The 44706-nt window shown below is 64.7% G+C and carries 38 protein-coding genes and 2 tRNA genes; 25 read left to right on the forward strand and 15 right to left on the reverse strand.

What is annotated here, in order from left to right; all coding sequences use genetic code 11:
* Positions 1 to 293 precede the first annotated feature (293 nt).
* The 3 genes from ACLQ7E_RS10960 to ACLQ7E_RS10970 all read left to right on the forward strand — a co-directional run bounded on the left by ACLQ7E_RS10960 (position 294) and on the right by ACLQ7E_RS10970 (position 2332).
* Entirely contained in the window at positions 294 to 731 is a 438-nt protein-coding gene (locus tag ACLQ7E_RS10960) for an SRPBCC domain-containing protein (protein WP_411732610.1), read from the forward strand.
* A 70-nt stretch (positions 732 to 801) separates the two neighbouring features.
* A complete protein-coding gene (locus tag ACLQ7E_RS10965; RefSeq protein WP_411732611.1) occupies positions 802 to 2184 on the forward strand; it encodes an FAD-binding oxidoreductase in 1383 nt (460 codons plus the stop codon).
* A 71-nt stretch (positions 2185 to 2255) separates the two neighbouring features.
* Positions 2256 to 2332: transfer RNA gene (locus ACLQ7E_RS10970), tRNA-Pro, on the forward strand.
* 330 nt (positions 2333 to 2662) lie between these two features.
* On the opposite strand, the gene ACLQ7E_RS10975 is transcribed toward ACLQ7E_RS10970, so the two are convergent.
* Complete coding sequence (locus ACLQ7E_RS10975) at positions 2663 to 3691, reverse strand: ABC transporter substrate-binding protein (RefSeq protein WP_411732647.1); 1029 nt, start codon at positions 3689 to 3691, stop codon at positions 2663 to 2665.
* Between the two features lie 110 nt (positions 3692 to 3801).
* Between ACLQ7E_RS10975 and ACLQ7E_RS10980 the strand changes: the two genes are divergently transcribed.
* The gene (locus ACLQ7E_RS10980; protein ID WP_411732612.1) at positions 3802 to 4914 is read left to right on the forward strand and encodes an iron chelate uptake ABC transporter family permease subunit; all 1113 of its coding nucleotides are present in this window, start codon (positions 3802 to 3804) and stop codon (positions 4912 to 4914) included.
* Positions 4911 to 5975, forward strand: coding sequence for a FecCD family ABC transporter permease (locus ACLQ7E_RS10985; RefSeq protein WP_411732613.1), 1065 nt, complete (start codon positions 4911 to 4913; stop codon positions 5973 to 5975). Before ACLQ7E_RS10980 ends, ACLQ7E_RS10985 begins: the two co-directional genes overlap by 4 nt.
* Here the strand turns inward: ACLQ7E_RS10985 and ACLQ7E_RS10990 are convergent.
* The 3 genes from ACLQ7E_RS10990 to ACLQ7E_RS11000 are packed head-to-tail and all read right to left on the reverse strand — an operon-like array spanning position 5972 to position 10620.
* Positions 5972 to 7726, reverse strand: coding sequence for an alpha-amylase family glycosyl hydrolase (locus tag ACLQ7E_RS10990; RefSeq protein ID WP_411732614.1), 1755 nt, complete (start codon positions 7724 to 7726; stop codon positions 5972 to 5974). The two genes, ACLQ7E_RS10985 and ACLQ7E_RS10990, sit on opposite strands and share 4 nt — an antisense overlap.
* Before the next feature lie 52 nt (positions 7727 to 7778).
* Entirely contained in the window at positions 7779 to 8810 is a 1032-nt protein-coding gene (locus ACLQ7E_RS10995) for a LacI family DNA-binding transcriptional regulator (protein WP_411732615.1), read from the reverse strand.
* Between the two features lie 58 nt (positions 8811 to 8868).
* Positions 8869 to 10620: an alpha-amylase family glycosyl hydrolase gene (locus ACLQ7E_RS11000; protein WP_411732616.1), complete on the reverse strand. Its 1752-nt coding sequence runs from the start codon at positions 10618 to 10620 to the stop codon at positions 8869 to 8871.
* A gap of 278 nt (positions 10621 to 10898) precedes the next feature.
* On the opposite strand from ACLQ7E_RS11000, the gene ACLQ7E_RS11005 reads away from it, so the two are divergent.
* From ACLQ7E_RS11005 to ACLQ7E_RS11020, 4 genes are all read left to right on the forward strand, one after another.
* Positions 10899 to 12218: an extracellular solute-binding protein gene (locus ACLQ7E_RS11005; RefSeq protein WP_411732617.1), complete on the forward strand. Its 1320-nt coding sequence runs from the start codon at positions 10899 to 10901 to the stop codon at positions 12216 to 12218.
* 145 nt (positions 12219 to 12363) lie between these two features.
* On the forward strand, positions 12364 to 13977 hold the full coding sequence (locus tag ACLQ7E_RS11010; protein ID WP_411732618.1) for an ABC transporter permease subunit: 1614 nt from the start codon (positions 12364 to 12366) through the stop codon (positions 13975 to 13977).
* Positions 13977 to 14909: a sugar ABC transporter permease gene (locus tag ACLQ7E_RS11015; protein WP_411732619.1), complete on the forward strand. Its 933-nt coding sequence runs from the start codon at positions 13977 to 13979 to the stop codon at positions 14907 to 14909. Before ACLQ7E_RS11010 ends, ACLQ7E_RS11015 begins: the two co-directional genes overlap by 1 nt.
* 5 nt (positions 14910 to 14914) lie before the next feature.
* Positions 14915 to 16822 (forward strand): glycoside hydrolase family 13 protein, encoded by a 1908-nt coding sequence (locus ACLQ7E_RS11020; protein WP_411732620.1) that lies wholly within the window; start codon positions 14915 to 14917, stop codon positions 16820 to 16822.
* A gap of 514 nt (positions 16823 to 17336) precedes the next feature.
* Here ACLQ7E_RS11020 and ACLQ7E_RS11025 read toward each other — a convergent pair.
* From ACLQ7E_RS11025 to ACLQ7E_RS11040, 4 genes are all read right to left on the reverse strand, one after another.
* Positions 17337 to 18668, reverse strand: coding sequence for a DUF4032 domain-containing protein (locus ACLQ7E_RS11025; protein ID WP_411732621.1), 1332 nt, complete (start codon positions 18666 to 18668; stop codon positions 17337 to 17339).
* Positions 18669 to 18804: 136 nt separating this feature from the next.
* Positions 18805 to 19929 carry an ABC transporter ATP-binding protein gene (locus ACLQ7E_RS11030; protein ID WP_411732622.1) on the reverse strand — a complete coding sequence of 375 codons (1125 nt, stop codon included), beginning with the start codon at positions 19927 to 19929 and terminating at the stop codon, positions 18805 to 18807.
* 56 nt (positions 19930 to 19985) lie between these two features.
* Positions 19986 to 20768: a trehalose-phosphatase gene (gene otsB / locus ACLQ7E_RS11035; protein ID WP_411732623.1), complete on the reverse strand. Its 783-nt coding sequence runs from the start codon at positions 20766 to 20768 to the stop codon at positions 19986 to 19988.
* Positions 20769 to 20931: 163 nt separating this feature from the next.
* A complete protein-coding gene (locus tag ACLQ7E_RS11040; protein WP_411732624.1) occupies positions 20932 to 22407 on the reverse strand; it encodes a trehalose-6-phosphate synthase in 1476 nt (491 codons plus the stop codon).
* Positions 22408 to 22559: 152 nt separating this feature from the next.
* Here ACLQ7E_RS11040 and ACLQ7E_RS11045 point away from each other — a divergent pair, with 152 nt between their 5' ends.
* The 6 genes from ACLQ7E_RS11045 to ACLQ7E_RS11070 all read left to right on the forward strand — a co-directional run bounded on the left by ACLQ7E_RS11045 (position 22560) and on the right by ACLQ7E_RS11070 (position 27845).
* Complete coding sequence (locus tag ACLQ7E_RS11045; protein WP_411732625.1) at positions 22560 to 23423, forward strand: DsbA family protein; 864 nt, start codon at positions 22560 to 22562, stop codon at positions 23421 to 23423.
* A 172-nt stretch (positions 23424 to 23595) separates the two neighbouring features.
* A tRNA-Thr gene (locus ACLQ7E_RS11050) sits at positions 23596 to 23672 on the forward strand.
* 594 nt (positions 23673 to 24266) lie between these two features.
* Complete coding sequence (locus ACLQ7E_RS11055) at positions 24267 to 24677, forward strand: hypothetical protein (protein ID WP_411732626.1); 411 nt, start codon at positions 24267 to 24269, stop codon at positions 24675 to 24677.
* Positions 24678 to 24975: 298 nt separating this feature from the next.
* Positions 24976 to 26448 carry a hypothetical protein gene (locus tag ACLQ7E_RS11060; RefSeq protein ID WP_411732627.1) on the forward strand — a complete coding sequence of 491 codons (1473 nt, stop codon included), beginning with the start codon at positions 24976 to 24978 and terminating at the stop codon, positions 26446 to 26448.
* Between the two features lie 192 nt (positions 26449 to 26640).
* A complete protein-coding gene (locus ACLQ7E_RS11065; RefSeq protein ID WP_411732628.1) occupies positions 26641 to 27189 on the forward strand; it encodes a hypothetical protein in 549 nt (182 codons plus the stop codon).
* 341 nt (positions 27190 to 27530) lie between these two features.
* Positions 27531 to 27845: a hypothetical protein gene (locus tag ACLQ7E_RS11070; protein ID WP_411732629.1), complete on the forward strand. Its 315-nt coding sequence runs from the start codon at positions 27531 to 27533 to the stop codon at positions 27843 to 27845.
* Between the two features lie 121 nt (positions 27846 to 27966).
* Here the strand turns inward: ACLQ7E_RS11070 and ACLQ7E_RS11075 are convergent, their stop codons facing one another.
* Positions 27967 to 29520, reverse strand: coding sequence for a hypothetical protein (locus tag ACLQ7E_RS11075; RefSeq protein WP_411732630.1), 1554 nt, complete (start codon positions 29518 to 29520; stop codon positions 27967 to 27969).
* A 200-nt stretch (positions 29521 to 29720) separates the two neighbouring features.
* Between ACLQ7E_RS11075 and ACLQ7E_RS11080 the strand changes: the two genes are divergently transcribed.
* Positions 29721 to 29918: a hypothetical protein gene (locus tag ACLQ7E_RS11080; RefSeq protein WP_411732631.1), complete on the forward strand. Its 198-nt coding sequence runs from the start codon at positions 29721 to 29723 to the stop codon at positions 29916 to 29918.
* Positions 29919 to 30081: 163 nt separating this feature from the next.
* On the opposite strand, the gene ACLQ7E_RS11085 is transcribed toward ACLQ7E_RS11080, so the two are convergent.
* Together ACLQ7E_RS11085 and ACLQ7E_RS11090 are read right to left on the reverse strand one after the other, a co-directional pair.
* A complete protein-coding gene (locus ACLQ7E_RS11085) occupies positions 30082 to 30426 on the reverse strand; it encodes a hypothetical protein (RefSeq protein ID WP_411732632.1) in 345 nt (114 codons plus the stop codon).
* Between the two features lie 276 nt (positions 30427 to 30702).
* A complete protein-coding gene (locus tag ACLQ7E_RS11090; RefSeq protein ID WP_411732633.1) occupies positions 30703 to 31617 on the reverse strand; it encodes a dihydrodipicolinate synthase family protein in 915 nt (304 codons plus the stop codon).
* Positions 31618 to 31692: 75 nt separating this feature from the next.
* Here ACLQ7E_RS11090 and ACLQ7E_RS11095 point away from each other — a divergent pair, with 75 nt between their 5' ends.
* A complete protein-coding gene (locus tag ACLQ7E_RS11095; RefSeq protein WP_411732634.1) occupies positions 31693 to 32238 on the forward strand; it encodes an RDD family protein in 546 nt (181 codons plus the stop codon).
* Between the two features lie 8 nt (positions 32239 to 32246).
* Here ACLQ7E_RS11095 and ACLQ7E_RS11100 read toward each other — a convergent pair whose 3' ends face one another.
* A complete protein-coding gene (locus ACLQ7E_RS11100) occupies positions 32247 to 33290 on the reverse strand; it encodes a LacI family DNA-binding transcriptional regulator (protein ID WP_411732635.1) in 1044 nt (347 codons plus the stop codon).
* A 190-nt stretch (positions 33291 to 33480) separates the two neighbouring features.
* Between ACLQ7E_RS11100 and ACLQ7E_RS11105 the strand changes: the two genes are divergently transcribed.
* From ACLQ7E_RS11105 to ACLQ7E_RS11120, 4 genes are all read left to right on the forward strand, one after another.
* Positions 33481 to 34461, forward strand: a complete 981-nt coding sequence (locus ACLQ7E_RS11105; RefSeq protein ID WP_411732636.1) for a nucleoside hydrolase — start codon at positions 33481 to 33483, stop codon at positions 34459 to 34461.
* Positions 34458 to 35879 carry an MFS transporter gene (locus ACLQ7E_RS11110; RefSeq protein WP_411732637.1) on the forward strand — a complete coding sequence of 474 codons (1422 nt, stop codon included), beginning with the start codon at positions 34458 to 34460 and terminating at the stop codon, positions 35877 to 35879. Before ACLQ7E_RS11105 ends, ACLQ7E_RS11110 begins: the two co-directional genes overlap by 4 nt.
* On the forward strand, positions 35880 to 36848 hold the full coding sequence (locus ACLQ7E_RS11115; RefSeq protein ID WP_411732638.1) for a ribokinase: 969 nt from the start codon (positions 35880 to 35882) through the stop codon (positions 36846 to 36848).
* Between the two features lie 236 nt (positions 36849 to 37084).
* The gene (locus ACLQ7E_RS11120; RefSeq protein ID WP_411732639.1) at positions 37085 to 37966 is read left to right on the forward strand and encodes a hypothetical protein; all 882 of its coding nucleotides are present in this window, start codon (positions 37085 to 37087) and stop codon (positions 37964 to 37966) included.
* 71 nt (positions 37967 to 38037) lie between these two features.
* On the opposite strand, the gene ACLQ7E_RS11125 is transcribed toward ACLQ7E_RS11120, so the two are convergent.
* Complete coding sequence (locus ACLQ7E_RS11125) at positions 38038 to 38226, reverse strand: hypothetical protein (RefSeq protein ID WP_411732640.1); 189 nt, start codon at positions 38224 to 38226, stop codon at positions 38038 to 38040.
* Between the two features lie 271 nt (positions 38227 to 38497).
* Positions 38498 to 39115, reverse strand: coding sequence for a hypothetical protein (locus ACLQ7E_RS11130; protein WP_411732641.1), 618 nt, complete (start codon positions 39113 to 39115; stop codon positions 38498 to 38500).
* Between the two features lie 151 nt (positions 39116 to 39266).
* Between ACLQ7E_RS11130 and ACLQ7E_RS11135 the strand changes: the two genes are divergently transcribed.
* Together ACLQ7E_RS11135 and ACLQ7E_RS11140 are read left to right on the forward strand one after the other, a co-directional pair.
* Positions 39267 to 40547: a glycosyltransferase gene (locus ACLQ7E_RS11135; protein WP_411732642.1), complete on the forward strand. Its 1281-nt coding sequence runs from the start codon at positions 39267 to 39269 to the stop codon at positions 40545 to 40547.
* Between the two features lie 563 nt (positions 40548 to 41110).
* Entirely contained in the window at positions 41111 to 41251 is a 141-nt protein-coding gene (locus ACLQ7E_RS11140) for a hypothetical protein (RefSeq protein ID WP_411732643.1), read from the forward strand.
* Positions 41252 to 41364: 113 nt separating this feature from the next.
* Here ACLQ7E_RS11140 and ACLQ7E_RS11145 read toward each other — a convergent pair whose 3' ends face one another.
* Positions 41365 to 41496 carry a hypothetical protein gene (locus tag ACLQ7E_RS11145; protein ID WP_411732644.1) on the reverse strand — a complete coding sequence of 44 codons (132 nt, stop codon included), beginning with the start codon at positions 41494 to 41496 and terminating at the stop codon, positions 41365 to 41367.
* 166 nt (positions 41497 to 41662) lie between these two features.
* Here ACLQ7E_RS11145 and ACLQ7E_RS11150 point away from each other — a divergent pair, with 166 nt between their 5' ends.
* Both ACLQ7E_RS11150 and ACLQ7E_RS11155 read left to right on the forward strand, forming a co-directional pair.
* Positions 41663 to 43174 carry an acetyl-CoA hydrolase/transferase family protein gene (locus tag ACLQ7E_RS11150; protein ID WP_411732645.1) on the forward strand — a complete coding sequence of 504 codons (1512 nt, stop codon included), beginning with the start codon at positions 41663 to 41665 and terminating at the stop codon, positions 43172 to 43174.
* A gap of 243 nt (positions 43175 to 43417) precedes the next feature.
* The coding region (locus ACLQ7E_RS11155) for a leucine-rich repeat domain-containing protein (protein WP_411732646.1) at positions 43418 to 44706 on the forward strand (1289 nt) is incomplete at its 3' end.

Consider the following 44706-nt stretch of genomic DNA (forward strand, 5'->3'; position numbering starts at 1 on the left):
GGAAGCTAAGACCCACTGCGCCGATGGTACTGCACTCGGGAGGGTGTGGGAGAGTAGGTCACCGCCGGACATAAATGTCCCGGAACCCCCAAGCACACTGTGTTTGGGGGTTCCGATGTTTAACCCCACTTTCTGGTCAACGATCACGGGTCGTCAAGCGCCCGCGTCGCCGCGCCACTCCCGAATGTCTCGCAGGCCCCCTTCGTGGCCGGAGCCGTTAGTGTGGAGGGATGGACGGACTATTCTCACACGCGGCATCGGCCAACGAGCCTGGCTCCCAAAACGATTACCGATTGCCGGAACACCGGCACACGGTCAACGTCCCGGTGTCTGCGGATCAAGCCTTTGAAGGCTTCTCGGAATACATCCACTTGTGGTGGCCGGTAGGTAAATTTTCACACTTCGGCCCGGGCAGCCACGTCACTTTTGAGCGGGGGAGCCTGCTCGAGGAATCTGAAGACGGCGAGCACCATCTCTGGGGCAAGATCGTGCATCTTGATTCACCGCAGACCATCGTCCTGGAATTCACCCTGGGCATGGAAACGGCCCCGCCCACCCATGTGAGCCTTGAGTTCCATGAGCAGGGGAGCGGCACCGAGCTTGTCCTGACGCATGACGGCTGGGGCTCCGGACAGGTCGGCCAGGAGCAATTCGAGCATTACACACAGTGGCCAGAGATCCTTGACTACTATGCTCGCTTCATGGGAGCCAAAAGCCGGCCCGACCGCTAGACCCCATAGACCATCACTGCCGTGGCCTGTTCACGGCACAGCCATATCAAGAATGCTTCGAAAGGGTGGCATGAGCCTCGAACCCGCAGACTCGGCACTGATTGATGATCTGATCCTGCACATCGGTGAGGGGGCAGTATCCACCGACCCCAAGGTGCTGTTGTCCCATAGCCATGACTTCGGAAAGATCGTTGACCACCAGCTGCCCTTGGCCGTTGTCTTTGCCGAGCGCGTGGAAGACGTCCAGGCGGCTCTGCGGCTGGCCTCGGCGGCCGGAGTGAAGGTCGTGCCTCGTGGGGCCGGCACGGGCGTCTCAGGTGGCGCCCACGCTACCGCACGCTGCATCGTGCTCTCCCTCGAACGCATGGACCGGATCCTGGAGATCCGTCCCGAGGACGAAGTGGCGGTGGTCCAGCCTGGTGTCATCAATGCGACTCTGAACAGGTCCGTTGCCAAGCATGGGCTCATGTACGCACCGGACCCCGCCAGCTACCAACAATCGACGATTGGCGGCAATGTAGCCACCAACGCCGGCGGGCTGCGCTGCGCCAAGTACGGGGTCACCACGGACTCGGTCCTGGGCCTGGACGTCGTCTTGGCCGATGGCACCCTGATCAGCACCGGACGGAACACCTTCAAGGGCGTCGCCGGCTACGACCTGACCTCGCTGTTGGTGGGCTCGGAGGGGACCCTTGGCGTGGTCGTCTCCGTCACCGTGCGGTTGCGCTACCTCAGCGAAAAGACCTGTTCGATCGCCGCGGTGTTCACCGACGTCGCCCAGGCGGCCGCCGGAGTGGTGGCCATCGCCGGGGTTCGTGTGCAGCCGGCGATCCTGGAGCTGATGGATATCGGCACCATGCGCGTCCTGGATGCCGCCTACGGCTCGGACCTCAGCGCCCGGGGCGGCGCCATGTTGTTGGTCCGCACGGACGGCCATGGCGGCGAAATCGAGGCAGGCATCGTGCGTTCGGCCCTTGAGGGCCTCGGCGCGCAGGTTAGCCGGCCGAATGACGAGGAAGCCGTGCGGTTGATCGAGATGCGACGGGCCAGCCGCGGGGACGGGCAGGACGACAAGTACCGGGTGGGGGAGGACATCGCGGTGCCGCGATCGGCCATGGTCGATTACATGGGATCGCTTGACCGGATCGCCGGTCGGAACAATGTCATGGTGCGCATCGTCGCCCATGCCGGGGACGGCAACCTGCACCCGACGTTCTGGGTCGACCCGGACGACGGCGCGGAGGGCGTGGCGCGGCTTGATGCCGCCCTGGAGGAATCCATCCGTGCAGCCCTGGAGGTTGGCGGCACCATCACCGGCGAGCACGGCGTGGGCACCGCCAAGCGCGACTGGCTGGCCTGGGAACAGTCCGAGGAGGTGCTTGAGCTGCAGCGCAAGATCAAAGCGGTTTTCGACCCTCAGGGCATCCTGAACCCCGGCAAGGCGATCTTGTGACGCAGAACCCCCTGCCCCGATTAGGTGTTGGAGTGAAAAGTCGGTAAACTTTTTATTCGTTGGTACAACACCGGGATATGGCGCAGCTTGGTAGCGCGCGTCGTTCGGGACGACGAGGTCGCAGGTTCAAATCCTGTTATCCCGACCAATGTGAGCCCCGCAAGAAACTTCGGTTTCCTGCGGGGCTCGTCCCATTTAAGGCACAGTTTCCGAGCTCGCCTTTTTGCCATTGTGTTTCAGTCGAGATTCACATAAATCACAGTGCTTTGAATTTCCAGATCCATTTGTTAATGGCCCAAGGGTATAAGAAGCCCCGTTCTGCAGTGCCAGTCCTGGGGCGGAAGGCCTGTCACGGACACGTCTTCCGTCTCATCCCATAAGCCACCAGTGCGCATCGTGTTCCCTGTCGCTTAAGCAAGTGTGGGGCCCGGCATCGGCCGGGCCCCAGACAAATCAGCGAATCTATACGTTGGTCGGGTTACTTGACCAGGTAGCCGCGCAGGTCCTCAAGAACCAACGATGCACCGGTCGGGCCCAGGCCCAGGAACCAGACGTCGTCGTTCACGCGCTGCACTTTGCCTGCCTTGACGGCCTCGAGCTTGCTCCAGATCGGGCCCTCGAGTGCTGCCTTCTCGCCGGTGGCCTCGGGGGTTCCGTAGGAGGTGTAGAAGATCCAGTCCGAATCCGCCTCGGCGAGGTTCTCCGCGGAGATCTCCTTGGCCAGGTCATCGATGTCCTGGTTCTCCGGGCGGGAGAGGCCTGCATCGTCGAGGATCACACCGATCAGCGAGGCGTTGCCGTAGAGGCGGATCTTCTCGGGCATGAAGCGCAGCAAGGAGATCTTGGGATCTCCCGTGACGTCCTTGCCCAGTGCGGTGGCCTTGTCCTGGTAGGCGTTGAGCACCTCGACGGCCTTGGTCTCCTCACCGAGCGCGGCAGCTGCAAGGCGGAAGTTTTCCTTCCACGGGTAGCCCGGGCGGATGGAGAAGACGGTCGGGGCGATCTGCGAAAGCTGCGGGTAGAGCTTGTCGGCGCGCAGCTGCGAGCCGACGATCAAATCCGGCTTCAGCGCGGCAACGGCCTCGAGGTTCAGCTCCTGGATGGTGCCCACGGTCTTTGCGTCCTTGACCGCCTCGGCCAGGTAGCTGGGGATCGAGTTGGCACCCTCGGTGGAGGGGATGCCGACCGGGGTGATGCCCAGGGAGAGCACGGCATCGAGTTCGCCGGTGTCCAGAACCACGACGCGCTCGGGCTTCTTGGCGATCTCGGTCTCTCCGTTGGCATGGTTCAGGGTGCGCGGGAAGACTCCCGGGGAGACGTTGGCGCCGAACTTGGCGGTCGCCTCGTCCGCGGTGGAGAAGCGCTCCCCGCCCACGGCGACGTCGGAGTTGCCCGCCGCGGTGTCGGTGGCGCCGCCGGCTGCACAGCCCGCGGTCAGTGCGATCAGGAGTAGTGCGGCTGCTGCCTTGGCGGCGCCGAAGCGGGGCCTGCGGCTCGAGGAATTCAATTTCACTACGCAAATGTAGCGTATTGATGTTGCCCGTGCCTAAGCGACGTAGTTCGAAGGGGGATTCCGACGCGGTAGTGTGGAACGGTTCGAAGCTAAGGAGATCATTCGTGGCCAGTCCCACCCCCGCTGCGGCGAACCCCGAAAACAGCCAAGCCAGCCTCGAAAAAGCCGTCATTGGTGGCTCGCCGGCGGCCATGGGATCGCTGTCGCCGGCCAGGATTCCGGGCGCCCTTGCGCGCCGCACGGCACTTTTGCTGTGTTTCGGATTATTGCTGGCGCTGTTGGCGCTCTTTTCCCTGGCAGTCGGATCCAAGCACATCGAGCTCTCCGTGGTCGTGGACGCGCTACTGGCCCCGAACGACTCGGCGGACCACGCCATCATCCGCGACTCGCGACTCCCGCGGGCGATCCTGGGCATCCTGGCCGGAAGCGCCCTGGGCATTGCCGGGGCGCTGGTCCAATCCATGACCCGAAACGCGCTGGCCGAGCCGGGCATCCTCGGCGTGAATGCCGGCGCCTCGCTGGCCATCGTCATTGCCGTGGGCACCTTCGGGGTGAACGGCTTCAGCGGCTACGTCTGGTTTGCCTTTGGCGGTGCGGTGCTTGCCACCGGCGCCGTGTACCTGGTCGGGATGTCAGGGGCGCGCTCCAACGACCCAGTCCGCCTGGTGCTTGCAGGGGTGGCGCTTGGGGCGGTGCTTTCCGGCATCGGCACCGCACTGGCCCTTGTACATCCCGGGGCCTTCGACCAGTTGCGCGCCTGGACCATCGGCTCACTCGAGGGGCGCTCCGCCGAGGTCCTGGCCCCGCTGGGAATCGCCGTGCTTACCGGCTTCGTGCTGGCGGCCTTCACCGGCCGCTCGCTGAACGCCCTGGCGCTGGGGGACGACACGGCCCTGGCCCTGGGCTACAAGGTGGGACGGGCCCGCGTGCTGATCCTGCTTGCCGTCACCGTGCTCGCAGGCGCCGCAACCGCCGCGGTGGGCGCAATCAGCTTCCTGGGCCTGATGGCCCCGCACCTGGCCCGCCGCTTCTCCGGCCCCGACGCCCGCTGGATGCTTGCCTACACCGCGGTGCTGGCCCCGATCATCCTGCTTGTCGCCGATGTGCTGGGCCGGGTCATCATTCCCGGTGAATTGGAGGCCGGGGTGGTCTGCGCCTTCGTGGGCGCCCCGGTGCTGATCATGCTGGCCCGCCGCAGGAAGCCGGTGGCGGTATGAGCACCGAGGCCAAGACCCAGGTGGCCAAGGCCGGCAACACGTTGGTCAAGGTGCCCGGCAGGGCCCGGCGATTGGGCCGCGAAGCCGCGCTGTGCCTGCTGCTCGCATCCCTGGCCGTGCTGTTCGCGCTGCTGGTGGTCGGCAGCGGCGACTACCCCATGGGCCCGGGCAAGGTCATCAACGTCATCCTCGGAGGCGGGGAAGGGCTGGAGAGCACCATTGTGTTCCAGTGGCGTGCCCCGCGCGCCGTGGCGGCGCTGGCCTTCGGCGCAGCGCTGGGCGTGGCGGGTGCGGTGTTCCAGTCGCTGACGCGCAACCCGTTGGGCTCGCCCGACATCATCGGCTTTTCCACCGGCGCCTACACCGGTGCCCTGCTGGCCCTGACCCTGGTGGGCGGCAGCTTCCTGGCGACCTCGCTGGGGGCGCTTGCCGGCGGCCTGCTGACCGCGGTTGCAGTGTACTTCCTGGCCTGGCGGCGCGGCTCCCACGGCTTCCGGCTGATCCTGGTCGGCATCGGCATCTCCGCGATGCTCGCGGCCCTGAACCAGTGGCTGGTGCTGCGCGCGGAGATCGAGGTGGCCATGGCCGCGGCGGTCTGGGGAGCCGGAACCCTCAACGGGGTCGGCTGGCCCGTGCTCATCCCGGCGCTGATCGCCATCGTCCCGATCCTTGCACTCACCCTGGCCGGCGGCCCGAAGCTGAACATGCTGGAGATGGGGGACGACACCGCGACGGCGCTGGGCGTGCACGTCGAGCCCACCCGTCTCACGATGATCGTCCTGGCGGTGTTGCTGACCGCGGCCACCACCGCGATCGCCGGGCCCATCGCCTTCGTGGCCCTGGTGGCGCCGCAGCTGGCCAAGCGGCTGAACCGGGCCTCGGGCATGCGCCTGGTCCCTGCCGCCTGTATGGGCGCGCTGTTGCTCGTGGCCAGCGACCTGGTGGCCCAGCGCATCTTCGCCCCGGTGCAGTTGCCGGTGGGCGTGGTGACGGTGAGCATCGGCGGCGTCTACCTGATCTGGCTGTTGGCCCGCGAGGGGCGTGCGGCCAACCGGACCTAGCCGTCGGTGGCGCGCAGCCAGGCGGCCGCGTTGGCGCCCAGCATGCCCATCGCGGCCAGCTTCGCGCCGTTGGCATCCGAGAAGAGCAACGGATCTCCCGCGGGCAGCGGCACGGGGGCGCCGGAGAGGTTCAGGACAATGATGGTGTCCGAATTGCGGATGGCCAGTACCTCGGGCAGCCCGGGATTGGCAAAGAAGGCCAGCGAACCCAGGCCCAGCCCCAACTCGCTGCGCAGGGCCAGCGCCTTGCGGTAGAGGTTCAGCGTGGAGGCCGGGTCATCGTCCTGCAGATCGCGGGAGAATGCTGCCCAGTTCCCGGGCTGCGGCAGCCAGGTGTCCCCGGTGGGGGAGAAACCGTAGGCCGGGGCATCGTGCACCCAGGGGATGGGAACGCGGCAGCCGTCGCGCCCGGTGCGCTCCCCGTTGCTGCGCAGGAACGTGGGGTCCTGGCGGTACCGATCCTCCAGCGTGGTGTGGTCGCCGAGGCCCAGCTCCTCGCCCTGGTAGAGGTAGGCACCTCCCGGCAACCCGAGCATGAACACCGTGGCGGCGCGCGCCCGGGCCAGACCCAGCGTGGTGTCGGGCTGCGGGTCCCGCGGGCCGATCCCGTCGCCCAGATCCAGGGCCACGCCGTCGAGTCCGAAGCGCGTGGCGTGGCGGGAGACATCGTGGTTCGACAGCACCCAGGTGGTGGGCGCGTCCACGGTGTCGAAGGCTTCCAGCGAGTCGCCGATGACCCCTGCCAGCGCGTCGCGGTCCCACAGGGTGCGCAGGTAATCGAAGTTGAAGGACTGGTGCATCTGGCCCGGGGCCACCCAGTCGGCCAGGCGCGTCAGCGGGCGCACGTTGGCCTCCGAGCAGAGCACCGGTTCCCCGGGGTACTCCTCGCAGATTTCCCGCCACCGGGCGAAGACCTGGTGCAGCTCCGGCTGGCCGAACATGGGCGCCTCGGCGAAGGGGAAGCCCGGCCGCGGGGTGCCATCCGGTGCCCCGCCCCAGTTGGGCATCCCGTGCTTCTTGAACATGGCGTGGGCGACGTCGATCCGGAAACCCCCGGCGCCGGCGTCCAGCCAGAAGCGCAGCGTCTTTTCGAACTCCTCTTGGACCGCGGGGTTGCGCCAGTTGAAGTCGGGCTGGGTCGCGTCAAAGAGGTGGAAGTAGTACTGGCCGGGGGTTCCGTCCGCGGCAGGTACGCGGGTCCAGCCCGAGCCGCCGAAGAGCGAGAACCAGTTGTTCGGCGGGGTGTTCCCGCCCTCGCCGCTGCCGTCGGCAAAGTGGAACATGGCGCGCTCGGCCGAGCCCGGCTCCGCGGCCAGGGCGGCCTTGAACAAGGCGTGCTCGTTGGAGCAGTGGTTGGGGACGATGTCGATGATGATGCGGATGCCGAAGGACTTGGCGGTGCTGATCAGCGTCTTCGCATCGTCCATGGTGCCGAAGAGCGGATCCACGCCCCGGTAGTCCGAGACGTCATAGCCGGCGTCCTTTTGCGGGGAGGGGAAGAAGGGGGAGAGCCAGATGGCATCCACGCCCAGGGTGGCGATCCGGGGCAGTTCGGCGGTGATGCCCGCCAGGTCGCCCATGCCGGACCCGGTGGAATCCTTGAAGGAGCGCGGGTAGATCTGGTAGATCACCGCGCGGCGCCACCATTGGTCGCCCGCCGAGGGCTCGTGCAGCACCGGCTGCAACGCATAGGGCGAAACGGCTTCGTTCTGGGAATCCGACGCGCTGGCGGCGTCCACGGGTAGCGACATGGTTTCAAGCCTATCTATTCGACGGTGAAATCGGTGGGGCCGTGGCAGTGCGTTACCCGGTGGCCGGAGGCGCGGTGGAGGTGCGCAGCACGAATTCGGTGGGGAAGAATTCGTCGGCCGGCGGGGTGCCGCCAGGCCCGTCCGCCGCGCCCTCGCCGAGCAGCTCCATGATGCGGGCGACCGCGGCCTCGCCCTGTGCGGCGGGGTGCTGGGCAATGGTGGTCAACCCGAAGAGCTCGCCGAGTTCGTGCCCGTCGATGCCGATCACCGAGAAGTCCCCTGGCAGCGAGAGCCCCAGGTCCCGGGCGGCCATGATGGCGCCGAACGCCATCTCGTCGGAGGCGCAGAGCAGTGCGGTGGGACGCCCGCGCGGGTTGGACAGCAGGCTGCGGACCTTTTGGTAGGCCCCTGCCATGGTGAAGTCGGCATCCAGCAGCCACTGCGGGTTCACCGCGATATCCGCCTGGTCCAGGGCGTATTCGAACCCGTCCAGGCGCGCGCCGGGCAGCTTGAAGTCCACGTTGAACACGTCGGCGCCACCCAGGAAGGCGATGTCGGTGTGCCCCAGGGAGACGAGGTGTTCGGTGGCCAGCGAGGCGATGTTGAAGTCATCGACCCGGATGGTCTGGACCTCGGGAAGCAGCCCGCCCAGGGCGACCAGCGGCTTGCCCACCGAGCGCAGCTGGTGCAGCTCGGGTGCGGTGAGCTTCAGCGTGACGGTGATGACTGCGTCGAGGCGCTGGCGCATGAGCAGGTCCTGGAAGACCGCGTCGCGGTGCCGCTGTTCGCCACTGGTGTTGTACAGGGTCAGGTCGTAGCCGCGGTCGTTGAGTTCCTGCGTGGCCCCCTGCAACACGTTGGCGTAGTACCAGCGTGAGACAGTGGGCATCACGATGCCGATGTTGCGGCTGCGCCCCGAGGCCAGGGAGGAGGCGTTGTAGGACAGGACGTAGCCCAGGTCCTTGGCGGCCTGGGCGACGGCCGCGCGGGAGGCCGCTGAGACCTTGCCGTTTCCGGACAGGGCGCGGGACACCGTGGCGACGGAGACCCCGGCGCGCAGTGCCACGTCCTTGATGCTTGCCATGATGTGCGGCTTCCTTGTCCTCGGGCGGTCGTGCTGGGGGGGGGTAAACGTGGGCAGGCTATGCGGTGTCCCGGCGCAGCCACACGGCCGCATCCGGGTTCAGCGACAGACCCGAGGCGGCGTCCGGCGATCCGGCAACCGCCGCGGCGGAACTGGCCAGCAACACCTCGCCTGCAGGTAGCCGGACGGGGGCGGAGCCCAGGTTCAGCAGGACCACCACCCCGGAATTCCCGAAGCCCAGCAGCTGTCCGCCGTCGGTTCCATCCACCCAGTTTAGGTTGCCCAGGCCCAGATCGTGGGTCCGGCGAAGCTCAAGCGCCCGGCGGTAGAAGCACAGCGTGGAGTCGGGGTCGGCCTCCTGCGCCTGCCGGGACACCGATTCCCAGCCTTCGGGCTGCGGCAGCCAGCCGGCGGCGTCGCTGAATCCCAGGGACGGGGTCGAGTCGTTCCAGGGCAGCGGGACCCGGCAGCCGTCGCGGCCCAGGCGCTCGCCGTTGGTGCGCGCGTAGGCGGGATCCTGGCGGTATTCGTGGGGCAGCAGGGTGTGGTCGCCCAGCCCCAGCTCCTCGCCCTGGTAGAGGTAGGCGCCGCCCGGAAGCCCCAGCATGAACAGCGTTGCGGCCCGGGCGCGGGCGAGCCCGAGCTCCGGATCGGGCTGTGCATCTCCGGGCCCCAGCCCGTCCCCGGGGCGCAGCGAAGGCGCGGTGGCGCCCAGCCTGGTGGCGTGGCGTGGCACGTCGTGGTTGGAAAGCACCCAGGTGCTCGGGGCTCCGACGGCGTCAAAGGCCTGCAGCGAGCGGGTGATGATGGCCTTCAGCGCCCCGGCGTCCCAGTTGGTGTGCAGGAAGGGGAAGTTGAAGGACTGGTGCATCTCGTCCGGGCGCACCCAGTCGGCCATGGCCTCGATGGGGTGCACATTGGCCTCGGCGCAGAGCACGCGCTCTCCGTCGTATTGATCGCAGATGGCCCGCCAGCGGCGGAAGACCTCGTGCACGGCCGGCTGGCCGAACATCGGGGCATCGGCAAAGGGGTAGCCGGGGGTATCGGCGCCGTCGGCCCGACCATGCCAGTCGGGCAACCCGGAGGCCTTGACCAGCGCGTGGGCAACGTCCACGCGGAACCCTCCGGCACCGCGATCCAGCCAGAAGCGCAGGATCGAAGCGAACTCGTCGCCCACCGCCGGGTTGTCCCAGTTGAAGTCGGGCTGTGAGGAGTCAAAGAGGTGCAGGTAGTACTGGCCGGGGCTGCCGTCCGGGTCGGGGACGCGGGTCCAGGCGGAGCCGCCGAAGTGGGACTGCCAGTTGTTGGGAGGCAACTGGCCGTCCACTCCGCGCCCGTCCCGGAAAATGAAGTACTCCCGGGCCGCCGATCCCCGCGGGGATGCGAGGGCCTCGCGGAACAGCGCGTGTTCGTTGGAGCAGTGGTTGGGCACGATGTCCACCAGGATCTTGACCTTGAGCCGGTTGGCCTCGGTGATCAGGTCGTCGAAGTCTTCCAGTGATCCGAAGAGCGGGTCCACGGCGCGATAGTCGGAGACGTCGTAGCCGGCATCCTTTTGCGGGGAGGCGAAGAACGGGGAAAGCCAGATGGCATCCACGCCCAGGGAGGCAATGTGGTGCAGCTCGGCGGTGATGCCGGGCAGGTCGCCGATGCCGCTGCCCGTGGTGTCGCGGAAGGAGCGCGGATAGATCTGGTAAATGACCGAGCGGCGCCACCATTCGGTGCCGTTCGAAGGCGCGTGGGTCGCGGCCTCGAACCGGGTCTCCAAGTGGGTTGGTGGGGTCGCTGGGCGCTCGTCGGTCTGTGACATGCGCTCAATCATAACGATGAATCCATCGAAAGTGGAAGCGTTTTCACTCGATATTCTCGGATCGCTGGTCCGGATGCATTTTGCGGGAGGTACGGTTTGTTTCGCATTTCCGCATACAAGCCACTAATTCTGTACACCTTTCGGTATCGTCATCGAGTCGCTCGCGAAAACTTCTTCATTGTGATCTGGACGACAGCAGTGGAAGCGTTTACACTAAATTCCACGACACCAGCGCCGATGGCATCACCGGGCGCGCAACACTCGAAAGAGGAACCATCATGACGGGAAACAACACACCCGGTGCACGTCTCACGCGCCGCACCTTTACCCTGGGTGCGGTCGGTGCGCTCTCGGCACTGGCACTGACAGCCTGCGGCGGTGGCGCTCCGGCGTCCGCCCCCGCAAGCAGTGCGGCAGCCACCAGCGCCGCGGCCAGCGTGCCGGCCACCGGGGCCAGCCTGACCATGTGGGTCGATGCCGAGCGCTCGCCGGCGCTGAAGGACATCATCGCCAAGTTCAAGGCCGAGAAGGGCATCGACGTCAAGCTGGTGGTCAAGGACTTCGCCGCCGTCCGCGACGACTTCATTACCCAGGCACCCACAGGCAAGGGCCCCGACATCATGGTCGGTCCGCATGATTGGCTGGGCAAGCTGGTGCAAAACGGCGTCGTGGCCCCGGTGCAGCTCGGCGACAAGGCGGGGACTTTTGCCGAAAGCTCCATCAAGGCCATGACCTACGACGGGCAGACCTACGGCGTCCCGTACTCCATCGAGAACGTGGCGCTGATCCGCAACACAAAACTCGCACCCGAGGCCAAGACCACGCTGGATGAGGTTCTCGCCGAGGGCAAGAAGGTCGTTGCCGCAGGCGATGCCAAGTTCCCGTTCCTGGTCGGACTCGATCCCAAGCAGGCCGACCCGTACCACCTCTACCCGTTGCAGACCTCCCTCGGGGCACCGGTCTTCGCCCAGAAAGCCGACGGCAGCTATGACGCCAGCCAGCTGACCCTGGACAACGAGGGCGGCAAGAAGTTCGCCCAGCTTCTGGCGGACCTCGGCGACAAGGGCTCAAAGGTCCTGAACTCCAACATCACCGGCGACATCGCCAAAGAGAAGTTCCTGGCCGGGGAATCCCCGTACTTCCTCACGGGCCCGTGGAATGTCCCGGACATCGAGGCCAAGGGCATCAAGTTCGCCGTCGACCCGTTGCCCACCGCCGGGGACAAGCCCGCCCAGCCATTCATTGGCGTGAACGGGTTCTTCATCTCCTCGAAGTCGAAGAATGCCCTGGCTGCCAACGAATTCGTGGTCAACTACCTCTCGCAGCAGGCCGCGCAGGACGAGCTGTTCAAGGTCGGCGGACGTCCGCCGGCACTGACCGCGTCCTTCGAGAAGGCCGCCAGCGACCCGGTGGTCAAGGCCTTCGGCGAGATCGGCGCCAACGGCGTTCCGATGCCTGCCGTTCCGGCCATGGATGCCGTCTGGGCCGACTGGGGCGGAACCGAACTGAACCTGATCAAGGGCAAGGAAGCCGACCCGGCAGCTGCCTGGTCGAAGATGACGGCCAACATTGAAAAGAAGATTGCCGGCGGCAAGTAGCCAACGGAATTGAACGCCGGCTGCGGGGAACCGGTGGTGCGTTCACGATGCGCACCACCGGTTTCACGCAGCCGGATCCGGGCCCCGCGGCCCGACCCACATCGCCGGTCGGCGGTCGATCGCACAAGGAAAGATGTTGGACCCCATGGTTGAAATCGATGAAAAGCCCAGCGCGGCACTGCCGCGGCGAAACGGAAAGCAGCCACGGGCCACGGGCCGCGGCACCGATTCCCTCGGCGGCATCCTCGCCAAGATCATCCTGCTGGGCATCACGGATGCCGTGGCCGCCTTCGTCCTCTTCCAGCTGGCGCTCAGCGCCGAATGGCTGATCTTCGGGATTTCGCTGCTCACCACGCTGGTGATCAACTGGATCTACCTGCGCCGCGGGGGGCTGCCGGCCAAGTACCTGGCTCCGGGTGTCATCTTCCTGCTGGTCTTCCAGGTCTTCGTGATGATCTTCTCCACCTACATCGCCTTCACCAACTACGGCGACGGACACAACTCCACCAAGGCCGACGCGGTCGCCTCCATCCAGCTCTCGGCCTCCGAGCGCGTTCCGGATTCCCCGCAATTCCCCACCTCCGTCCTGGAGAAGAACGGCAGCTACTTCCTGCTGGTCACCACGCCCGAGGGCGAGGCAAGGCTCGGCTCCGCCGACAAGCCCCTGGAAACCGTCACCCCCTCGGCCACCGGCGCGACGGGAGCCGCAACCGGCGTGGAGGGCTACACGACCCTGGACTTCGCGACCCTTTTGGCGCACCAGCAGGAAATCACCTCGCTCACGGTGCCGATCAGCGAGAACCCCGAGGAAGGGGCGCTGAAGACCGCAGACGGCTCCACCTCCTACGTCTACACCCCCAAGCTCAAGTACGACGCGAACGCCGACACCTTCACCGACACCGCCACCGGCGTCACCTACTCCGATGACGGCCGCGGGTCGTTCGTCGCCGCGGACGGCACGCAGCTGAACACCGGCTGGAAGGTCAACGTGGGACTGGACAACTTCCAGCGCGCGTTCACCGACCCGAACCTCCAGGGCCCGCTGCTGCAGGTGATCGCCTGGACCTTTGCCTTCGCCATCCTCTCGGTGGCCACCACCTTCGCACTCGGCCTGTTCCTTGCCATCACCTTCAACCGGGCGGACATGAAGGGGCAGAAGATCTATCGGATCCTGATGATTCTTCCCTACGCCTTCCCCGCCTTCCTTTCCGGGCTCGTCTGGTCGGGCCTCTTGAACCCGGAATTCGGGTTCGTCAACAACGCCCTGCTCGGCGGGGCCGACATCCCCTGGCTCACCGACCCGGTACTGGCCAAGATCTCGGTGCTCATGGTGAACCTCTGGCTGGGCTACCCGTACATGTTCCTGGTTTGCACCGGTGCCCTGCAGTCGCTGCCCGAGGAAGTTGACGAGGCCGCCCGCATGGACGGGGCGGGCGCGTGGAAGATCTTCACCGCCATCAAGCTGCCGCTGCTGCTGGTCTCCCTGGCGCCGCTGCTGATCTCCTCCTTCGCCTTCAATTTCAACAACTTCAATGTCATCTACATGCTCACCGGCGGCGGCCCGCGCTTTGACGGCACCACCTTCGACATCGGCTCCACCGACATCCTGATCACCATGGTCTACAAGATCGCCTTCGGCACCGGCACCGGCCGCGACTACGGACTGGCCAGCGCGCTGGCCATCCTGATCTTCATCATCGTCGCCGTGGTGTCAGCGCTGAGCTTCAAGAAGACCAAGGCCCTGGAGGAACTGAACTAATGAGCACCGTGATCGCACAGGCACCCGAAACCCCGGTGCTCGAAAACCGGCCCGCGCGGGCCAAGGGAAACCAACCCACGTTCGGGCACTGGTTCAAGTCCAAGGGCTGGCGCCACCTGGTGGCCATTGCCGCCACGGCATTCTCCGTGTTCCCGCTGCTCTATGTCCTCTCCGCGGCACTGAACCCCACGGGCACCATGGCCGGGGCCAGCACCATGTTCACCGAGTTCGGCTGGGGCAACTTCGAGGCACTCTTCGCGAACCAGGAACGGCCCTTCGGCCGCTGGTTCGTCAACACCCTGGTCATCGGCCTGATCACCTCCGCGGCCACCGTGTTCCTCGGCGCGCTGGCGGCCTACGCGTTTTCCCGGATGCGCTTCACCGGCCGCCGGGTCGGGCTGCTGACCCTCTTGCTGCTGCAGATGTTCCCGCAGCTGCTCACCGTGGTGGCGATCTTCCTGCTGTTGAACTTCATCGGCGACATCATTCCCGCCCTCGGGCTCGGCTCCCAGCTCGGGTTGATCATGGTCTACCTGGGCGGGGCGCTGGGTGTGAACACCTACCTGATGTACGGCTTCTTCAACACCGTCCCGATGTCCCTGGACGAGTCCGCGCGCATCGACGGGGCCAGCCACGTGCAGGTGTTCTTCAAGATCATCCTGCCGCTGGTCACCCCGATCCTCGCGGTCGTTGGCCTGCTGGCCTTCATCGGCATTTCCTCCGAGTTCGTGATCGCCTCGGTGGTGCTCACCGACCCCGACTCGCAGACCCTGGCCGTGGGACTGTACTCCTATGTGGCCCAGCAGCGCAGCGAGAACTGGGGAGTCTTCGCAGCCGGGGCGGTGCTTGCTGCCGTTCCGGTGATGACGCTGTTCCTCTTCCTGCAGCGCTACATCACCTCCGGCCTGACCGCCGGCGGCGTCAAGGGATAGCGTCCATGCCCGGAACCGAGATGCACGCCGTCGATTCGACGCCGTCCCTGCAGCCGCACCACGACGGATCTCCCGCCTATGTGGCCGGCCCGGCAGCGCCGCGGCTGGGGCAGGAACTGCGGGTGCGGCTCCGGGTCCCGGCGGGTGCCGCGGCACCGGTTGCCGCGTGGCTTCGCAGCCTGCGCGACGGGGAACCTCACCTCGAACCGGCGGGCAAGGCGCTCGGCGACGATACCCACGGCTACTTCGAAGCCACGCTGACGATGGTGAATCCGGTGCAACGCTATCGCTGGTACCTGCAGTACCGGGATGCCGAGGGCGCGGACCAGTACCGTTGGTTGAATGCGGCCGGGATGCACCGCCGCGATGTGCCCGACGCCTTTGATTTCAGGATCCAGGCGGAGCACGGGACCCCGGATTGGGTCAAGGAATCAATCATGTACCAGGTCTTCCCCGACAGGTTCGCAAACTCCGGCGCCGAGAAGCCGACGGCGGGCTGGATGGTTCGCTGCGACTGGGACACCCCGGTGCAGGGAAGCGGTGCCGATACGTCCCGGCAATTCTATGGGGGCGACCTTCCAGGGATCCAAGGCAAGCTCGATCATTTGGTTTCCTTGGGGGCGACGGTGCTCTACCTGACGCCGATCTTCCCCGCGGCCTCCAACCACCGCTACGACGCTTCCTCCTTTGACGAGGTCGACCCGTTGCTCGGCGGGGATGCCGCCCTGGTTTCGCTGGTCGAGGCAGCCCATGCCAGAGGGCTGCGTGTGGTGGGCGACCTGACCACCAACCACACCGGGGCCGGGCACCACTGGTTCGTTGATGCCTACAAGAATCCCGGGGCGCCCACGGGGGAGTACTACTACTTCAACGAGGACAACAGCGAATACGAGGCCTGGCTGGGCGTGCCCTCGCTGCCCAAGCTGAACTGGAATGCCGCTGCCCTGCGCGAGCGCTTCATCCTGGCGGAGGACTCGGTGGCGGTGCGTTGGCTCAAGGAACCCTTCAACCTCGACGGTTGGCGGATCGACGTGGGAAACATGACCGGGCGGCGCGGGGCCGATGACCTGAACCACGAGGTCGCCCGGATGCTGCGCGAGCGCATTGAGGAGGTGAAGCCCGGGGCGATGCTGCTTGCCGAATCGACGTCCGACGCGGCGCACGATGTTCCCGGGGACGGCTGGCAGGGAGTGGTGAGCTACAGCAATTTCGCCAGGCCACTGTGGCAATGGCTGGCCAGGGACCCCGATCCCGAAGCCTTCAAGTGGTTCTTCGGGTTGCCGCAGCCAGGGCCGGCGCGAATTGATGCGAGGGACTTGGTGGCGACACATCGGGAAATGTCGGCTGGCTTCAGCTGGGAGGTGCGGCTTGCCAACGCCAACGCCCTGGACACCCACGACACCGCTCGGGCCGCCAGCCACATGATTGACGGCGGACAGGAAGTCGCGGCTTGCGCGCAATTCACGTTCCCGGGAATCCCGCTGGTGTTTGCCGGGGACGAATTCGGGCTGCACGGATTCAACGGTGAGGACTCCCGCACCCCCATGCCCTGGGGAAGGCCAGAAAAGTGGGGCAGGGACCTGCGCCCGCTCTACGCCGAATTGGCGGCACTGCGGTCCAACCATCGGGCATTGGTTGATGGCTCGCTGCGCTGGATCATCGCCGAGGAGAACCTGCTGGTTTACGTCCGGGAGCATGCGAGCGGCTCGGTGTTGTGCGTGCTGGCCCGGGGCGCGGTCCCGGAAACCACTCTGGGCAACGCGGTGCGGCTGGCCGGTGAGCCGGGAAGCGCTCTCGCAGCGGTGGGAGTTGCACCCGGATTGGTGGTGAACGAGGCGGGGGAATTGCTGGTCAGCGCGGGCGGTCCCGGCGCTTCGCTCCACCTTGCCACAGCAAGTGGAGCGTGGAGCTAGCGGGCGGGAGTCGAATCCTGGACGCGGACGAGTCCTCGTTCGGTCACGGCACTCCCCGCGGCGAACACCAAGATGGCGACAAAGATCGGAAGGAAACCTCCGAACCCTTCGTCGGACGGGAGCCTGAGCTGCAACAACACAAAGACCGCCACGGACAATGCAAGCCAAAGCGCAAACGTCAGCGCTTTCCTGCGTGTGGGAACGCCTGCCCACATGGGCACTTCGCCCGCCGCATGTTCTCCGCTGAGTCCAAGCCACTTCAACTCCGGAATCATTTCCGTTAGCAATTAGCCGCGGTCAGCCCGGAGTATTCCGCACCGCCGAGTGGCGGGCGAGATCCCGGGTGACCAGTAAGACTCAGTCATTTGGTCCAAGCTGTCGGGGGCCCTTCAAGTCACCGGTCGGGAACAAAACGACCCAACGGACAGCCAATAGGGGACAAGGTCTCTGGTAGAAGAATCTCCTATATTTCAACCAGCAGGCCGACGGAAACTGAATCGGCGGTTGCGGCCTGCTACGTCGTCGTGGATTCCTCGTCCTCGCCCAACACCAGCCGGGCCTCGTCCCTCCGGTGGCGCAGCACCGCCTCCACGTAGGACGCCACTGCCTCCTCCATGGGGACGTTGGAGCCGCGTGCCTCGGAAATGTACCAGCGGTGCTCGAGGACCTCGTGAACGATCTGGGCAGGCTCCAGCTTTCCGTGGAACTCGCGGGGGATGGCTCCGGTGATCCTGTCAAAGACGTCGGTGACCCAACGCGCTGCAGCCATCTCCTCGTCGGCATCCGGATGTTTCTTGGCCCGGTAGGCATCCAGGTCGTTGAGCAGCCGGCGGGCCTGGCCCTCCTCCACGTCCAGCCCGGTCAGGCGCAGCAGCCTGCGGGTGTGGTGCCCGGCGTCCACGACCTTGGGCTGGATAAGCAGCTTGCCGCCGTCCGGAGAGGTCTTGAGGCTGATTTCCTCCACGTCGAAACCCAGCTCGTTGAGCCGGCGGATGCGCTCGTCGACCCGCCAGCGTTCGGAGAGGTCGAAGGATTCCTTGTCATTGAGCTCGGCCCAGAGTCCGCGGTAGGCATGGAGGATATCCTCGCTGGTGGCCACGGGGTCCACGGTGTCCTCGATGAGCCCGGCCTCCATCAGGTCCATGAGTTCCCCGGCAATGTTCACGCGGGCGATTTCCAGGTCGTATTCGCGCTGGCCGGAGGACAGCTCGGGGTACAGCTCACCGGTTTCCGCGTCCACCAGGTACGCGGCGAAGGACTCGGCGTCGCGCCGGAACAACGTGTTGGACAGGGACACGTCTCCCCAGTAGAACCCGATCAGGTGCAGGCGGACCAGCAGTAGCGCCTGGGCGTCAATGAGCCGGGTGAGGGTGTCGCGGCGCAGCTTCTGGGAGAACAGCGCGCGGTAGGGCAGCGAGTATTTCAGGTGCCGGGTGACCAACACCGGGTCAAGGTCGTTGCCCTCGGTGTCCGTGCGCCCGGTGATCACCGCGACAGGTTCCACGCAGGGGGCAGCCAACCGACGCAGCTTGCGCAGCATGTGGTATTCGTGCCGGGCCACGTGCTCGCCGGTTTCCTTGATGGCAATCACCGCCTTGCCCATCATGGCGAAGCGCACCACATGCCGTGAGATGCCCCGAGGCAGCGGGGCCAGCGTGTCGCTCGGCCAGTCCTCCAGCTGGATTTGCCACGGCAGATTCAACAGGCCCGGATCCGCGGTGGCCGAGGTGATGGACAGCGAACCGGCAACGGACGGGGGAGTGGCAGGGGAGGAATCGCGCGGCAACTTGCCGTTCTGGGCATGGTTGGTGGGCTCGTCGTGCCAGCTGGCGGTGTGGCGAATCATGGCGTGTGTGCCGTCCCTTGGTGCAGTGATGAGGGGAATGGGGAAGCGGATATGCGAAGGCGGCCGCACCCAGCACTGGGCTGAATACGGCCGCCATTGGCAGTTGTCGTGCAATTACACGATAACGGGAAAGGTCCTAGATCTCGGTGGCTACCTGTGCGTGTGCGCCGTTTCGGGAAGGCTCGGCCAGGCGCTCGCCGGAGGCGGTGTCAAAGAGGTGCACGTGCCCGATCTTCGGCGCCACGTGAATGGTTTCGCCCTTGAACGGGGGCTTGCGGCCATCGACGCGCACAACCATCTGGTATTCGGTGCCGCCCACGGTGGTGTGCCCGTAGACGTAGGCATCTGCGCCAAGTTCCTCGACAACGTCAACCTCGACCGCAAGGCCCTCTGCCTCGGAGACCTGGTCCAGGTCCTCGGGTCGCACGCCCAGCGTGACCGAGTTGCCGGTTGCTGACTCCAGCGTCGCCGAGGCCACAGGGTAGATGGTTCCACCGAAGGCGACACCGCCGTCGGCCACCGGCAGCTCCAGCAGATTCATGGCGGGGGAGCCGATGAAGCCGGCAACAAAGACGTTCTGCGGGCGGTCGTAGAGTTCGCGCGGGGTGCCGACCTGCTGCAGCAATCCGTCCTTGAGCACCGCAACGCGGTCACCCATGGTCAATGCCTCGACCTGGTCGTGGGTCACGTACACCGTGGTGACGCCCAGGCGGCGGGTCAGCGAAGCGATCTGCGTGCGGGTCTGCACGCGAAGCTTGGCATCAAGGTTTGATAGCGGCTCATCCATGAGGAATACCTGAGGGCTGCGCACGATGGCGCGTCCCATGGCCACGCGCTGGCGTTGGCCACCGGAGAGGGCCTTGGGCTTGCGGTCCAGGTAGTCCTCGAGGTCAAGAAGCTTGGCTGCCTCCTGGACGCGGCGGGCACGTTCGTCCTTGTCGATTCCGGCAATCTTCAGGGCAAAGCCCATGTTGTCGGCGACGGACATGTGCGGGTACAGAGCGTAGTTCTGAAAGACCATGGCAATGTCGCGGTCCTTGGGCGGGACGTTGGTGACGTCGCGGTCGCCAATGAGGATGCGTCCGGAGTTCACGTCCTCGAGGCCGGCGAGCATGCGCAGCGTGGTGGACTTTCCGCAGCCCGAGGGGCCGACAAGAACCAGGAATTCGCCATCGGCGATCTCCAGGGAAATCTTGTCCACGGAAGGTGTGGTGGCTCCGGGGTAAATGCGGGTGGCCTGGTCAAATGTTACTGATGCCATGAGGCAGCGATCCTTTCACGGGCAGGTACGTGCCCGACGGTCCGTAGTGAATGGAATCACAAGCTTCTCATATCAAGGACCAATTCCAAAAGGGCAGGCAATTCCCCGGGCCCATTAAGACGGAATTGTGCCTTTGATTTACCTGAACCGATTTTCACCCCGATATCGCCCGGGCGCAGAACGGCAAAGGCGTCCTCGTCCGTGACATCGTCTCCGGCAAACAGCACGGTGGAGGCGTCGGCAACCTCACGCAGCCAATTCAGCCCGTCCCCCTTGGTGCCCACCAGCACGCTGGCCTCCAGCACGGACTTGCCGTCCAAGGCCTGCAGGTTCTCGATACCGTCCAATTGCTCGTGGGCGGCCCGCAATGCGGTGGCGCCGACCTCGGGGTCGGCCTGACGCACATGCAGGACGATCGAGGCGGGCTTGTATTCAAGCGTGGTTCCCCGGTTGGAAGAGGAGATGGCTTCCAGGATTGCGGTGGCCTTGGCCAGCGCCGAGGTTTGTGCGGGACTGAGATCGATGTGTTCGTCCTCGGCGTCAAAGTCCGCGGGAGCCCAGCGTTCGGTGCCGTGGCTGCCAACCAACAGGGTTTGTTCGGGCGGCTTGCCAACGGCACGCAGCGAGGCCAAATCGCGGCCGGAAATCACGGCGGTTATGGTGTTTTCCAAGGCGGCCAACTTGGCCAGGGCCTCGGCGGCGGCCGGCAATGGGCGCGCGTCCTCGGGGCGGTCGACCAAGGGGGCCATGGTTCCGTCGAAGTCCAGTGCTACGAGCAGGATCGGGGTTTCGACCAGGGATTCAATGGCATCGGCGAGGTCTGGAGAGAGGGGACTCATGGGTAACCGGCTGATCCTTTCAGGCATTCGAAGCGGGTAAGGAACGGGGGCTCGGGTCAAGTCGGGTCAGCTGTCTCGACCCAAGACCAAGAAAACAAATGCAATGCGCGGATGCAAGAAGGGGAAACTCTCCCTTTGCATCCGCGCCACAACACCAATCAGCCTAGACCAGGGTGTCCACCGGCAGGGGCTGGGCCAGCGAAGAAAGGAAAGTCTGGGACCACCGGGCCACGTCGTGGTCCCGCAGGTGCCGGCGCATGCGCCGCATCCGGCGGGCGGAGTCTTGAGGGTCCATGCTCAGCGCACGCATGATACCGGACTTCATCCCGTCGATGTCGTGCGGGTTCACCAGCACGGCCTGGGTGAGTTGGTCGGCGGCGCCGGTGAACTCGGAGAGCACGAGCATGCCGGTGTCGTCGGTGTGGGCTGCCACGAATTCCTTGGCCACCAGGTTCATGCCGTCACGCAAGGAGGTCACCAGCATGATGTCCGCGGCCAGATAGAGGGCAATCATTTCCCGCAGCGGGTATGAATGGTGCAGGTAGCGGATGGCGGTGTGTTCCATGGTGTCGTGCTCGCCGTTGAGGCTGCCCACCATCAGCTCGACTTGGTCCTTGAGCTGCTGGTAGCGCTCGACATTCTCGCGGCTCGGGCTGGCGACCTGCACCATGCAGGCCTCGCCGACGTGGATGGCACCGTCGGCCAAGAGCTCGCCATACGCCTTGAGACGGTGGCGGATGCCCTTGGTGTAGTCGAGCCGGTCCACGCCGAGCATGATGGTCTTCGGGTTGCCCAGTTCCTGCCGGATCTGCTTGGCCCGCGCCATGATCTCGGGATCGTGGGCCAACTCGGCGACCTGCCGGGTGTCGATGGAGATGGGGTGGGCCTCGGCGCGACAGATGTTTCGGGTGGCCCCGCTGTCCTCGGAAGAAGCAGGAGGGATCGCCAGCGAGCCCTTGACCGTGCGGTCGGTGTAGCGGCGCATGCAGCGCAGGAAGTTGCTGGCATCGGTGGTGCGCTGGAAGCCCACCACGTCGGCGCCCGCCAGGCCCTCGAGGATCTGCCGGCGCCAGGGCAGCTGGGAGAAGATGCCGGGGGATGGGAAGGGGATGTGGTTGAAGAACCCGATGCGCAGATCCGGGCGGGCCTCGCGCAGGAGCTTGGGCACCAGCTGCAATTGGTAGTCCTGCACCCACACCGTGGCACCATGCTTGGCGACCCTGGCGGTGGCGTCGGCAAAACGCTTGTTGACCTTCTTGTAGTTGTCCCACCACGTTCGGTGGAATTCCGGGGGCACGATGACATCGTGGTAGAGCGGCCAGAGCGTGGAGTTGGAGAACCCCTCGTAGTACAGCTGCAGGTCGCACTCTTCCAGCGGGACGGGGACCAGATGGATCCCGTCGTTTTCGAAGGGTTCCAGTTCTTCGTTGGTGGCTCCGTGCCAGCCGACCCAGGCGCCGTCGGATTCCTGCATGACCGGGGCAATAGCGGTAACCAGTCCTCCGGGGGAACGCCGCCACGAGAGTTCGCCGTCCTCGCCCTGCACTCGGTCCACCGGCAGCCGATTGGCCACCACGATGAAGTCGTAGCTCGGTTTCTCGCTACCGGATGCATGTTCAATTGCGATATCCGCTTGCATGTTGACCCTCCATTCCTAGCTCAAGATTAATGTTGAGCTTAGGGGAACCACGTGATGTAAGCGACACCGTGGCGCCAAGCTACGCCAGCGCCGTAGCCTAAACTGGTTGGGTCGGGGGAGTACCAAACCAATCTAAAAGGACGTTTTGACCTATGGCATCGAATAGCCAGCGGCCGAGCAAGGCCGAGCGGACAGCAAGCGCGCGAGAGCAGGCACAGTCCATGCGTGTCGCCCGGGAAGCCGCTGACAAGCGCAAGTCACTGTTTATCAAGCTGGGTGTGCTGGTGGCCGTGCTTGCGGTGATTGCCCTGATCGTTGGCATCGTCCTGCAGAACAATGCCGGCAAGGTCGCAGATTCCGGCGCCGTGCCCAAGGGTGGCAACGAGGCCGGCGGTATTACGCTCACCTCGGACACGACCGTCGCCGACACGTCCGGGCTCACCGTGGACGCCACCAAGGCCGGCGCGCTGCCGACCTCACAGAAGCCGGACGCCCCGCGCGATGCAAACGTGGCTCCCAAGGGCGACCCGATCAATGTGCTGCTCTATGTCGATGTCAACTGCGTGCACTGCGCCGACTTCGAGACCCAGTACTCCGACCAGATCGGCACCTGGCTGGCTGCCGGAGACGTGCAGGTCGAATACCGCAACGTGGCGTACCTGGATGCAGGGTCGCCGACCAACTTCTCCTCCCGCGGCGCCAACGCGCTTGCCTGCGTAGCGGACCAGGCCCCGGCCTCGTACCTGCCGTTCGCCAAGGCAATGTTCGCCCACTACCCGCAGGGTGAAATGAAGAACGCGGAACTGGCCCAGCTGGCCAAGGACAACGGCGCGGACGTTGCCGACTGCATCGACGACGGAACCTTCCGCCCGTTCGTCAAGTTCACCGACCAGGCATCGCGCGCAGATTCCATTGCCGGGACCCCGAGCATCTTCATTCAGGGCAAGAAGTGGGACTCGGTCGCCGAGCCTGACTTCGCTGGCGTCGTCAATGCGGCGATCGCTGCCAACACGTAAGAAGACATACGCCGGACCTTCGTTGGGTTGGGCGGTTCGCCACGTGTTGGTGAACCGCCTCCTCGAGGGGCCCGGCGCCGCAGCGGGCGACATCCCCGTTTCCTGCTGTGGGGAAATGTCGGTTACGCTAGTTCCTGCACTTGGGTCGTGATTTATCGGGCCCGGGCAGTCCGCCCCCTTAGCTCAGTTGGCCAGAGCACCTGTCTTGTAAACAGGGGGTCGCCGGTTCGAATCCGGCAGGGGGCTCCACCGAGAAACCGTTATTTTCCTTATATACAAAGGGGAATAGCGGTTTTTCTGCTTGTTCTCAAACAGCCCGTCGGCACTGAATCCGCCCCAACTGGTCCAGAAACTGTCCAGATTGAAAATGGACTCCCACAAAATGCGGGTGAATCGTGACCGTTTTGCGGACTCGTACCCGGTCAACAAAGCTGAGGTTGTGGTGGTGAACTGAACCATTCCGCGGGACTCGCACTCAACTGATCCTTCGAGTAAGCCAGCACGCTGCACCTGCACCCCCTATCACTGGGAGGCGCCTGGAAAGTCACTACGGGTGGAAAATTCCGGCACATCGGAGCCCTTTGTTGTTGGTCCTGGTTGGATGGGCGTCATGGGCCTGCAGATGCGCCCGGGCGTGCTCCGATGCTGCAAAAGACGTGCGTGAGGATTTCCGCGTGGCCCTGGGAAGCCTGAATTCCAGGAGGCCGTCACCGTGGTAAGGGAATGGCATGGACTTCCCGTGATGCTCCCGATGTGGCACGCTTCAGAGCGTCTTGCCTTCGGTGCGGTGAATTTTGCAGTCCCTATGAATGGCGCCTACAACTACACGAAAAATGATTGCAAATGAACGAAATACTGATATTCACCTACGCCGGACTCCTGGGTTGGGCAGGCGCTTATTGGGGCAGGTATCGTGCACCAATCAAGCGAAATTCGAAGATGGACCGGGTACTCGGGGCAATCAATGTGTGTTGCAATGCCGTCCTCTTCGTTATCGCGGCAATGTTGCCATTCGCCACGGACTTTGCTGGAATTCCAGCACTCGGCTTCGCTGCAGCGGCATCGTTTCTATCCTCCCTGTTCCTTTACCAAGTACGGTCGGCGGATTGGAGGACAAGATTCTTCAGCAAGAGTTCACGGCGAGGACGGCTGCCTGAGGAGCAGAAGAAGACCAGGTGGCTACACACCGTTGCTTATTCGCTTGGTCATTTCTTCATGGTTGCCTACGTCATGACGCTTTTCGGCCATCTCTGAGACCGTTCTCTGCACTTCAAAGTTGAACAATAGAAGCCTTTCCAGGCGGCCCTCCTTGTTATCGCGAGGAGTTCAGACTTGATCGGCTGGTCTTCACGATCGACTTGTACCGGCATCGGTCGTAGAGGAATCGCCGGCAAGGAGGCTCAGCTTTGATTCGCGTCCGACCAGTTCAGGCCCCATTTTTCGACGAAACCCCGTAGAGTGACGGGAATAGCAGCTAACCGATGGGGCCGACATGAAGAGAACTCTCCAGGCACTTGTCGGTGCAGGAATCACACTCGCTCTGGTACTTGGCATGGCGCCGGCTGCCCAGGCGCTCAACGGCGATGACACGCCGCCGGAAATCCTGGAGGTTGTTGCGCCCGAGAAGGTGGTCCCCGGCGAACGCTTTCAGGTCAGCGTCACGGTCCGCGACAACACTTTCTGGCTCGGAACTTCCGATATTTCGACACCAGACGGAGGTCTGCCCGCAAACCGACTAGACCCATCGAAGTATGTCCCACCGGTTTACCATCCGGACGGGTCGCGGACGCTGGCCTGGACCTTCATTGCCTGCGACGCTCCCTACGGCCAATATGAAGGATTCAGGCTGTGGATTTCGGACATGCACGGAAACCATGTTGACACCACCTTGAACCCCGTGACGCTCAACGATCCGGCGCATCCAATCGAAAACGCACCCACCATCACCGGCAAACACACTGTCGGCAGCACCCTCACCGGCAACATCAAGGCCGGCCCTGGCGCCGTTACGACCTACCACTGGTTCGCGCGCTACGTGGATACCAATGCGCCCAGCATCATGGTCCCAAGCTGGGTATACGGTATGACCTTATCGCTCACCTCGACCACTATCTTCCCCGACGGAACGCGTCGCATCAGGCGCACAGATACCAACCCGATTGGCCTGGGAACGTTGACCCCCGAGCCCCCGATGCTCGGAGCGGCGGCTTTCGGTTCGTCAGCGAAGGCGGTCTACGATCACGGGTCGGATACTCACGTCTGGGGAGGCATGACGACGGTTGTCACCCAGGTCCAATGGTTGTTGAACGGAGTTGCAGCGAACGGGGCAACCACCGATTTATTCGCCCCGAAGCTCTCCGACATCGGCAAGAATCTCCAGTTCCGGGTCACCACCCACGCCAACGCGCCCTCCCACACTACTGAGCCCATCGTGCAGACGAGCCCGGCGAGAACCATCGTGGCCGGCACCCTGAAGGCTCCAAAGCCCGCGATCGTTTCCACGGCGCCAGCTGAAAAGCACCCCTATGTCGGTCGTAAGCTCAACGCCAAGGCCGGGTCTTGGACCAAGGGGACGACGCTGTCCTACCAATGGACGCGCGATGGCAAGAATATCAAGGGTGCGACGAAGGCTTCCTACACGCCCGTTCCGGCAGATGCCCAGATGCGTATCGGCGTGACCGAAACCGGCAAAAAGCCCGGCTATACTGCCAATTCGGCCACCTCGGCGACGGTCAAACCGATCCTGCGGACCGTGTCGGTCCCGTGGCTGAATGTTCGGGGCACCCAGAAGGCCGGGTACACCGTCAAGGCGGTGCTGGACCCGGACAATGGATCCTGGGCCAGGGGCACCACGATCACCTACCAGTGGTACCGCGCCGGCAAGCCCATCAAGGGTGCCACCAAGGGCACGCTCAAGATCTTGAGGACCGATCGCGGCAAGACGCTGCAGGTCAGCGCCACCGGCGAGAAATACCGATACACGACTGCGAGTACGAAGAAAACTTCGTTCAAGATCGCCCGATAACCCTACGTGGTAAGCGCTTCCTGGGAAGCCGAAGTTGGGTACGCCCCCGGTGGATTCAATCTGCCGATAAGTTGTATTAAGTGCAAAACTGATTTCGTCTGTTTAGTTGCTGGCAAGTGGCGCTAAAGTTCCAACGCCGTTATTGCAGAATGAGGACGTTCTCTCGGCCTGCATTGAGCATACGATGAGGTCATGCGACATTCCGCGGGACAAAGGATCACCACGCTGCTGGTGCCTGTTTTCTTGCTTGCGGCTCTGATTGGCACGCTGGTCGGCGGAGTCACTGGTGGATTGATGATCGCGTTGCCGTACCTGGGCGAGAGCGGTCAGGAGGGCCTGGAAGCCTGGGGCGGCCTTGCCAGCTACACGATGACTGGAGCCTTGTTCGGAGCTGTCGCCGGCTGCATCTATGGACTGGTTTCTGCAGCCGGCGCCATCGTTGGCTTGGCCATCCAGTCCTCAGAATGCCAACCGGTAACGGTTGGCCGGCAGGCCTTGGCTTCGGCACTGGGCGCAGCTGCTGGATCATTCGTCCTAGTTGCCGCCGTCGTGGCATTTGATATCGAGGCCGCCGCCGGTTCCCTCGACATGGCAGCGGCTTTTGTCCTGGCTACGTTCCTCATTTCGTTCTTCATCGGCAGGCTCTACCTGGGGCGGCTGGAAATCCGCGACCAGGCAATCATTCACGTCACCCGTGATGAACACGCCGAACTGCTCGAAAAGCGCTATGAAAAACACTGAAACCCCAATTCAGGAAGCCACGCCGTGAGAAAAAAGACCGCCATGGCGTGGGCAAGAGGGTCCAGCGCGATCTGCCGACCAGCCTCGACAAATCGCTCAGGGCGATTCGACGGAGGATGCAGCCGAGAAATCTGCGCTTGCAGCCCAAGGACGGCTGATCCTGGCAGCAGGTGGCACAGCGTCCGATGGCGACATCCTGGCGACGGTGAATTGAAATTCGAAGGTGTTGGGGCCGGGTACTGCAAATGAATGATTTTCTGATGCTGTCGTACGTGGTCCTGTTTGCCTGGTCTGGAGCGTACTGGGGGAGGTACCGCTTCGCGATCCCTTATGACTCACCGATGGACCGAGTTCTTGGGGTCATCACTGTCTTCGCCAACGCCCTGCTGGCAATCGTTGTTGCTGCGCTGCCCTTCTCCACCGGATTCGTTGGGGTCCCAGCACTCGGGTTCATTGCCTCAGCGCTGTTTATCTCGTCCCTGTTCCTGTACGGGGTCCGAGCTGCGGATTTGAGAATGACATTTGCCAGGAACGGCGGGAGGCGTGGACTGACCACGGAGCTGCAACGGAAGACTAGATGGCCATACACGCTCGTGTACATGCTGGGGCACTGCTTCATGTTTGGCTATGCTGCAACGATCATTACTCACCTGTGACGATTGCACGCTGAATCGCAGATTTTCACGAAAGCACGGGACTGCCGGAACCGCCCATGTCCTGCCCCGACTTTCTTGTGCCGTCGGCCCCACGGCGGAGTTCGCGGGGTCGTGGCGGTGTCTAGCGCCTCGCCACCAGGGTGGAGCTGCTGGTCTTCACGATCGTCTTGTACCCGGGAAGCATCGCCGTGACCTTCACTGCGATCCGCTTGCTGGCGTCCGCCTTGGTCAGTGTGTACTTGGCCTTGGTGGCGCCCTTTATCGGCTTGCCGGCGCGTAGCCACTGATATTTGAACGCGGCACCCTTCTGCCATTGCACGGTACTAGCCGACAGGGTCTTGCCCGGCTTGGCGGTCCCTGCAATTTCCACCACGCCGATGCGCATGGTCAGCAGCTTGACCTTGCCGGTGGCCTTGGAGGTCGAGGAGACTGCCGCCCGGTCGAACGGCTTGTAGTTGGTGGTGGCGCTGATCCGTTTGCCGGCGTCTGCCGGCGTGAGCTTGTAGATAGTGCCGGTGGCTCCTGGAATCGCCTTGCCGTTGCGCAGCCACTTGCGGGTGACCTTGACCGTTGGGGGCACGTATCCGATGCCCCGGACGGCCTTGAGCTTCTGACCGACCTTGGCGGTACCCGTGACGGTGGTCCGAGGTGCCTTGAAGGCAGGGGTGGAGAGCACCACCTTGTTGGAGGCCACGGGGGCGGTAACGGTCCCGTCTGAGTAGACCGAGCGGACCTTGACCTGCAGGGTGTCGCCGGGCAGATTCGCCCGTGGACCGAACTGGAAACCGAATTCATCGGTGAAGTCCCGGGCAATCTTGCCGTTGTGGATCCATTGCGATTCCTGGATGGCACCGGCGGGAATGTTGGTGACCTTGGCGTCGAACAAGCGGTTCGGGCCCATCGCGAAGGCCGGCAGGCTGACCTTGACCGGGGCAGGGTCGACATCCTCAATCGGGATGCGGATGCTTGATCCCTCGATGTTCCAGCCCAGCGGTGAAGCCACCGAGACTTGGAGCCTTACGTCTGTTCCGCGCCAGGAGGGCTGGATTTCCAAAGTGCCCGGGCCATACTTGGTCACCTTGTGCCAGAGTTTCCCCTGGTTCTCTTTCGATTGTGCTCGCCAGATGATCGACAGATGGCCCTGCTCAGCGGCGGCCTTGGCAATGGGGCTGAGCTGGATGATGTCGCTGGAAATCGCGGTGCCTGGACGGACCGAGGCCGGGGCATTGAACGTTGCTGTCTGGCTGGACACGAAGCTGGTTTCCAGCTGGGTGGTCGTCGTCCGTGTTTCGCCGCTCGGCCAGGTTGCCCGTGCCCAAACTGTCACCGGGGCCCGATCAATCCAGAGCTCGCTGTCCAGGATCATGATTGCTCCCATATCCGCGGTGTCCGCGGTGGGGGCATCGTGTCCAGTGGGCACCCAGAAGTACTCGATTTTTTCTGCGCCCGGAGCCGCGGCGTGGGCGGTGACGGTCGCGCCGCCATAGGCGATGGTGTTGTCGTATCCGAGGGCGAGCAGCCGCGGGTCGTTGCGGATATCAGCCGTCAGTGTGTTGATCTCCCGCACGGAGTCGACCTGTTCGACAGGCGCCGCGGCCCTCGCCAGCACCGGGGGAGTGGAGAGCCCAGCCACCAGAAGCCCTGATATTGCCAGCGTGGCTAGTGTTTTTCTCATTCTTCCCCCATGATGATGCAGACGTTCGTCAGACTATATCGGGGACTGCCTGCCGGGACCAGTTCTTGCCGTTGGAGCTCGGCCAGGACATCCTCGGACAGGCACGCGCCCTAGCTGTCCAAATGGTTTCTTGAGCAGGCGCCGTTCAAACGCCTAATTTCGCGTCGCCACGGCAGGCATGCCAGGCGGAGAATTGAAGTATGTGGAAGGCATCAACAAGCCATTTCTGGGCGCTCATCGTGGCACTGTATTTTCTGGAATACGGCGTGTGGCAACTTGCCTCCGATGAACTGGTGGGCGGAATCGTCTTCATCGTGATGGCGCTCGTGTGGCTGGCGCTTGCCAGAATGCAGTACCGCAAGACACATGCGAAGGGTAGCGGCAGCGAAGGGCCGTAGGTCGAGGACTAACTTGGTCGTGACGACACTACGGCGCCGTGGTGCCATGTCCCGATGACGCCCGCCTGCTCCGCATTTCGGCCCGCGATGAGATCAGCGGTGTGCGCCTGCAAACGTTGTTGAAGCGAACGGGGATCGGCGAAAGACCGGCCGCCACTCGTTGCTATGAAATGGACGTGCTCCGGCGGGCTTCCCGCTTCAGGCGTCCATTCGCGCGGCGCAGCTTGCGATTCCGCGCCGCACCGCTCAGCTTGCCGTAGGCCAGCAGCAATCGGGGCACGATGACATAGACCGCCAGCGGGACGACCACCAGGGTGAGCACGAGCGCTCGCAGGACGGGATGCCATCCCTCGGCAAACCAGCCCATGGTGGTCATTCCGACAGCGACCATGGGGAAGATCGCGCACCAGGTGAGTGCAGCCCGAACATGCACCGATGCGACGCCGGGGCCGCGCTGGTGATGTGTATCTGTTTCGTCGGCGGCCAGTGCCTTGCCTTCATGCTCCATGTAATCTCCAAAATCCCGTTGAGGATGCCATGCGCTGGGGGCCCGGCTTGCTGGAAGCCGGCCGCACCTCCGCAAAGTCAACGCCGTCAACCTTACCGCCTGGCCGGAAACCCACGTTTCCGGTGGGCTGCGGCGGCATGCTACCGGGATGCGCGCCGGGAAGGGACGGCGATGGCATGCTCGCCTGGTCCCTATGCGGTTGTGGTTCGTCGGAACAGAACCGGAGGGCTTTGTCGCACACGTAGGTCCAGGCAGTGCCGGAGTCAGGCCAATGGGTCAGGCGCGGGTCGGAATGCCAATTTCATCCAGGGCGTTCCGAACCGCGAGGCGCCCGTCGCCGTCCAGTCCCCGTACCGGCCTGGGAAGGTTCCCCGGCTTCACCAACCCGAGTTCCTCTGCCACGGCGGAAGCGACCCGGAAACTCCCATATCGCGCAATGAGCAACCACAAGGGGTCCATCGCGGTCGAAAGCGCCCTGGCCTTTTCCGCGTCGCCGGAAGCTGCCGCGCGCGTGATCGCCAGGCACTCTTCGGGAAGGATTCCGCCGATCACGCTGTACCAGGCGTCGGCTCCGGCAAGAAGCCCGTTGGCGGCAGCACCGTCCCCGCTCACGCCGATGCTCACGTGCCCGGGAACAATCGCACGCAGTGCCGCAACACGTCCGGTCGCTTCCGCGGGATTGGCCGGCACCGGCGGGATCTTGATGGATGCCACGGCCTTGAGCTGTGCAATCCGGCCATGTAGCTCGTCGCTGAAATTCACGCGCGTTGTGGCCGGGTTGTCGTAGACGACCAACGGCACCGAAAGGTTCGCCGAGACGTCCTCGTACAGCCCAAAGACCTCGTCCTCGGTCAGTGGCTGGTATGTCATCGGTGCGAGCAGCACACCTGCCGCCCCGGCGTTCTGGGCATCCTCCACATTGCGCAGCACCTGACGGGTGCCCAAGGCGCCAACCCCGACGATCACCGGGACGCCCTCGGCACACTCAACGGCCAGGGACGCCACACGGGCACGCTCGCTCCGGTCGAGATAGGCGTAACTTCCGGTGGAACCGAGGGCGCCGATCGAGTCGACACCGGCGGCCGCGAGCCGTCCGACGAGGCCCTCGAAGGCGCGCTCGTCAACGCCGGTCTCGGTCAGCGGGGTCAGGGGAAAGGCGCTCAGGCCGGTGAACATCGTGGATGGCTTCATGGTTTCCGAGGATATCGCAGTGCCGTGTCCCAGCGACGGTTGGAAGGTTGGGACACGACGGTTAGGCTGGGCCGCATGCGCGAGCGGACGCGGCGCCTGGCCGCCCTGGGGCTGGATTACCTGGTCATCCTGGCATGGATGGCCGTTCTCGGCGCGGCTTCGGCCGTCGTCTTCCTGGTCCGCGGGGAACTGCCCGACACCCTGGGAGCCATCGGCCCGCTCGGCAGCCAACTGGTGTACTTTCTGCTGCTCACGTTCGTGGTCGGCAGCTACCTCTACCTGACCGAATCCGGGGCACACCACGCGACCTGGGGCAAGCGAAGGATGGGGCTCGAAGTGGCGGGCGCGGACGGTGCGGCGCCCGGCCGGAGAAGGATCCTGCTGCGAACCATCGTGAAATTGCTGCCGTGGGAGGGTGCCCACTTTTTCATTTGGCAGATGATGTACGTCTACTACCGCGAAGGCTATGAGGCCACGCCGCCGGTCTGGGTCTTCCTCGGACTGAACGCGGCAACGGTCGCGGCGCTGCTCTACGTCGTGATGGTGCTGGCCACCGGACGCGGGCCCCACGACGCGGCGGCGGGAACCCGCGTCAGGTTGCGCGGGGAGCCTGACGGCTGAGCAGGGCTTCAGGCCCCTACAGTCGATCCACGCACCATGAGAGTGCTCTCCAGCATGACCTGCTGGGTCTCCAGGTCCTCGCCGACAATCAGGCGCAGCAGCTGCTCTGCGGCCCGCCGACCCAGGAGCTCACCGGGCAGGTGGACGCTGGTCAGGCCGGGGGAGCTGGTCATTGAGTAGGGAAGGTCGTCGAAGCCGGTCACCGCCAGCTCGCCGGGGATCGAAATCCCCGCGGCCCGGGCCTCCTGCAGCACGCCATAGGCGTGGGTGTCGGTGGCGCAAACCACTGCGGTCACCCCCGCCTTCTTCCACCGCGGCCAGGCCTCGGCAAAGGCGTCTGCGGCCAGGCCGACATTGATGGTCGTGGCGGCCAGGGCCCCCTCGGGAACTTCCATGCCCAATGCGCCCGCGGCCTCGAGGAACGCGGAACGTCGCACCTCAAACGTGGTGGTCCCGGTGATCCCGTCGATATAGGCAACCTTCTTGTGGCCGGTTGCAGCGAGATGCTCTGCCAGGATCCGTGCGCCCTGGGCGACGTCGAGGTTCACCGCAGGAACCTCGGGCCCGAAGCCGGGGGCATCGAGCAGCACCAGGGGGCCGGGGGCAGAGAGCTCCTCAAGGAACGAAGGGTCCGGTGCGTCAACCAGCAGTCCGGCAGGGCGCAATCCCAGCAGGCGGCGGGTGTCGTCGGCGCTGGGCAGCTGGCCGGCATCGGTGACCGAAAGAAGCAGGTGGTAGTCGGAGCCAAGCGCGGCGCGGACCCCGGCAATGACCGTGGCAAAGAACGGGTTGGAGATGTCGGGGGCCACCATGATGACGGTGTTGCTCACGCCCCGGGCAAGGGAGCTGCCAATGCCGTCGACCACGTATCCGAGTTCGCGGATGGCCTCGCGGACCTTGGCCTCGTTGCCGGGGGAGACCCGGCCGCTGGCCTTGCCGTTGGCAACCAGCGAAACCGTGGCGGTGGAGACCCCGGCGCGCTCGGCCACCATGGCGGCGGTGACCCGTCGCCGGTTCGGTGCCGTGGCGCGCGGCTTTTGGGTCGAATGCATGGCCTTAATCCTAGTCGAGTCCGGGTGTTCGGGCCCCTTAACGCGTCAAGCGTTTGACTTGGGTGTTTTCACGACGCAAGTTAAGCGTTTGACGGAGGGTGCCTAAGGGTGCCAGAATTTCGAGGAAACAGCATTTCCTTTCCGCGGCCGCAAATCCCGGGAAGTTATCCCCGAAGATGTGGAGAAAACCATGGGCGCACCCATCGCTACAACCGAACCGCGGAAGATCATCCTCGACTGCGATCCCGGACACGACGACGCCGTTGCCATCCTGCTGGCACACGGCAGCCCCGCGATCGAACTGATTGCCGTCACCACCGTGGTCGGCAACCAGACCCTGGCAAAGGTCACCAAGAACGCGCTGGCGACAGGAACCATCGCCGGCATCACCGGTGTTCCCTTCGCCGCCGGCTGTGACCGCCCGCTGGTGCGCACCATCGAGAACGCCCCCGACATCCACGGCGAATCCGGCATGGACGGCCCCAAGCAGCCCGAATCCGCCATCGAACTGGATCCCCGCCACGCCGTCGACCTGATTATCGACACCATCATGGCCCACGAGCCGGGCACCGTCACCCTGGTCCCCACTGGCGGGCTCACCAACATCGCCATGGCGGCCCGCAAGGAGCCGCGCATCGTTGAGCGCGTCAAGGAAGTCGTGCTCATGGGCGGCGGCTACCACGTGGGCAACTGGAGCGCCGTGGCCGAATTCAACATCATCATCGACCCCGAGGCCGCCCACATCGTCTTCAACGAGAAGTGGCCTGTGGTCATGGTCGGACTCGATTTGACCCACCAGGCACTGGCAACCGACGAGGTTGTCGCGAAGATCGAGGCCATCGGCACCGGCCCGGCCAAGTTCGTGCGCGAACTCATGGACTTCTTCACCCAGACCTACAAGGACGCCCAGGGCTTCGACTTCCCGCCGGTCCACGACCCCTGCGCCGTCGCGTACGTCATCGACCCCACCATCGTCACCACCCGCAAGGTGCCCGTGGACATCGAGCTGACGGGCACCCTGACGCTGGGCATGACCGTGGCCGACTTCCGCGCCCCGGCCCCTGCCGACTGCCACACCTCCGTTGCAGTGGACCTTGACCACGAGCGCTTCTGGAACCTCGTGACCGACGCCCTGGTGCGCATCGGCGACGTCGAGGTCGTGGCCCCGTGAACACCCTGACTGAAAAGGCCACCGCCAGCCGCGGTGGCGCGGTGGCGCTGACCGCCGCCCTGCTCACCGCCTGCGTGGCGTTCCAGCTCAATGCCTCCATGCTCAGCCCCGCGCTGGTCACCATGGGCGAGGAACTGGGCACCGACCAGGCCGCCATCGGCCTCTCGCAGACCTGGTTCTTCACCACCGCCGCGTTGTTCTCCCTCTTCCTGCCCCGCCTTTCCGACGTGGTGGGCCGCAAGCGCATCTTGGTCATCATGATGCTGCTGACCGCAGTCGGGTCCGTGGTCGCCGCCCTGGCCCCGAACATCGAATGGCTCTTTGCCGGCCGCATCATCCAGGGCATCTCCGGCCCCACGGTCCCATTGGCCCTGCTAATGCTGCGCAGCGCCGTACCGAACCCGCGCCGCTACGGCACCCTCATGGGCCTGATCCTTGCCGTCAACGGCGGGGTCGCCGGCGTCGATTCCTTCCTCGGCGGCTACCTCGCCGAGAACCACGGCTTCCGTTCCATCTTCTGGTTCATGGTTGTGCTGGCGGTCCTTGCCGCAGTGGCCGTGGCGCTGCTGACCCGCGAGTCCAAGCCGCAGGCCGGCACCAAGATGGACTGGCGCGGCGTGTTCTTCATCGTCGTTGCCGTCGGCGCCCTGCTGACCGCCCTGAACGAGGCAGCGAAGCTGGTCGGCGGCATCGATCCGGCCACCGTCATCACCTCGCTGGTGCTGCTGGCCCTGGCAGCCGCAGCCTTCTATGGCTTCTGGACCACCGAGAAGCGCGTGGCAGAGCCCATGGTGCAGCTCGAGCACCTGCGCCAGCGCGCCACCTGGGCGCCGCTGCTGACCACGGTGCTGACCATGACCGGCATCTTCGCCGTCATCAACGGCATCGTCCCCGCATACGTCCAGGCCGCGGGCGCCGGCTTCGGCGTCGGCCCCACCCAGACCGCGCTGCTCATCCTCACCCCGTATGCGCTGCTGGGCTGGGTCTTCGGACCCATCAGCGGACGCCTGGCCCCGGTGTGGGGCTATAACAAGGTCCTGCGCATCGGCATGCTCGGCTCCGTCGCCGCGCTGCTGGTCATCGTGTTCTTCGGCATGGATTCGCTGCCCATGATGGTTGCCGGAACCGCGCTGCTGGGCATCATGTACGCCGGAACCGCCAATATCATGCTCAACGGACTGGGCGTGGTGCTCTCACCCAAGGGCAACCCCGGCTTCCTGCCCGGCATGAACGCCGGCGCCTTCAACCTGGGCGCCGGGCTGAGCTTCCTGGTGCTTCCCGCGGTGCTTGTGGGAACCTCGTCCCTGGGCGACCGCGCTTCTTACGTCACCGTGGTGGTGGTCGGCCTGGTCATCACCGTGGCTGCCTTCGCCGCCTCGTTGTTGATCCCCAAGCCCGTCGACGCAGAGGTGAAGTAGTTGGATACCCAAGCCCCAGGCAACCAGGCCGGCCGGATCGTGGTGGTCGGCTCGCTGAACGCCGACCTGACCATCTACACCCAGCGCCTGCCTGCCCCGGGGGAGACCCTGCACGGCACGGGCTTCACGGTGAACCCCGGCGGCAAGAGCGCCAACCAGGCAGTGGCCGCCGGAAAGCTCGGCGGCAACGTGTCCCTGGTCGGAGCCGTGGGCCGGGACGCCAACGGGACCATGCTGCTCGAATCCTGCGCCGCCGCCAACGTAGATGTCAGCCGGGTGCGCCGTGCCGAGGGCGTGGAGACGGGCGTCGCCGTGGTCACCGTGGATGCGCACGGGGAGAACAGCATCGTCATCTCCGCCGGCGCCAACGGGACCCTGTCCCCGGGCGACGTCGAGGCAGCAGCAGCTGCCTTCGAGGGCGCCGCAGTGCTCTGCCTGTGCCTGGAGGTCGGCCTGGAAACCGTCGAGGCCGCTGCCCGGGCGGGGGCTGACGCCGGCGCCACGGTGCTGCTGAACCTTTCCCCGTACGCGCCGATCCCTGCAAGCCTGGCCAGGCTCTCCAACGTGTTGCTGGTCAACGCGCACGAGGCCTCGCAATTCCTGGACGGCGAGCAAATCCCGGAACCCGACGCCGAGACCTCGGCCTGGGAACCGGTGCTGGAGCATCTGGTGGCCCGCGGGCTGCAAAGCGCCGTGGTGACGCTCGGCGCCCAGGGCTCGGTGGTGCTGGATTCGACAGCAGCCGATGCCCGCATTGTCCGCATTGCCCCGACCCGCGTCGACGCGGTGGACACCACCGGCGCCGGAGATGCCTTCACCGGCGGGGTGGCAGCACGGCTGGCCGCCGGCGACGACCTGGCCGATGCGGCCGCCTTCGCCTCGGTGGGTGCCGCACTTGCAGCCACCAAGAAGGGCACACAGGCCGCCTACCCGGATGCCGCCGCGGTGCGCGCCAGGCTCAACGGATAGCCCCTTCCCTGCCAGTCCCCGATCCCCCGGGGACTGGCCAGGAACCCTTCAACGCCAGATCCCTCCCGGACCTTTCCCCGGGAGGGACCTGGCGTTAAGCGGCGCTTCGGATTCTGGCGTGGTGAGGACGGCTGCCCCCCGTTGCACGGTCCCCGCAACTGCGCCTAGGCTCTGTGGCAGGGGGCACCACGAGGCGTCCCGGACCGTGGAACCGCATCGCCCGTGAAGGACACACCATGCCCATCGGCACGCTCAAGAGGTGGCTCGACGCCAAAAGAAGCGACGACTATCTGAACATGACCCCGGCCAAGGCCAGGGCCGCACTCCAGAAGTTCCTTGACGAACGCGCACCGGCCCTTCAGCGTCTGAAGGAACTCCTGGAGGCCGACGGCCAGGACCCGGCCGCGCTCCTCGACGGCACCCCCGAGAGCCTCGTTCCGCTCTGGCGCTGGATGATGCACTCCCGCTTTACCGCCCGCGACGCCCCCGGCGGCACCGACCCGGCCTCCGTGGGGCGGGCGGCCTGGCCGTCGTGGCACCGCCATACCACCGAGGTGGAGCAGACCCTGTCCACGGAGTCCGTGGCGCTCCTGGACGGGCTCGTGTCCTACCTCTCGGAGGTGGTGCGGGCCCGCGCGCCGTTGGCACGATGGGAGATTGCGCGCGACAGCCACAAGCGCTACATGCTGAGCAACCACCCGGTATTGGTCAGCGGGACGGGCAAGAACCACAACTTCCTGCCCGGTCTCCCGGTGGTCCTCGTGGTCAGGGTCTTCCACGGGCTCGATGAGCCGCAGGATGACAGCATGGCCGAGTATGCGCGCAGGCTCATCGAGCAGCTGAACCGGGCCGAGGAGAACACCGACGAGACCGCGGAGCCGGAGCCGCCGTACGAGGTCGAGGACGTCCGCGACGAGGAGGGAGAATACGACTTCGAGATCGGCCTCGGCGACGAAATCGCCCACGAACGGTCGCGCGAGGTCGACCGGATGGTCCGCAGGCTGTCCCGCGAGGACGGCGTGGAGGAGGCCTTCCGGGAGGACCGGGAGATCATCCTGGTGCGGGCGCCGTCGTGGAGCCTCGAAGCGCTGGAGGAATGGCTTTCGCGGCGCCTCTGAGGATCGGCGGCCGAAGCCAGTGCCTTGCCCGGACCGGCCCGGATTTGGCGTTGATGCGGCGTGGAAGATACCTATTCCAGGGTCAACGTCGAGGTGGCAGCGCGCTCCGGATACGTCAGGGTGAGGGTGGTCGGACGCCCCGTCACCGAGCCTGGCAACGCCAGCTCGTGCGTGGTCGGCGTCAGGTCCGCGGTGCAGGGTCCGGACCCGCCGGAAGGCTCCACGCGCAGCTCGTTCGCATCGGCGGCAACACCCTCCATCGAGGTCACCACGGCCGGGCAGGACGAACTGCCAAACGTGATCAGCGCGAATCGCCTGTCGTTCCCGAGCCAGACGGCGGCCGGCCCATCGAGGGGCGAAATTTCCGAACTTCCGGCCTCGCCCGCGATGGGGGAAGGCCACGCTCGACCCTCTCGGCAACGCTTCCCGGGCTCGAACAGCCCGCCAGCAGCAGGGCGGGCATGAGGATTCCGGCGAACCGGCCGCCATGCCGCGTTGCCTTCATCGGCGCATCCCCTCTTCCCCACCTGCTCAGCGCAGCGGAGTTGCCCCGTCGCCGAGGGTGATCGTGTCGCGCCCGCGCACACCCTGGAAGCTGTACTCGCCCCAGCGGACCGACTGCGACTGCTCGTGCTCCACGGCGCTCCAGTCCCAGCCGAGCACCGCGGGGGAGTCGCGGCCGCATTGCGGAGGGTAGGACTCCATGACGGTCGTGCAGTAGACGGGACCGGTCCCGTTGTCCAGCACCATGCCGGCGAAAGACCTCTCGGCGGCAGGTGAAAGCGCGATGAGCAGCGCGAGGACCGCAAGCACGAGCGCAACCGGTGTCATCGCGTAGCGTTCCGGCTTGGATCGAGAGATCGCATTCATCACCACCCCGAGGGCGAGGTACCCGAACACGACCCAGCTTCCCACCCGGGAGAAGCCTTCCGGAAACAGGTCGAGCACCCCGGCACGGTCCAGGGCGAGCACCGCGATGAACCCGTAGACCAGGATGGAGAGCGCGGAGGCGATCCGGTAGCCGGTCGGCAGTGTTCCGGGGTGTTGCCCGCCCCACGCGAACCGGCCCCACGGGGCGCCGAGCGCCAGGGCAACCTGGAAGAGAGCCAACAGGACAAGCACTGCGACGAAAACGACGGCGGTGGTCATGGACGGAAGCCTACTCTGCTCCGGCGAACAGGGGGGGATGCCGGGCGGCAAGCGGCGATCTCCACGGGTGTTCCCCGAGGGCACGGTGCAGGAAATAAACGGGTACTGGCACGGATGTTGCGCGGCATACCCGCGGCGTACCGTTGCTGCCATGAGCGATCCCACTGACAGGCCCCGGGGCGCGGGGCCCGCTGCGGAAGCCACGCGCCGCACCTACCTTTTCGCACTCAAGGACGCCGGCGGCACGGTCCCGCCGGAATTTGGCGTCGCCCGCCGGATCGCACGACGGGGACACCATGTCGTGATGCTCGCCGATGACTCCATGGAGGAGCAGGTAACCGGAACCGGAGTCACCTTCCGTTCCTGGACCGATGGCGAAACCGCCGAGATCCGCGACTGGGCGGCGCGAACCCCGATGGGCCTGGCCCGCGACACGGTCAAGAGCATGTTTGTGGAACCGGCCCCGCAGCAGGCACGGGACACCGCGTCGGCCATCGACGAGGTGCGGCCGGACCTCGTTTTGACGGGGTTCGGCGCCTTTGGCGCCATGATTGCGGCGGAGGCGCGAGGGGTTTCGTTCGATGTCCTGCTGCCGAACACCTACCCGCTTCCGGCCAAGGGCATGCCGCAAGTCGGCACCGGCTTTGCCCCCGCGAAGGGCCCGCTGGGTGCACTGCGCGACCGCATGACGACGTTCGGCGGCACCAAGCTGATCGACCGCTACGCGTTGGCGCCGTTGAACGAATTGCGCGCCGAGTACCGGCTGGCCCCGCTGGCCAATACGTGGGAACAGATGCACCATGCCAGGCGGCAGTTGATTCTCACCTCGTCAGCCTTCGATTTCCCTGCCGAGTTGCCGGCCAACGCCCGCTACGTGGGACCGATCCTCGATGACCCGGCGTGGACATCCAATGCCCCGTGGGCCCCGCCCGCCGGCGAGGCGCCGCTGGTCCTGGTGGCCATGTCCTCGACCTTCCAAAACCATGTGCAGTGCATGCAGCGGATCGTGGACGCGCTCGGGAGCCTGCCGGTGCGCGGGCTGGTGACCACTGGCCCCGCGGTCGACCCCGAGGAGATCCGTGCGCCGGCCAATGTCACCGTCGTTGCCGCCGCGCCCCACCACCAGGTGATGGGACGCGCCAGCCTGGTTGTCACGCATGGAGGCCACGGCACCGTGATCAAGGCGCTGGCCGCGGGATTGCCGCTCGTGATCTTGCATCACGGCCGTGACCAATCCGGCAATGCCATCCGGGTCACCTTGCGAGGGGCAGGCATCGCGGTTCCGCGCGGCGCCGCCGCACCCCGGATCGCGAAGGCCATTGTGAAGGTCCTGGAAACCGACAGTTACCGGAAGGCCTCGGTGCGGCTCGGCGGGGCAATCGCGCGCGACGCCGCCAACGGCGCACTCCTGCTTGACGAGGTGGAATGGTGAATCTCAGTGGCCGATCGAGCGCGCGTTAGGCAACGATGTGCCAGCCGATTTGTCTACTGAGTGCAAATATGCGATAGTTAAAGGTCTCCTTGAGGTTTGCTAGAAGAGCGTGAGTAGTCGAATTTATTCGCACAGCCGCTCGGATATCCGTGTGAACCCTTGGGTGGAACGGACAATTGGGCCGGGATGAATTTGTCAGGGCCGGATGCAGCGCTGATGGTAGCGACAGCAAATCCCCCGGAACCACGCTCTGCAGCCTGAACCGAAAACGGGCCGCGCGTTTCGAAGAAGCAAGCCTGCCAGAAATCTTTGCTGGCAGGCCCCTGCCCTTCGACTCTGAGGTCGATTGCACGTTGGAGCTGGCCGGTTAGTGGGCCAGCGGATCAACGAGGATTGTTCGAATAACGGCAGGCCCTCCCATTACTGTGGAGGGCGTGCAATAGCACCAATCGTAATGTGCCAACTGTTCGACGCCTCCCGGCGTCGAACACGGCGCGTTCGGCGGTGAACGACCCACGACACACCCGTCGATTTTCCGTACCCTCATGAAGGGACGGATCGCCATGACTCCAGGTCATGAAGCACTCATCATTACTGCCTTCACGATGATCGGCCTACTCAGCGTCCTGACCTTTGCCATGGTCTCGCGCTACCGCAAGGCCCACCAGAAGCACGAGGAACCAGGAGCCGAAAAAGCCGCCTAAGAATGTGGTCGGCACGGGAATGAACGGCCCGCGCCCATGAACTAGAAAAACGGGTGGGCCCGCCATTGAATCGGCCGGTGCACCCGTTTTCGTTTGCCCGGCCGAACGCCGGACTACGGATCGAGCAGTCGGGCCAAGATGCCCGAACCAATGACCACCCAACCGGTGAGGACCACGGCGCCGATGCACAGCATCGTCCACATCATTTTCCGTCGCTCGTCCATCCCGCCATGGTATTCGGCCATCTTGATGCCCCCTGCCAGTCAACGCAAATACGGGCCGCCTCACCGAACCGTCCGACGGTTCCCCATGCCGAATGCGCAAAATGGCCCAAATGTGACGCGATCAGGGACTAAAGTGGCGCGAATGACACGAAGCAACGTGTGTCACACACCTTTAGGAAGGGCAGCCGTGCACGATCGGATCCAAAACCCCAAGTTCCTCGACCTTCGAATGCCGGCCGAACAGGCCGCGGCCTTGGTCAAGCCCGGCATGACGGTGGCCATGAGCGGCTTCACCGGCGCCGGCTACCCGAAGGCCGTCCCGGGGGCACTCGCCGCCCTCATGGAAAAGGAGCAGGCGGCAGGGAATCCGTTCAAGATCAACGTGCTCACCGGCGCCTCGACCGCCCCGGAGCTCGACGGGGTGCTGGCCCGGGCCGGCGGCGTGGAGTTGCGCCTGCCCTACATGTCGGATCCGGAGCTGCGCCGCCGCATCAACGACGGCGAGATGGAATACATGGATATCCACCTCTCCCACGTGGCCCAGCATGCCTGGTTTGGCTTCTACGGCAAGATCGACCTGGCGATCATCGAGGTAGTCGGCATCAAGGAGGACGGCAGCCTGATCCCGTCCTCGTCTGTGGGCAACAACAAGACCTGGCTGGACATGGCCGACAAGGTCATCATCGAGGTCAACACCCAGCAGTCCGCCGCCATGGAGGGCATGCACGACATCTACTACGGCACCGCACTGCCCCCGCACCGCTTGCCCATCCAGATGACCACCGCCGACCAGCGCATCGGCGAGCCCTACCTGCGCGTGGACCCGGCCAAGATCGTCGCCGTGGTGGAAACCAATGCCCCGGACAGGCTGAGCCCGTTCGCGCCGGTCGATGCGACCAGCACGCAGATCGCCGACCACCTGTTGGACTTCCTTGACCACGAGATCCGGGCCGGACGGCTGACAGACAAGCTGCTGCCGTTGCAATCGGGCGTGGGAAACATTGCCAACGCGGTCCTCGCCGGGCTGGCCCGCGGGGGATACAAGGGCCTGCAGGCCTACACCGAGGTCATCCAGGACGGCATGCTGTCCCTGCTCAAGGACGGAACCCTGGGCTTCGCCTCGGCCACCTCCTTTTCCCTCTCCGCCGCCGGCATCGACGAATTCAACAGGCACGTGGACTTCTACCGCGAGCGCATCCTGCTGCGCCCGCAGGAAATCTCCAACCACCCCGAGCTGGTCCGGCGGCTGGGCTGCATCGCCCTGAACGGCATGATCGAGGCCGACATCTACGGCAACGTGAACTCCACCAACGTGGTCGGCTCGCACGTCATGAACGGCATCGGCGGCTCGGGCGACTTCGCCCGCAACGGCTACCTCTCGGTGTTCATGTCCCCGTCGACCGCCAAGGGTGGAAAGATCTCCGGCATCGTGCCGATGGCCAGCCACGTTGACCACACCGAGCACGACACCATGATCCTGATTACCGAGCAGGGCCTTGCCGACCTGCGCGGCCTGGCGCCGAAGCAGCGCGCCCGCGTGATTGTTGAGAAGTGTGCTCACCCGGACTACAAGCCCATGCTGGAAGACTACTTCGAGCGCGCTTCCCGTGACTCTTATGGCAAGCACACCCCGCACCTGATGGGCGAGGCGCTTTCCTGGCACCAGCGCTACATCGAAACCGGCGACATGCGTCCGTAACTGGTTCTGCTGGTGGAGCTTGATTTCGACTGGCTCAATCACCGCGGACCGCTTTAGTCCCCGCAGTTGCTTCCCCTTTAGGAGGATGCGACGGCGGGGACTTTCTGTGTCCTTTTGGCTAGTACGCCTTGGGGCATTGTCAAATACAAATATTGGTTTTAATGGGGCACTGGGTTGCTCAACGTTATGGCATTCATTGATTGGTCTCGAATGCCACAACGATTCACTAGGGGGAAAATACTTTTGAAGAAAATTTGGCAGACGATTCTTGGGGGATCGGCCGTCACCGCGATCGCATTGGCCGGCATATTGCCAGCTCAGGCCGCACCCGGCGATGTGGCTGTACCGGACAGCAATCTTAGAAGCTGCATGAATGTCGCCTTGGGACAGGCGCCCGCTGCCGTCATTACCGAAACGCAAGCCGGAGTCTTCACCGGGGTACTCAATTGTGCCTCTCGCGGCATCACGTTGCTCACAGGGCTTGAAGCATTCACCTCGGTGAAGGAAGTTGATCTCCGCTCCAACAATTTCCAGGACCTATCTGCCCTGACTGGGTTGACGGAACTTACCAGGCTCGTCCTGGAAAGCAACAACATTGTCAATATTTCTGCGCTGACGGGTCTTGGTAAACTCCAAGTTCTGAACCTGAACTACAACAATGTTGCAGATATTGCGGTCGTGGCAGGCATGCCCAATCTTGAGTACTTGCGACTGTATGAGAACCATGTTGTTTCAGTGGAGCCTTTGAAGCTCCTGACGCGTCTCAAAGAGGTTGACCTCCATCTAAACAACGTAGTGGATGTCTCGGCCCTGAGCGGCTTGGCCAATGTCACGTACCTGCGCTTGACGCAGAACAAGATCACGGACATTTCCAGCTTGGCGGGTCTTGCCAGCGTGGAAAACCTGGTGCTCTCGGACAATGAGATCAACGACGTTTCTCCGCTCAAGGATCTTGGGCACATTAAGTCGTTGGCGCTGGAAAGAACTGGCCTCAGCGAGGTCACTGGGCTGTCAGCATTGTCAACGCTGGAAGAACTGTTTCTCTCAGAAAACAACATTGAGGACGTTTCGCCGCTTTCCGGACTGACCAATTTGCGCAGACTTCTTTTGTCCGAAAATCGCCTGGTTAACGTGGCGCCGTTGGCGACTCTGAGCAACCTTGAAACACTGCACATGGTGGGCCAGCGGGCGGTGCTGCCCGCCATCTACGCGGGTGCAAATCAGGTATCGCCACTGAAGACCACGGATGGCACCACCATCATCCCGGTCTCCGCCACGGCTCAGATCAATGCACTGACCGGTGCCTGGAGCTTCCCCCGGGCTGAAAGCAATGTTTTGACGTGGGCCGTCGACATTGGCATCGCCGACAAGCAGTTCGGGTTCGCCGGAACAATTCAGCAGAAGTCCCTGCCCTCCGGGCTTGTGGTGACAGATCCGCAGGACAAGAGTATTGAAGCTGGCGCTGATACCAGCTTCTCCTCCACGGCAACATCCACCGTCGGCACGAACAGTGTTGTGTGGGAGTCCAGCTC

Origin of the sequence: Paeniglutamicibacter sp. (assembly GCF_046714615.1) — a bacterium.
Classification (GTDB): Bacteria; Actinomycetota; Actinomycetes; order Actinomycetales; family Micrococcaceae; genus Paeniglutamicibacter.

Bases quoted from the DNA above. Each gene is read 5' to 3' on its own strand.
- ACLQ7E_RS11120 (WP_411732639.1), top strand. From the start codon at position 37,085: ATGCCCATCGGCACGCTCAAGAGGTGGCTCGACGCCAAAAGAAGCGAC.
- ACLQ7E_RS11090 (WP_411732633.1), bottom strand. From the start codon at position 31,617: ATGAAGCCATCCACGATGTTCACCGGCCTGAGCGCCTTTCCCCTGACC.
- ACLQ7E_RS11030 (WP_411732622.1), bottom strand. From the start codon at position 19,929: ATGGCATCAGTAACATTTGACCAGGCCACCCGCATTTACCCCGGAGCC.
- ACLQ7E_RS11135 (WP_411732642.1), top strand. From the start codon at position 39,267: ATGAGCGATCCCACTGACAGGCCCCGGGGCGCGGGGCCCGCTGCGGAA.
- ACLQ7E_RS11065 (WP_411732628.1), top strand. From the start codon at position 26,641: ATGCGACATTCCGCGGGACAAAGGATCACCACGCTGCTGGTGCCTGTT.
- ACLQ7E_RS11085 (WP_411732632.1), bottom strand. From the start codon at position 30,426: ATGGAGCATGAAGGCAAGGCACTGGCCGCCGACGAAACAGATACACAT.
- ACLQ7E_RS11145 (WP_411732644.1), bottom strand. From the start codon at position 41,496: ATGGCCGAATACCATGGCGGGATGGACGAGCGACGGAAAATGATGTGG.
- ACLQ7E_RS11010 (WP_411732618.1), top strand. From the start codon at position 12,364: ATGGTTGAAATCGATGAAAAGCCCAGCGCGGCACTGCCGCGGCGAAAC.
- ACLQ7E_RS10965 (WP_411732611.1), top strand. From the start codon at position 802: ATGAGCCTCGAACCCGCAGACTCGGCACTGATTGATGATCTGATCCTG.
- ACLQ7E_RS11100 (WP_411732635.1), bottom strand. From the start codon at position 33,290: ATGCATTCGACCCAAAAGCCGCGCGCCACGGCACCGAACCGGCGACGG.
- ACLQ7E_RS11055 (WP_411732626.1), top strand. From the start codon at position 24,267: ATGAACGAAATACTGATATTCACCTACGCCGGACTCCTGGGTTGGGCA.
- ACLQ7E_RS10990 (WP_411732614.1), bottom strand. From the start codon at position 7,726: ATGTCGCTACCCGTGGACGCCGCCAGCGCGTCGGATTCCCAGAACGAA.
- otsB (WP_411732623.1), bottom strand. From the start codon at position 20,768: ATGAGTCCCCTCTCTCCAGACCTCGCCGATGCCATTGAATCCCTGGTC.
- ACLQ7E_RS10985 (WP_411732613.1), top strand. From the start codon at position 4,911: ATGAGCACCGAGGCCAAGACCCAGGTGGCCAAGGCCGGCAACACGTTG.
- ACLQ7E_RS11025 (WP_411732621.1), bottom strand. From the start codon at position 18,668: ATGATTCGCCACACCGCCAGCTGGCACGACGAGCCCACCAACCATGCC.
- ACLQ7E_RS11105 (WP_411732636.1), top strand. From the start codon at position 33,481: ATGGGCGCACCCATCGCTACAACCGAACCGCGGAAGATCATCCTCGAC.
- ACLQ7E_RS11140 (WP_411732643.1), top strand. From the start codon at position 41,111: ATGACTCCAGGTCATGAAGCACTCATCATTACTGCCTTCACGATGATC.
- ACLQ7E_RS11015 (WP_411732619.1), top strand. From the start codon at position 13,977: ATGAGCACCGTGATCGCACAGGCACCCGAAACCCCGGTGCTCGAAAAC.
- ACLQ7E_RS11125 (WP_411732640.1), bottom strand. From the start codon at position 38,226: ATGGAGGGTGTTGCCGCCGATGCGAACGAGCTGCGCGTGGAGCCTTCC.
- ACLQ7E_RS11005 (WP_411732617.1), top strand. From the start codon at position 10,899: ATGACGGGAAACAACACACCCGGTGCACGTCTCACGCGCCGCACCTTT.
- ACLQ7E_RS11000 (WP_411732616.1), bottom strand. From the start codon at position 10,620: ATGTCACAGACCGACGAGCGCCCAGCGACCCCACCAACCCACTTGGAG.
- ACLQ7E_RS11045 (WP_411732625.1), top strand. From the start codon at position 22,560: ATGGCATCGAATAGCCAGCGGCCGAGCAAGGCCGAGCGGACAGCAAGC.
- ACLQ7E_RS11130 (WP_411732641.1), bottom strand. From the start codon at position 39,115: ATGACCACCGCCGTCGTTTTCGTCGCAGTGCTTGTCCTGTTGGCTCTC.
- ACLQ7E_RS11020 (WP_411732620.1), top strand. From the start codon at position 14,915: ATGCCCGGAACCGAGATGCACGCCGTCGATTCGACGCCGTCCCTGCAG.
- ACLQ7E_RS10995 (WP_411732615.1), bottom strand. From the start codon at position 8,810: ATGGCAAGCATCAAGGACGTGGCACTGCGCGCCGGGGTCTCCGTCGCC.
- ACLQ7E_RS11095 (WP_411732634.1), top strand. From the start codon at position 31,693: ATGCGCGAGCGGACGCGGCGCCTGGCCGCCCTGGGGCTGGATTACCTG.
- ACLQ7E_RS11080 (WP_411732631.1), top strand. From the start codon at position 29,721: ATGTGGAAGGCATCAACAAGCCATTTCTGGGCGCTCATCGTGGCACTG.
- ACLQ7E_RS11060 (WP_411732627.1), top strand. From the start codon at position 24,976: ATGGCGCCGGCTGCCCAGGCGCTCAACGGCGATGACACGCCGCCGGAA.
- ACLQ7E_RS11070 (WP_411732629.1), top strand. From the start codon at position 27,531: ATGGACCGAGTTCTTGGGGTCATCACTGTCTTCGCCAACGCCCTGCTG.
- ACLQ7E_RS11040 (WP_411732624.1), bottom strand. From the start codon at position 22,407: ATGCAAGCGGATATCGCAATTGAACATGCATCCGGTAGCGAGAAACCG.
- ACLQ7E_RS11075 (WP_411732630.1), bottom strand. From the start codon at position 29,520: ATGAGAAAAACACTAGCCACGCTGGCAATATCAGGGCTTCTGGTGGCT.